Source organism: Ottowia pentelensis (genome assembly GCF_964341695.1).
In genome coordinates this window covers 1,609,434-1,663,181 of record NZ_OZ224513.1, presented here as the reverse complement: position 1 = coordinate 1,663,181, position 53,748 = coordinate 1,609,434, and the positions used below count along the sequence as shown (strand labels likewise).

The window sequence follows — 53,748 nt, the reverse complement described above, 5'->3', positions numbered from 1 at the left end:
ATTGATCGCCATGGGCCTCGGGATGCTGTTGGTGCCGACCATGCTCGGGTCAAGCGTGGTGGCAAGCGCGCTCGGGACGGGGCTCCGAACCCCTGGCTGGATCATGTTGGGACTGGGTGCTTTGGCCATCGCGTTGCACATGCTGTTTCTTAAATTGAACGCGACCAAGCAAGTTGCCAAGGCGCGCCCGGCGTCTAGCAGCCGAGCGAAAGTTGAACCAAGCACGACCTACGGCTCTCCCGCTATGCATCCAATTCGGACAATCGGCGAAGAGCGCGTGGAACCCAGCTTTGCACCTCAACCGCCCGCAACACCCTTTATTTCTGCAACTCTCGCCCATGAACGCCTAACGCACTGGAGCCCCGAGGTGTTCGCCGCCATCGAATGGCGCCGCTTCGAGGCGGTGGTGGAGCAACTGTTCGCCCAGGCCGGCTTCGAGACGCGGGCGCAATCGCATGGCGCCGACGGTGGCGTGGACGTGTGGCTGCATTCGCGCCACGCGGGCGGCGCGCCAGTGGGCGTGGTGCAGTGCAAGCACTGGCAGGGCAAGCCGGTATCGGTGTCAGCCATGCGCGAGTTCTTCGGCGTGATGGCCTCGCACGACCTGAAGCGCGGCACCTACGCCACCACCTCGCGCTTCACCGCCGACGCGCTGGCGTTTACGCGCGCCAACGGCATCAACGGGCAAGATGGCGACGGGCTGCTGGCACTGATCGCTGCGCGCACGCCCGAGCAGCAGGCCGCGCTGTTGGCGACGGCGTTCGACGGCGAATACTGGCGCCCGACCTGCCCGAGTTGCGGCGTCAAGATGTCCGATCGAGCCTCGCGCAAAACCGGCGAGCGCTTCTGGGGCTGCGTGAACTACCCGCGCTGCAAAACCGCCCTGCCCATGACCAAGGCCGCCGCCAGCGGCTTGCCAGTCTAACACCGGCCTCTGGCAAATTCTCTTGTTTTGATAGCTGCTCGCGCTTTCCAGGCGGGCGCCAGAGCCCGATTCGACTCATAGGCCGGGCCAAGCCATCACCCCACCGCCCCGGTCCCGAACAGCTGCCCGATCAGCGCCGAGGCGCCCATGGCGATCGCGCCCCAGAACAGCACGCGCGCGGCGCCCTTGCCCATGGGCGCGCCGCCCAGCTTGGCGGCCACGGCGCCCAGTGCGGCCAGCAGCGCCAGCGTGGCGCCGATCAACAGCGACGTCAGGCCCGCGCCCTGGTACAGCAGCACGATCAGCACCGGCGGCAGCGCGCCGACGACGAAGGAGCCGGCCGAGGCCAGCGCGGCCTGCAGCGGGCGCGCCTCGTTGTGGGCGGTGATGCCCAGTTCGTCGCGCAGGTGGGCGTCCAGCGCGTTGTGCGCGGTCAGCTCGTGCGCCACCTGCGCCGCCAGCTCGGGCGACAGGCCGCGCCGGCGGTAGATGCCGGTCAGCTCGCGCAGCTCCTGCTCGGGCTGGTCGGCCAGCTCGCGCGCCTCGACGGCGCGGTCGGCCTGCTCGACGTCGGCCTGCGAGCTGACGGAGACGTATTCGCCCGCCGCCATCGAGAACGCGCCGGCCGTCAGCCCTGCCGTGGCCGTCAGCAGCAGCACGCGCAGGTCGGTGCCGGCGGCCGCCATGCCGACCACCAGGCCGCTGGTGGACAGCAGCCCGTCGTTGGCGCCCAGCACGGCGGCGCGCAGCCAGCCGGCGTTGTGGGCGTTGTGGGATTCGCGGTGCGGGTCGTGGTGGGGTCGGGTCATGCAAGGGCCTGAAGAGGGACGGCCGCCATTGTGGCCTGTCGCGGCGCGCGCGGGCGATGGCCGCCGTCGATCGATGAATGCTTTGTTTTCGATAGCTTCTCGCGCTTGATTCGCGCCGGCTGCAGGCCGATTTTGCTTAAATCACCGCGCGGCAAGGCGGTGCTCACGCCAGGCGCAGCACCTGCGCCCAGGGCACGTCGGGCACGGCCTCGTAGTGGGCCACCACGATCACGCGCCCGCTGGCCTGGCAGCGCGGCGCCTCGGCCGCCAGCGCCGCGCGCAGCTGGCGGATCGAGGGGCGGTCGAGGGCGGCCTCGGGCTCGTCGATCAGCGTCAGCGGCGCGGCGCTGGCCAGCGCCGCGGCCAGCAGCACCTTGCGCCTGCCGCCGCTGGACAGGCGAAACATCTCCTTGTGTCGATGTTCGTCCAGGCCCAGCGCCGGCACCAGCGCCTGCCAGTCGGCGCCGCGCCAGCCGGGGTGGCGCGCGGCCTGCTGCCGCGCCCATTGCTCGGGCGACACCTCCGGCCACGGCTCGCGCGGGTCGCGCCAGAAGATGCGCGCCGCGCGCTGGGCCGCACTCAGCGCCGCGACGTCGATGCCGCTCCAGCGCACCGCGCCCGCGGCTGGCGCCGCCTCGCCGGCCAGCAGGTGCAGCAGCGCGCTCTTGTGCTCGCCCTCTTCGTCGACAACGAGCGTCAGGCCGGGGGCGAAGGCGGCGTTGAAGCCGGTGATGCGGGCGCCGGCGGCCGATTCGATCGTGAGGGCGTTCACCTGCAAGGGCGCGTGCGGGGCAACAGAGGTCATGAGGCCGATTGTCGCGGCCGGCGCGGGTGCCGGAACCAAGTCCTTGCGCGGCTGTCCAACAGGGCAGAGCCTGTTGACGACATTTCGGGCGGCGCTCGCGCCCATCCACCGGGCCATGCAGCCGGATTCAAGCGGCCGGTCGTGGCCCGCTGGGTTGCAACCCGAAGTGAACACGCTCCGGGCGGCCAAGGCCGCTGGGGCCCGTCCATGCCGCCGGAAATGGTGCCGCAAGCCCTGTTCATACGAAAAGGAGCTTCACTATGACCACCCTGCTTGAAACCTCGCAAACCGATGCACGCAAGCTGGTCAAGTCCACCCTGACCGGCTCGGGCATCGAAGCCGTCGGCGGCGCCGCGGCGGCCGTGCTCGCCATCCTCGGCCTGGCCCATGTCGCGCCCCAGCACATGCTGGCGATTGCCGCCATCGTGATCGGTCTGGCGCTGCTGGCGCAGGCCGGCGTGCTGGCCAACGGCGCGTCCGATGTGGTCGCGCGCGAGGCCATGGGCCGACGCGACAAGATGGAGTTCGAGGGCGGCATCGGCGCCCAGGCGCTGGCCGGCGGCGCTGCGCTGGTGCTGGGCATCCTGAGCCTGATCGGCCTGGATGCCGGCGTGCTGATGTCGGTCACCGCCATCGTGCTGGGCGTGGGCTTGGTGCTGGAAAGCGGCGCCACCGCGCGCCTGAACCGGCTGGATGACGGCGCCCCCGCGTCGGCGCGCGGCACCCGTACGCGCCGTGCCGTGGCCGGCAGCGAAGGCGTGCAGATGCTGATCGGCGTGGCCGCGATCGTGCTGGGCATCCTGGCCTTGATCGGCCTGGACGCGACGACGCTGAACCTGGTGGCCATGCTGGCGGTGAGCGTGTCGATCCTGCTGTCGGGCGCGGCGCTGGGCGGCAAGATGGCCGGCATGCTGGCGATGAGCCACTGAACCACATCAGCGGCCGTGCATGAGGCCAGCCCTCACGGCTTCGCTGCCGTGCGGGCTGGCCGGCCCATGACGAACCCGGGCGGGCCGCGACCCGGCTAACATCGCGGCTTTGTGCCACGGCACACGAGGAGCCGACATGGGTGAACAGCGCCGAGAAAAAATGGTGAAAAAGCCGAAGAAGGACACGTCGCCCTCCAGGACCGACGTCCCCTCCGACCGCCCGCAGCCGCCCACCACGGCGGTGCTGCCGAAGGGAAAGATGAAAAACAAGCAGTAAAGTGGCGCACCCCGCTGCATCCGACATCAACCCCTGCAGCCCTGCCACACCCTCTGCCTGAGCATGCTTGCCAACCTCACCCCTTTTCTGCTGCACTGGGCCATCACGGCGTTCGGCCTGTGGGTGGCCAGCCACGTCTTCAAGGGCCTGCGCTTCGACGGTGCCAGCGCGCTGATCGTGGCCGCCCTGCTGCTGGGGCTGGCCAACGCCGTGGTGCGGCCGCTGCTGGTGGCGCTGACCTTGCCGCTGACGCTGGTCACCTTCGGCCTCTTCCTGCTGGTCATCAACGCGCTGGTGCTGATGCTGGTGGCCAAGCTGGTGCGCGGGTTTCAGCTAAACGGCTTCTGGACGGCGTTCTGGGCCAGCATCTTCATGTCGCTGCTGAGCCTGGTGCTGGGCACCTTCGTGCTCGGCGGCACGCCCGAATTCACCATCCAGACCAGCCCGGGGCCGGACGGCTGGATCTGAAGCCTCAGCCCAGCAACGCCGCCAACCGCGGCAGCGCCGCGCAGGCGTTGGCCGTGGTCTGCGCGGCCCAGGCCTCGAGCGGCACGGCGCGCAGGCGCGCCAGTTCGGCGGCGATGCGCGGCAGCTCGCCGGGCTCGTTGCGGCCGCTGGCGGCGCCCTCGGCGCGCTGCCCGGCGGGCGCGTACAGCCACTGCGGCGGGATGTCCGGCGCGTCGGTTTCCATCACGATGGCGTGCGCGGGCAAGGCCTCGGCCAGCGCGCGCAGGCGCGTGGCGCGCTCGTAGGTGAGCGCGCCGCCAAAGCCCAGCTTGAAGCCCCTTTGCAGCAGCAGCTCGGCCTGCTGGCGGCTGCCGTTGAAGGCGTGGGCGATGCCACCGGCCACCTCGATGTCGCGCAGGCCCTGCAGGATGGCGTCGACCGAGCGGCGCACGTGCAGGATCACCGGCAGGCCGTGGCGGCGCGCCAGCTTGAGCTGCTCGCGATAAAAGCGCTCCTGCCGCGCGCGCAGCGGGCCGGGCGCGGCCAGCTCGGGCACGAAGTAGTCCAGCCCGATCTCGCCCACGGCCACCAGGCGCGGGTCGGCGGCGTGGCGGGCCAGCGCGGCGTCCAGCTGCGCCAGCGCGTCGTCGGCCGCGCGCGCCACGTACATCGGATGAATGCCCAGCGCATAGGCGTCGCCCAGCTGGTGCGCCAGCGCGCGCGCGCCCTCGAAGGCCGGCGCCTCGACCGCCGGGATCACGCACAGCGCTACGTTTTCATGAGCGGCCCGCGCACGCACGGCGGGCGCATCGGGCGCAAACTCCGGTGCATCCAGGTGGCAGTGGGTGTCGATCCAGCGGGCCATGGGGCGAGCTTAGCCCAGGCCGCTACGCGCCGCGCTGGCACAGCGTCAGGTGCCAGTCGGCGTTGGGCGCGCCCTGCCCCGCCAGCTGCTGGCTGCGCGAATTGGCGCGCCACACGCGGCCGGCAAAGCCCGGCTGCGGCCGCGTGCGGTACCAATACCAGCGGCCGTCGCCGTCCTGCGCGGCCCAGTTCCAGCCCTGCGGCGCCTGCGTCCAGTCCAGGCGCCAGGGCGCGGCGTCGGCGGCGCTCGTCTCGTCTTGCATGTCATTGACCCATTCACACCCACACGGTGGGCAAACCATGCTACCGTGCAGCCATTGCCCTTTCGATGTCCGGGGTGAGACCATGCGCCGCACCGCGCTCTACAGCCAATCGTCCTCATCGGCCGCGCCGACGACTGCCGCAGCGCCCGAGCCGAACCCGACCGCACCGCCGGTCACGCCGCCGGTGCGCCAGCCATCGGCCTGGCGCCGCCGCTGGGCCGCCGGCTGGCGCCACCCGGGCGCGCTGTGGGCCGCCATCGTCGCGCTGGCGCTGGGCGGCGCGCTGGCGCTGGGGCCGGGGCGCGCGCCGGCGCCGCGCGCGCTGACGCAAAAGGACATCGACGCCGCCGTGCTGCACACGGCCGCCACCAAGGTGCTGCCCTCGCAGGCCGCGCGCGCGGCCGCCACGGTGGCGCCCTCGGTGGTGCGGGTGGAGGGCATCATCGAAGGCAAGAAGAACAAGAAGGGCCAGGTCGAGCTGGGGCGCGGCATCGGCACCGGCGTGGTGATCCGCGACAACGGCACCATCCTGACCAACCTGCACGTGGTGCAGGAGGCCGAGAAAATCACCGTGACCTTTGCCGACGGCACCGAGAGCCCGGCCGGCATCGTCAACGTGCAGCCCGACAACGACATGGCGGTGCTGCGCGCCAGCAAGCTGCCCGACGACCTGCAGGCCGCCACCATGCGCAGCACGGGCGACCTGCAACCGGGCGACGAGGTGGTGGCCATCGGCTTTCCGTTCGGCATCGGGCCCTCGGTGTCGTCCGGCGTGGTGTCGGGCCTGGGGCGCGCGTTTCGCTCGCCCGAGGGCGGGCAGATCATGAGCAACCTGATCCAGTTCGACGCCGCCGCCAACCCCGGCAACTCGGGCGGGCCGCTCATCACCATGGACGGCCAGGTGGTGGGCATCGTCACCGCCATCCTCAACCCCAGCTCGGCGCGCACCTTCATCGGCATCGGCTTTGCCGTGCCGATCGAGAACGCCGCCGCCGGCGCCGGGCAGATTCCGTTCTGACTCTCATTTCAGGAGCACTTCGCGCATGACCCAAGCCGACGACCAGCGCTTTTCGCCCAAAACCGAAACCGCCGAGCGCATGCAGAAGATCCTCTACGAGGTCAAGCGCGTGGTGGTGGGCCAGGACCGCTTCCTGGAGCGCGTGATGGTGGCCCTGCTGGCCGGCGGCCACCTGCTGGTGGAAGGCGTGCCGGGCCTGGCCAAGACGCTCACCATCAAGACCCTGGCCGGCGTGCTGCACGGCCAGTTCAAGCGCATCCAGTTCACGCCCGACCTGGTGCCGGCCGACCTGATCGGCACGCGCATCTACAACCAGAAGAGCGGCGAGTTCAGCACCGCGCTGGGGCCGGTGTTCACCCACCTGCTGCTGGCCGACGAGATCAACCGCGCGCCGGCCAAGGTGCAGAGCGCGCTGCTGGAGGTGATGCAGGAGCGCCAGGTCACCATTGCCGGGCAGACGCACTTCGTGCCCGAGCCCTTCCTGGTGATGGCCACGCAAAACCCGATCGAGACCGAGGGCACCTACCCGCTGCCCGAGGCGCAGGTCGACCGCTTCCTGATGAAGGTGCTGGTGGACTACCCCAGCGACGAGGAGGAGTTCGTCATCGCCCAGCGCGTGACTGGCCCGCGCATCGACGTGCAGCCGGTGGCCAGCATGGAGCAGCTGGTGCAGCTGCAGCGCGAATGCCGCGAGGTCTACGTCGACCCCTCGCTGGTGCAGTACGCGGTGCGCCTGGTGTCGGCCACGCGCGCGCCGGCCGCCGCCGGGCTGGCCGAGCTGGCGCCGCTGATCACCTACGGCGCCAGCCCGCGCGCCACCATCGGCCTGATCGAGGGCGCGCGCGCGCTGGCGCTGATGCGCGGGCGCGGCTACGCCCTGCCCGAGGACATGAGCGACCTGGCGCCCGACGTGCTGCGCCACCGCGTGGTGCTGTCGTACCAGGCGCTGTCCGACAACCTGTCGGCCGACGAACTGGTGCGCCGCGTGATGGACCACGTGCCGCCGCCGGCCAAGCCGCTGGCGCATGAACGTCGCGCGGCCTGAGCCTGTCCATGAAAAACTGGCTGCGCCCCCGTCCGCCCCGGCCGCATGCCGTGCCCAACGCGCGCCCGCCGCTGGCCGGCGCGCCCACCGCGCCGGACGCCGATCATCTGCTGCGCCGGCTGGAATGGACGGTGCTCAAACGCCTGGACGGCCTGCTGCAAGGCCACTACCGCACCCTGATGCGCGGCACCGGGCTGGACCTGGCCGACCTGCGCGAATACCAGCTGCACGACGACGTGCGCCACATCGACTGGAACGTCACCGCCCGGCTGGACACGCCCCACGTGCGCGTGTTCACCGAAGACCGCGAGATGAGCGCCTGGCTGCTGCTGGACTTGAGCGGCTCGGTCGACTTCGGCTCGGGCGCGCAAAGCAAGCGCCAGCTGCTGGCCGAGTTCGTGGCCGTGCTGGCGCGCCTGCTGACGCGCCACGGCAACCGCGTGGGCGCGCTGCTTTATGGCGCCGGCGTCGAGCAGGTGATCCCCGCGCGCAGCAGCCGCGCCCACGTGCTGCAGTTGCTGCACGCCGTCACCCACCGCCCCGCGCGCCCCGGCGACGCGGCGCCCGCCACCACGCGCCTGGCCGAGCTGCTGCAGGCGGCGGGGCATCTCATCCACCGGCGCTCCAGCGTGTTCGTGGTGTCGGACTTCATCAGCGAGCCGGGCTGGGAGCAGCCGCTGGCGCGCCTGGCGATGCGCCACGAGGTGCTGGCCGTGCGCCTGCTCGACCCGCTGGAGCGCGCCCTGCCCGACCTGGGCCTGTTGACCCTGCACGACGCCGAGAGCGGCGAGCAGCTGCTGGTGGACACGCACGACCCCGCCTTTCGCCGCCGCTTCGCGCAGCGCGCGGCGCAGCGCGAAGAGCAGCTGCGCACCCAGCTTGCCAATGCCGGGGTGGACGCGCTGGAGCTGTCCACCGACGGCGTGCTGCTGGACGCGCTGGTGCGCTTCATCGAGCTGCGCCGCCAGCGCGTGCGCGCGGCCAGCGGTGGGGGCTTGCCGGCGCACCTGCGCAAGAGCGCCTGATGGCGTCACAATCAGTTCGCATCCGACGCACCCATGAATCTCGACTGGCTCCGCTCCCTGAAATGGCCTGAGGCGATCCCGCAGCCGGGTTTTCTGTGGCCGAGTTTCTTGTGGCTGCTGCTGGCGCTGCCGCTGCTGGTGCTGCTGTACCTGTGGCTGCTGCGCCGCCGGCGCAAGACCGCCGTGCGCTACGCCAGCCTGGCCATCGTGCGCGAGGCCATGGGGCGCGGCCCCGGCTGGCGCCGCCACCTGCCGCCCGTCCTGATGCTGCTGGCGCTGGCCGCGCTCATCCTGGCCAGCGCGCGGCCGGTGGCGATGGTCACGCTGCCGTCCAACCAGCAGACCATCATCCTGGCGATGGACGTGTCGGCCAGCATGCGCGCCACCGACGTCGAGCCCAACCGCCTGATCGCCGCGCAGGAGGCGGCCAAGACCTTCCTGGCCGAGCTGCCGCGCGACATCAAGGTGGGGGTGGTCGCCTTTGCCGGCTCGGCCCAGGTGGCGCAGGGGCCGACGCTGAACCGGCAGGATTTGATCGCCGCCATCGACCGCTTTCAGCTGCAGCGCGCCACGGCCACCGGCAACGCCATCGTGATCTCGCTGGCCACGCTGTTTCCCAAGGCCGGCATCGAGCTGCAGCAGCTCAGCCTGGACCGCATGCAGGGCGGCCTGGGCCGCTCGCTCGACCAGCCGTCGCCCAAGCAGGACGACTTCGCGCCCGTGCCGCCGGGCTCGTACAAGTCGGCCGCCATCATCATGCTGACCGACGGCCAGCGCACCACCGGGGTCGACCCGATCGATGCGGCGCAAATGGCGGCCGACCGCGGCGTGAAGGTCTACACCGTGGGCATCGGCACGGTGGACGGCGAGATCATCGGCTTCGAGGGCTGGTCGATGCGCGTGCGCCTGGACGAGGCCACGCTGAAAGCCATCGCGCAGAAGACCGCCGCCGACTACTTCTACGCCGGCACGGCGCACGACCTGAAGAAGGTCTATCAGAGCCTGTCCAGCCGCCTGACGCTGGAGAAGAAGGAAACCGAGGTCACCTCGCTGTTCGCCCTGGCCGGCGCGGTGCTGGTGCTGCTGGCGGGCGGGCTGTCGGTGTGGTGGTTCGGACGGCTGCTGTAGCGGTTTCAAGCCAAATCGGCCTGCAGCCCGCGTCCGTCAAGCGCGAGAAGCTATTTTTTTGATAGTGATCGACGGCCCGCGGACGCGGCCGCCGACGTGGCCCCGGCCTCGCCCATGTGGCGGGCGTGGGCGCTGAGCACGGCGCGCTCGGAGTGCGTCAGGTACTCGCGCATCAGTTCGGCGGCGCGCGCCATGTCGCCGGCCTCGAAGCGCTCGAAGATGGCGGCGTTCATCTCCACATAGGGTGCGTGCAGAAACTCGGCATCGTGCAGCATGCCGAAGGCCAGCCGCAGTTCCACCAGCAGGTGGTCGAACAGCGCATTCAGGCGCTCGCTGTCGGCCAGCGCCACCACGCCCTGGTGAAAGCGCATGTTGGCGGTGCCCACCTCCTGCCAGCGGCCGGCCTGGGCCAGGCGGCGCTGGTCGGCCACCGCCTCGCGCATGGCCTGGCGCGCCGGATGCTGCGCGATGGCCTGCGCCAGCGCCTGGCATTCGACCATGCGGCGCACGCGGTAGATGTCGATGATCGAGGCCATGCTGGGAACGGCCACGAACACGCCGCGGTTGGGCAGGTGGCGCAGCAGGCCTTCCTTGGTCAGCAGCCGAAACACCTCGCGCAGGCTGTTGCGCGAAATGCCCAGGCCGGCGCTCAGCGCCACCTCCGACAGGCGCTGGCCCGGCAGCAGCTCGCCGCTGACGAGCTGGCTGCGCAGGCGCTCGGCCGCGCGGTCGATCACCATGGGCGGCAGGTCGGGCGAGGCGTTCAAGGGCGGGCTCCGGTGGCAGGCTGGCGCGCGGCGCCGTGGCAGGAAATGGCCCGAGTGTAGCCAGCCGGTGGCGGGCCGACGGCCATGAAATCAGGGTAATCCCTATTTTTCACTGCGCTGTTTTGTTCAACAATTTATCTGTTTGGTTGAGCAATACACAAGCTAGCCAATCTCCGGCTGATCCGTGACTTCCGGCACGGGCCGCGCACACACCGGCACGGCACCGCCCCTTCTCGACACACGAAAGGCACACACCATGTGGCTCAAGGAAACCAACCCCGAGGAGCGCAAGACGCTGCTGGCCGCCTTCCTCGGTTACGGGGTCGATGCGTTCGACTACATGATCTACACCTTCATGATCCCGACGCTGATCGCGCTGTGGGGCATGACCAAGGCGCAGGCCGGCTACATCGCCACCGGCGCGCTGATCACCTCGGCCATCGGCGGCTGGCTGGCCGGCATCCTGGCCGACCGCTACGGGCGGGTGCGCATGCTGCAGATCACGGTGCTGTGGTTCAGCGCCTTCACCTTCCTGAGCGGCTTTACCCATTCGCCCGAGCAGCTGTTCGTCACGCGGGCGCTGCAGGGCCTGGGCTTCGGCGGTGAATGGTCGGTGGGCTCGGTGCTGATCGCCGAGATGATCAGCGCGCGCCACCGCGGCAAGGCGGTCGGCCTGGTGCAAAGCGCCTGGGCCATCGGCTGGGGCATCTCGGCGCTGGCGTTCTGGGTGGTGTACGCGCTGTTCGAGCCGGCCATGGCCTGGCGCGTGCTGTTCTGGCTGGGCGTGCTGCCGGCCCTGCTGATCCTGTACATCCGCCGCCAGATCAGCGACCCGCAGGTGTTCAAGGACACGCAGGCCAAGCTGGCGGCCAGCGGCCAGCGCAGCAACTTCCTGCTCATCTTCAAGCCCGGCATCCTGCGCATCACCGTGCTGGCGAGCCTGCTGGCCACCGGCATGCAGGGCGCGTACTATGCCGTCACCACCTGGCTGCCGACGTATCTGAAGATGGAGCGCAACCTGTCGGTGCTCAACACCAGCGGCTACCTGATCGTGCTGATCGCCGGCTCGTTCGCGGGCTACCTCACCAGCGCGTGGCTGAGCGACCGGCTGGGCCGGCGCAACTGCTTCATGCTGTTCGCGCTGTGCGCCGGCGTGCTGGTGGTCTTCTACACGCAGCTGCCCATCACCGACGCCGCCATGATGGTGCTGGGCTTTCCGCTGGGCTTCTTCCTGTCGGGCATCTTCTCGGGCATGGGCGCCTTCCTGTCGGAGCTGTATCCCAGCGACATCCGGGGCTCGGGCCAGGGCTTCTGCTACAACTTCGGGCGTGCCGTGGGCTCGATCTTTCCGGCCGTGGTGGGCATCATGAGCAGCTCGATGTCGCTGGGCGTGGCCATCGGCTACATGGCGGCCGGCGCCTACCTGCTGGTGATCATCGCCAGCCTGCTGCTGCCCGAAACGCGCGGCCGCGAGCTGACCGACGTCACCGCGACCGCCTGAACCGGCGAGCGGCAACCCTTTGCGAACAAGGAGGTGACCCCGATGCAGATCGACCTGAACAGCGACCTCGGCGAGAGCCTGGGCGCGTGGACCATGGGCGACGACGCCGCCATGCTGGACATCGTCACCAGCGCCAACGTGGCCTGCGGCTTTCACGCGGGCGACCCGGCCGGCATCCTGGCCACCTTGCGCGCGGCGCAGGCGCGCGGCGTGGTGGTGGGCGCGCACGTGGCCTACCCCGACCTGGTCGGCTTCGGGCGGCGCAACATGGACGTGGCCAGCAGCGACCTGGTGGCCAGCGTGATCTACCAGATCGGCGCGCTGCAAGGCCTGGCCGCCGCCGCCGGCACGCGGGTGCGCTACGTCAAGCCGCACGGCGCGCTGTACAACACCATCGCGCACGACGAGCGCCAGGCGCGCGACGTGATCGCCGCCATCCGCGCCGTCGACGCCGGGCTGGCGCTGGTGGCGCTGGCCGGCTCGCCCCTGGTGCGCTGGGCCGAGGACGCCGGCCTGCGCGTGGTCGCCGAGGCCTTTGCCGACCGCGCCTACACGCCCCAGGGCACGCTGGTGTCGCGGCGCGAGGCCGGCGCCGTGCTGCACGACCCGGCCGTGGTGGCCGCGCGCATGCTGCGGCTGGTGCGCGACGGCGTGGTCGAGGCCGTCGACGGCAGCCTGGCCCCCGTGCGCGCCGACTCGATCTGCGTGCACGGCGACAGCCCCGGCGCCGTGACGATGGCTGCCCAGCTGCGCCGCACCCTGCAGCAGGCCGGCGTGGCGCTCGCGCCCTTCGCCGCGCGGGAGGGGGCATGAGCACGCCGGGCCGCTCCCAAGTGCGAATCCCGCAGCGCATGGCGCGGAGGGCAGTCCAGTGACCGCCGCCGTCCTCACCCCCGCCCAGCGCGCCGCCGTCGACGCCGCGCGCCAGGCCCGCGCCGCCTACCGCGGCGGCAAGGTCGCGCCCACGGCCGGCGTGGCGCCGGGCATGACGCAGGCCAACCTGATCGCCCTGCCGCGCGACTGGGCCTGGGACTTCCTGCTGTACGCCCAGCGCAACCCCAAGCCCTGCCCGGTGCTCGACGTGATCGAGGCCGGCTCGCACCAGACCGTGCTGGCCGAGGGCGCCGACGTGCGCACCGACATCCCGCTGTACCGCGTGTGGCGCGACGGCCGGCTGGCCGGCGAGGTGAGCGACGCCACGCCGCTGTGGCAGGAACACCCCGACCTGGTCAGCTTCCTGATCGGCTGCAGCTTCACCTTCGAGACGCCGCTGCAGGACGCCGGCATCGAGGTGCGCCACATCAGCCAGGGCCGCAACGTGCCCATGTACCGCACCAACCGCCCCTGCCGCTCGGCCGGGCGCCTGCACGGCGAGCTGGTGGTGTCGATGCGCCCGATCGCCGCGCAGCGCGTGGCCGACGCGGTGTCGATCTCGGGGCGCTTTCCGGCCGTGCACGGCACGCCGGTGCACATCGGCGACCCGGCCGCGCTGGGCATTGCCGACCTGGGCCGGCCCGACTTCGGCGAGCCGGTGCGCATCGACCCCGGCGAGGTGCCGGTGTTCTGGGCCTGCGGCGTCACGCCCCAGGCCGCCGTGATGGCCTCGGGCGTGCCCTTTGCCGTCACCCACGCCCCGGGCCACATGTTCATCACCGACGTGCCCGACAGCCACTACCACGTCTAGGAAGGTGTGAAAACCGGCATGCGATTTCTGCCCGTCAACCCCCGCGCGCTGCTGGTCGAGCTGGACGACCTGGAGCAGACGCTGGCGCTGTTCGCCGCGCTGCAGCGCAGGCCCATCGACGGTGTCGATGAAATCGTGCCCGCCGCGCGCACGCTGCTGGTTCACCTGCAGCCCGGCGCGCCGGATGTCGCCGCCATCGCCCACGAATTGGTGCAGCGCGACCTGTCCGGCGCCATCGAGCGCGGCGGCGCGCGCATCGAAATCCCCGTGCGCTACGACGGCGCCGACCTGGCCGAGTTGGCCGCGCTGCTGGGCATCGGCACGGCCGAGCTGATCGCCCGCCACACCGGGCAGGACTACACCGTGGCGTTTTGCGGCTTTGCGCCCGGCTTTGCGTACCTGAGCGGCGGCCACCCCAGCCTCGACGTGCCGCGCCGCGCCACGCCGCGCACCCGGGTGCCCGCCGGCTCGGTCGCCCTGGCCGGAACCTTTGCCGCCGTCTACCCCAGTGAGACGCCCGGCGGCTGGCAGCTGCTGGGCACCACCGAGCTGAAGATGTGGGACCTGGCGCGCGATCCGCCCGCGCTGCTGCAGCCGGGCATGCGCGTGCGCTTCGTCGACATTACTACAAATTCGATAGCTGTCCACGCTCGATCCGCGGGCGCTACAGGCCAAAAAGACTCACAAACACCGGCTACGACCCCCCACGCCGGCCCGGCGCTGCAGGTGCGCGCCACCGGCCTGCAAACCCTGGTGCAGGACGCCGGCCGCGCGGGCCAGGCGGCGCAGGGCGTGTCGGCCGCCGGCGCGCTCGACCAGGGCGCGCTGCGGCGCGCCAACCGCCTGGTTGGCAATGCCGGCACCCTGCCGGTGCTGGAGGCCTTGGCCGGCGGGCTGCAACTGGTCAGCCTGGGCAATACGGTGGTGGCCGTCACCGGCGCCACCGGCCCGCTCACGCTCACCCGCGTCGACGGGCGCGCGTGGTCGGTCGAACGCAACCAGGCCGTGGCACTGACCGACGGCGACAGTTTGACGCTGGGCCAGCCCGTCACCGGCCTGCGCAGCTATGTGGCGGTGCGCGGCGGCTTCGACGTCGCCCCGGTACTGGGCAGCGCCAGCCGCGACACCCTGGCCAAGATCGGCCCGCCCGCGCTGGCCGTGGGCCAGCAGCTGCCGGTGGGCGACGCGCGCGCCTGCGGCGCCGTCGCCGCGCCCGAGCTCGCCCCGCCGCCGCTGCCCCGCGCGGGCGACACCATCACGCTGGACATCACCCTGGGCCCGCGCACCGACTGGTTCACGCCCGAGGCGGTGGCCCTGCTGGCCGCGCAGCGCTGGCAGGTCACCCAGCAGGCCGACCGCGTGGGCTTGCGCCTTCACGGCGAAGTCGCACTGGCGCGCGCGCAGACGCAGGAGCTGCCCAGCGAAGGCACGGCGACCGGCGCCATCCAGGTGCCCGCCAGCGGCCAGCCCGTGCTGTTTCTGGCCGACCATCCGCTGACGGGCGGCTACCCCGTCATCGGCTGCGTCGCGCCCTGGCATCTCGACCTGGCGGCGCAAATCCCGCCCGGGGCGTGGATTCGCTTTGCGCCGCTGGCACCGTTTGCAGAAATCGAAGGGACATCGCCATGAAAAAAGTGCTCATCGCCAACCGCGGAGAAATTGCGGTGCGCGTCATCCGCGCCTGCGCCGACCACGGCCTGAAAAGCGTGGCGGTCTACGCCGACGACGACCTGCAGGCCCTGCACGTGCGCCTGGCCGACGAGGCCCACGCGCTAAACGGCCAGCGCCCGGCCGACACCTACCTCGACATCGGCAAGCTGATCGCCGTGGCGCAGAAAAGCGGCGCCAACGCGGTGCACCCCGGCTACGGTTTCTTGTCCGAAAACGCCGCCTTCGCGCAGGCCGTGATCGACGCCGGCCTCACCTGGATCGGCCCGCCGCCCAGCGCCATGGCCCTGCTGGGCGACAAGCTGAGCGCGCGCGAGCTGGCCACCCGCGTGGGCGCGCCGCTGGTGGCGGGCACCACCGAGCCGGTCCAGGACGTGGCCGAGATCCACGCCTTCGCGCGCCAGCATGGCCTGCCGATCGCCATCAAGGCGGCCTATGGCGGCGGCGGGCGCGGGCTGAAGGTGGTGTGGCGGGCCGACGAGATCGACGAGTTGTTCGCCTCGGCCGTGCGCGAGGCCCAGGCCGCCTTTGGCCGCGGCGAATGCTTTGTCGAACAGTTTCTGGACCAGCCCCGTCACATCGAGGCCCAGGTGCTGGCCGATGCGCATGGCACGGTGCGCGTGCTGGGCACACGCGACTGCTCGCTGCAACGGCGCAACCAGAAGCTGGTGGAAGAAGCGCCCGCGCCCTTTTTGACCGACGCGCAGCGCACGCGCATCCACCAGGCCGCGCAAAAGATCTGCCAGGCCGCGGGCTACGTCAGCGCCGGCACGGTGGAATTTTTGCTGGCCCAAAGCGGCGCGATCTCGTTTCTGGAGGTCAACACCCGCCTGCAGGTCGAGCACCCGGTGACCGAGGAGACCACCGGCTTCGACCTGGTGCGCGAGCAGTTTCGCGTTGCCGAGGGCGCGCGCCTCGATGCGGCCGACGTGCCCGCGCCGCACGGCCACGCCTTCGAGTTCCGCATCAACGCCGAGGACGTGGGCCGCGGCTTTCTGCCTGCGCCCGGCCGCATCACGCGCTTCGATGCGCCCGGCGGCCCGGGCGTGCGCGTGGACAGCGGCGTGGCCGCGGGCTCGCTGGTGGCGGGTCAGTTCGACTCGCTGCTGGCCAAGCTGATCGTGTGGGGCCCCACGCGCCAGGCCGCCATCGAGCGCGCGCGCCGCGCGCTGGCCGAGTTCGAGATCGAGGGCGTGCCCAGCGTGCTGCCCTTTCACCGCGCGGTGATGCGCCACGCCGACTTCAGCGGCGGCGAGCGGCTGGCCGTGCACACGCGCTGGATCGAGACCGAGCTGATGCCCCAGTGGCAGCCCGAGCCCGCCAGCCGCCCCGAACCGCAGGCCGGCGGCCTGACGCGCACGGCGATCGAGATCGACGGCCGCCGAGTGCTGCTGGGCCTGCCCGCCAGCCTGCTGGCCGGTCTGGCCGCCGCCCAACCCGGCGCGGCGGCCGGCGTGCCCGAGGCCGCACCCGTCGCCGACGACAGCGCCGTCACCGCACCGGCCGCCGGCACCCTGCTGGCCTGGAAGGTCGAGGACGGCGCCGCCGTGCAGGCCGGCGAACTGCTGGCCGTGATGGAAGCCATGAAGATGGAAATGCAGGTGCTGGCGCCGCGCGCGGGCACCATCCGCCGGCGCGCCGAAGCGGGCGCCGTCCAGGCTGCCGGCGCCGTGCTGGCGCACATCGACGCCGCCTGACGCCGCGCGCCGGGTTACGCACCGATACGGAACTCACGCGCGCGCGGTGCACGGCCAAGGCCGGCGCCGCGTTCAAGGGGCACCAGGCTGCGCAAACAGCCGCCATCGATGGAGTCCCTGATGAAAACCCTGCAACGCATCGCCCTCGCGGGCCTTCTGGCCGCCGGCACGCTGGGGCTGGCCGGCACCGCCCAGGCACGCGACGATGTCTATTGGTCGCTGGGCATGGGCGCGCCGGGCGTGGCGGTGGGCGTGGGCAACGTGCCGCCGGTGGTGTATGGGCCGCCGCCCGTCTACGTCGCGCCGCCGCCGGTCTATGTGCGGCCGCGCCCGGTCTACGTGGCGCCCCCGCCCTATTACGCGGCCCCGCCCGTCATGTACGGGCCACCGCCCGGCTACTGGGGTTGGCGCGAGCGCCGCTGGCACCATGGCGACCGCCGGTGGCGGCACTGGCGCGATCGCGACGACGACTGAGGTCGTGACCCGGCCCCTCAGCGGCTGAAGCCCGCGCCCGCCGACGAGGCGCGGCTCTGGCTCGACAGCTCGAACAGGCATTGCAGATAGGGCTGGACCTCGTCCCAGGGCGCCAGGTCCTCGTGCAGTTGCGCCAGGTTGCGGCTGGCCGCCACGGCGTCGGGCCAGCCTTCGACCGTGTGCTCGCTGGTCATGGCCGCGCGCGTGTCGGCCGCGTCGTGCAGGGCGGGGTCCTGGTGCCCGTAGGCATGGAACTCGATCACGCGTGGCGGCTGCGGATAGGACGCGCCGGGGCACACCTCCTCGGTGGCGCCACCCGCTTCGCGCTCGACGTGGCCGGCGGCAAACGAGTCCTGCACCGTGTGCAGCACCGAGCCGAAGGCGATGTGGTGCAGCTTGGGCGCCAGACCGCTGGCGGCGTCCTGCCGGCCGCGGATGTACAGGTCGGCCACGGTCCAGCCGGTGCAGCCGAAGCGCTGCTGGATGGTGGCGATCGGCACGTCGCGCAGCAGGCGCGCGCCGTTGATCTGCCGCGCGGACACCTTCCACGCGAACTCCAGCCAGTCCAGCACCTCGGCCTGCGTGACGCTGGCAGGTATGCCCTCGTCGCTGGCCATGGCGTGCAGAAACTGCAGGTCGCCGAAGTGCGAGCGCGTCATCACGTTGCCGACCACCTCGCCCGGGCCGGCGCGGCAGCCCACGATGCGCTGCGTCTGCGCGATCTTCTGCGCGTCGGCGAACAGGCAGTACCAGCACGCCGGCTGGGTCGAAAAGCGCACCGTCTGGTCGACGCGGCACGACTTGCCGAAGGCGCCGCACTGGCCCTGCCCGGGGCTCAGGCTGAAGGGCGGCAGGTCGTTCCAGCGCACGCCGTAAATGATGAAGGGCGTGGCCCAGTCCTGGTCGGCCTGCGCGCAGACCGCGTCCTGCGCCAAGTCGCGCGGCGCCACCGGGCAGTCGTAGGCCAGTTGGGTGATTTCCTCGTGCACGCGGCCCTTCAGCAGGATGCCCAATCGACCGGCGATCAGGGCCAGCGTCGAATCGGGTTCGTTGGTCAGCCGCGACTCCATGGCCGGCCCCAGCGGACCCAGCTGAAAGGCCATCCCCCCCGTTGCCACGGCCGACAGCCACCAGGCCAGCACGCCGCGCGCCCAGCCACGGGTGACGGATCGCCGAAACGCCAGTCGAAGTTGAATCACGATGCGACCCCTTCGGTGTGTCGGGCCGATTGTCCAGCCGCCGAGCGCCGTTGTCGCCTGTGGCGCGCTGTACTCGAAAGTACCCACATTTTGTCAGCAAATGCAGTGCGTGCCCTCTCCTCCACCCGATAAAACACACCCAACCCCAGTCAGGCCAGGCGCCTTAGAACCCGATGCAGAGCTTCATCTTGGTTGCAATTGCTGCACTCTGGTGACAGTTATGCTTGCCGCTGCCGCGACCATGCAGACATCCGAGTTTTTTGAGGAGTTTTATCTTGCGCAAGAACCAACACCGTCCCCTGCAACGCATCGCCCTCGTCGCCGCCTTGCTCGCCGGCCTGGCCAGCGCCGGCTGCGCCAGCCGTCCGACCAATGCCCAGATCGGCACCGGCGTCGGTGCCGTGGCCGGCGGCGTGGCCGGCAATGTGCTGTTCGGCAACACGCTGGGCACCGTGGGCGGCGCCGCGGCCGGCGCGCTGATCGGCAACGAGGTGGGCAAGAACCAGCGCCGGCGCTGAGAGGCCCTACTTGCCGACCAGCTGATTGAGCTTGTCGGCCGCGAAGTGCTCGGCCTTGGCGGCGTCCTCCGGCACGCAGTCGGGGTCGATGCGGCAGGCCAGCTTTTCAACCGCCTGCCACAGCTGCGCGATCTGGTGCTCGTGTCCGGCCGTGCCGTCGATCAGGCCGCGCAGCGCCTGGCTCACCGGGTCGTCGTTTTCGGTCACGCCGTAGGCTGAAAAACCCATCTTGGCCGCCGCCGCCTCGCGCTTGGCGGCGTCGTCGGCCAAGATGATGCGTGCCGGGTTGCCCACCGCTGTGGCCCCGGGCGGCACCGGCTTGGTGACCACGGCCGACGAGCCGATCTTGGCGCCGTCGCCCACCGTGAAGCCGCCCAGGACCTGGCTGGATGCGCCCACCACCACGCCCTTGCCCAAGGTGGGGTGGCGCTTGCTGCCCTTGACCAGCGAGGTGCCGCCCAAGGTCACGCCTTGGTAGATGGTGCAGTCGTCGCCGATCTCGGCCGTCTCGCCGATCACCACGCCCATGCCGTGGTCGATGAACACGCGCTCGCCGATGGTGGCGCCGGGGTGGATCTCGATGCCGGTGAAAAACCGCCCCCAGTGCGAGATCCAGCGCGCCAGCCAGTGCCAGCCGCGCAGCCACAGCGCGTGCGCCAGGCGGTGCAGCACCAGCGCGTGAAAACCGGGGTAGGAAAACACGACGTCCCACACGCTGCGCGCGGCGGGGTCGCGCTCGAGGATGGCCTGGGCGTAGGAGCGAAAGCGGTCGAACATGGTGGGCGCAAAGTCTAGTGTTTTTTGGCGCTGGCCGCGTCCTGCATGGCGCGCGCGATGCCGCGCAGGATGTGGACCTCTTCGGCGCTGGGCCGGGCGCGGTTGAAGAGCTGCTGCAGGCGCGGCATCAGCTTCTTGGGCGCCGCGGGGTTCAAGAAGCCGACCGCCGTCAGCGCCTGCTGCCAGTGCGCCACCATGGCGCCCAGCTGCGCCGCATCGGCCGGCAGGTGCGCCGGCACGCCGCCCGGCGGCCGCGCGCCCCAGCCGCCCGCGCGCGCGTCCAGCGCCTGGCGCCAGTCGTAGGCGATCAGCTGCACGGCGGCGGCGATGTTGAGCGAGCCGTAGGCCGGGTTGGTCGGGATGCTGAGCGCGGCGTGGCAGCGGTACACGTCCTCATTGGCCATGCCGTAGCGCTCGCTGCCGAACAGCAGGGCCACGCCCAGCGGCGGTTTTTGAGCCAAATCGGCCTCCAGACCGCTGGCATCAAGCGCTGGTAGCTCCTCATTCAATAGCAATTCGAAATGAGCGCGCGGACTGCGCGTGGGCGGGCCGAAGTCGCGCGGCGTCATCACCGTCGCGCACAGCTGGGTCATGCCGGCCAGCGCCTCGTCCAGCGTGGCCACGGTGCGCGCGCGCTGCAGCACGTCGGTGGCGCCGCTGGCGCGCTCGATCGCCTCCGCGCGCGTCAGCACATCGGGCCAGCGCGGACGCACCAGCACCAGGTCATCGAAGCCCATCACCTTCATGGCGCGCGCCACCGCGCCCACGTTGCCGGCGTGGCTGGTCTCGATCAACACGAAGCGGGTGCGCACGGGGTCCATGGCGCTCGATTGTCGCCGCGCGGCTAACATCGGCCGTTTCATCGTTTGATCGCCCTGCCACCATGAGCCCCATCGCCAACGTCACCCTCAACCCCCAGGCCAACGTCTACTTCGGCGGCAAGTGCGTCTCGCACAGCTTCACGCTGGCCGACGGCACGCAAAAGAGCGCTGGCGTGGTGCTGCCGGCCGAGCTGACCTTCAACACCGGCGCGGCCGAGATCATGGAATGCGTGGCCGGCGGCTGCGAATACCGGCTGGCCGGCAGCGACGGCTGGCAAAAGTCCGGCCCCGGCGAGCGTTTTGAAATCCCGGCAAACTCGGCTTTCGACATTCGCGTGGCCGAGGCCTATCACTACATCTGCCACTACGCCTGACCGCCTTTTCATGAGCACTGACGCCGCCAACCCCAGCCTGATCGACTCGCCCACCGCCGCCTGGCGCCTGCTGACCACGCTGGGCCTGGTCACCCTGGGCAACAGCGGCATGTACGTGGTGTCGGTGGTGCTGCCTGCCGTGCAGACCGAGTTCGGCGTCAGCCGCGGCGCGGCCTCGCTGCCCTACACGCTGATGATGGTCGGGCTGGGCCTGGGCGGCATCTTCACCGGCCGCCTGGCCGACCGGCACGGCATCGCGCGCGTGCTGGTGGTGGGCGCCGTGGCCGTGCTGGCCGGTTATCTGTGGGCCGCCACGGCGGGCAGCGTCTGGTCGTTCGGGCTGGCGCATGCGCTGCTGGGCTTTCTGGGCGGCTCGGCCACCTTCGCACCGCTGATGGCCGACACCACGCTGTGGTGGCACAGGCGGCGCGGCATCGCCGTGGCCATTTGCGCCAGCGGCAACTACGTGGCCGGCGCGCTGTGGCCGCCGCTGGCGCAATGGGGCATCGAGCACTACGGCTGGCGCCCCACCTACCTGGCACTGGGCCTGATCTGCGGCGTGGGCATGGTGCTGCTGTCGCTGCGCATGCGCCAGCGCCCGCCGGCGGTGCAGCCCGCCGCGCCCGGCGCCGCCGGGCAGGCGGTGGCGGGCGAGCGCCCGTTCGGCCTGTCGCCCGCGCATGCCCAGTGGCTGCTGTGCGTGGCCGGCGTGGCCTGCTGCGTGGCCATGGCCATGCCCCAGGTGCACATCGTGGCCTATTGCACCGACCTGGGCTACGGCCCCGCGCGCGGCGCCGAAATGCTGTCGCTGATGCTGGCCAGCGGCATCGCCAGCCGCCTGGTGTCGGGCTGGATCTGCGACCACATCGGCGGCGTGCGCACGCTGCTGCTGGGCTCGGTGCTGCAGGGCCTGGCGCTGCTGCTGTTTCTGCCCTTCGACGGCCTGGCCTCGCTGTACGTGGTGTCGGCGTTGTTCGGCCTGTTCCAGGGCGGCATCGTGCCGGCCTACGCCATCATCGTGCGCGAGCACTTCGCCCCGCGTGAAGTCGGCGCGCGCGTGGGCGCCGTCATCATGGCCACCATGCTGGGCATGGCCCTGGGCGGCTGGATGAGCGGCTGGATCTTTGACATCACGGGCAGCTACCACGCGGCCTTTTTGAACGGCATCGGCTGGAACCTGCTGAACCTGAGCATTGCCGGGTTTCTGTTCTGGCGCACATACGCCGCGCCCACGCGTCGGCTGCGCGTCGGCTGAAGACCGCACGGGGCGGCGACTCGGCGCGCGTCAAGCCCACGGCGGCGCGAGAGCGCCACCTTTGCGCCCGACCTGCGACCGCCCGCTTCGGCTCGCGCGCGCGTGCCGTATTTTCTTCGGACGTCAACCGCCCATCGACGAACACATTCCTGAAATTTCCATATTGGAGAATATTTGTTTTCCATTTCAGAATTTCATACGATGCATTCATCCTGACCTCAAGCTCCGTCATGTCCGCTGCCGAAAATCCTCCCCAACCCTTGTCCGGCGTGCGCGTCGTCGAGTTCTGCTCCACCGCGTCGGGGCCCTTTTCCACCATGCTGCTCTCCGACATGGGTGCCGAGGTGGTCAAGATCGAACCGCCGGCGGGCGACGGCCTGCGCCAGTGGCCGCCGCTGAACGAGGGCTACAGCGAAAACTTCGCCTCGCTCAACCGCAACAAGCGCTCGGTGGTGCTCAACCTGAAAGACCCTGCCGACGCCGCGCTGGCGCGCCGGCTCATCCTCGAGGCCGACGTGGTGGTCGAGAACAACCGGCCCGGCGTGATGGACCGGCTGGGCCTGGGCTGGGCCGCCATGTCGGCCGAAAAGCCCCAGCTGCTGTACTGCTCGATCTCGGCCTACGGACAAACCGGCCCGCGCTCGGGCGAAGGCGGGTTCGACCTGACCATCCAGGCCGCGTCCGGCGTGATGAGCGTGACCGGCGAGCCCGCTGGCGCGCCCGTCAAGTGCGGCGTGCCGCTGGTGGACTTCGCGTCGGGCCTGTACGCGGCCTTCTCGATCGCGGCCATGCTGGTGCAGGTACGCGCCGGCGGGCGCGGCGCGCACATCGACATTCCCATGTTCGGCTGCACGCTGGGCATCGCCGCGCTGCAGACCAGCGAATACTTCGGCAAGGGCGAAAGCCCCGTCAAGCTGGGCTCGGCGCACCCGCGCAATGCGCCGTATCAGGCCTATCACGCGCAGGACGGCTACTTCGCCATTGCCGCCGGCAACCACAAGCTGTGGTTGAGCGTTCTGGATGTCGTGGCGATGCCCGATCTGGCCCAGGACCCGCGCTTTTTGACCCCCACCGACCGCGCGCAAAACCAGGGCGCGCTGAAGATCTTGCTGGAGGCCCAGTTCACCCAACGACCCGTGGCCCACTGGATCGACGCCTTCAACGCGGCCGGCGTGCCGCATGCGCGCATCAACGACTACGCCGCCGCGCTGGCCGACCCGCAGACCGCCCACATGGGCTGGGTGCAGCCGCTCACCCTGCCCAACGGCCGGCAAACCCGCACCTTCGCCTCGCCGGTTCGCCTGAACGGCCAGGGTTCGCCCATTCGCCGTCCCCCGCCCGATCTCGGCCAGCACACGGCCGAGATCCGCGCCGAACAAGCCACCCGCGAGGTGCAGGCATGACATCCGAAAGCCGCCTGCTCAGTTTCGTCGCCGCCATGACGCGCCTGGCCCAGGCCCACCCGGGTGACGAAGACCGCCTGATCGACGGCGCCACGCCCTTGATGGCCGACCTGGTCACGCACGACGACTGGCTGCCCACCGCCATGGCCGCCTCGCACCCGCAGCACTACCAGCAGCTCCTGCTGTACGGCGACCCGCTGGACCGCTTCTCGCTGGTCAGCTTTGTCTGGGGGCCGGGCCAGAAGACGCCGGTGCACGACCACACCGTGTGGGGCATCATCGGCATGCTGCGCGGCAGCGAGTGCGGCCAGCGCTACGCGCGCGGCGCCGACGGGCAACTGGCGCCGCACGGCACCGAGGCCACGCTGCTGCCGGGCCAGCTGGACATCGTCTCGCCCACGCGCGGCGACATCCATGTGGTGCGCAACGCGCTGGCCGATCAGGTCTCCATCAGCATCCACCTCTACGGCGGCAACATCGGCCGCATCGCACGCCATGTGTTCGTGCCCGAGACGGGCGCGGTGAAGGATTTCGTCTCGGGCTATTCCAACGCGCTGGCGCCCAACCTGTGGGCCAGGGCCGCGGCATGAGCGCAAGCGAACTGCTCAGCCGGCGCGACGGCCCGGTGTTGCATCTGCAGCTGAACCGGCCCGACAAGGGCAACGCACTGTCGGCGGCCTTGGTGGCCGCCTTGGCCGAGGCGGTTGAAGCGGCCGCACAGGACGAATCCCTGTGTTTGCTGGTGCTGTCGGGCGCCGGTCGCCATTTCTGCACCGGCTTCGATCTGTCCAGGCTCGATCAGGAGACCGACGACAGCCTGTTGGCGCGCTTCACGCGGGTCGAATTGCTGCTGCAAGCCGTGCATGCTGCCCCATTCACCACCTTGGCGCTGGCCCACGGCCGCACCATGGGCGCGGGCGCCAACCTGTTCGCCGCTTGCGACGAGCGCTGGATCGTGGACGACGCCAGCTTCGCCTTTCCGGGCGCCGGCTTCGGGCTGGTGCTGGGCACCGCGCGCCTGGCCGGCCTGGTGGGCGCCACGCGCGCCGCCAACTGGATCGAGTCGGGCCGCCCCATCGACGCCGACGAGGCCCTTGCCGGCCGCCTGGCCACGCGGCGCATCGATGCGCAAGCCGTTGACGGCGAATGCGAGCGCCTGCGTGCGCGCGTCAGCCGGCTCAATCCGCTCACGCAACGAGCCATCCACACCGCCATCGCCGCCGGCCGCCATCCGCGTGGCGCCGCCGGCGATGCCGACGATCTGGCGCGCCTGGTGCGCTCGGCCGCCCGCCCCGGCCTGCGCGAACGCATCGCGGCCTACCGTGCCGCGCAGAGCAAAAATTGAAGACCCTCTTGCTCAACACGCCGATGGCGAGCACACGCAAGCCGATGGTGGTTACGCCGACGGAGCCAAATGCCCCGTGCGCAGCGCCGAAGCCTGGTCGGCGGCCTGCATGACCCGTTGACCCAGTGCCTTGACACCCCGCGCGCGGATGCGTGCGGCCGGGCCGGAGATGCCAATGGCGGCCACCACGTGCCGACCGCCATCGAACACCGGCGCGGCAATACCCCAGACGCTCGCGCGCCATTCGCCGCGATTGACCGCATAGCCCCGTCGGCGCACCCGTTCCAGTTCAAGCGCCAAGGCCGAGGTGTCGGCCAGCGTCGATGGCGTGAACGCTTGCAGCCGGCGCACCGTCATCAGGCCGGTCGGGGGCTGTTCGCGCCAGGCCAGCAGGGCCTTGCCGGTGGCCACGCAGTAGGCCGGCGCGCGCCCTCCGATGACGCTGTAGGCGCGCACGGGCTCCGGGCTGTCGAGCTTGTCGACATAAATCACCTCCTCGCCGCTGAGCACCGACAGGTGCACCGTTTCGTTGGTCTCGGCCAGCAGCATGCGCATGGCCGGCGCCGCCGTCGCCCGAAAGTCGAGCTGGTGCAAGGCCTGGGCGCCCAGCTCCCACACCTTCAAGGTGGCGCGATAGCCCCCACGCCCGCCTTCGTTCACGACATAGCCCGTCTCCACCAGCGCCTGCAGCAGGCGGTGCACGTTGCTGGCGCCCATTTGCAGCTCGTGCGCCAGCTCGCTCACGCCCAAGGCCTGGGTGCGCGACGCCAGCACCTCCAGCAGACGCAAGCCCTTGATCAGCGTATTGTTCATTCAATATCTTGGTGATTTTCCATTTTGGAATCATATTCTCAAATGACAGAAGCAAGAGGGAGAACTCTCATTCAGTCAGAACGCTCAGGGCCGCGCTGGCCACCTTGCCAAGCCGTTGAAGCGCGGCGCCACGCCGCCGCGCAGGCCGATCCGGCAAGAAGGGTTGACAATCGCGCCATCAACACGCTGTTCGCACCCTCGTGGGCTTGCGCGATGGCGCTCCAGCCCCAAGTCCTTGGCCACCCCGCACCCTCCCCGACGCGCCGCCGCACTCGCCATGATCGTGGTGATCGGCGTGTGGGCCTACGGCTGGGTGGTGATGAAGCAGGTCACGTCTTACGTCGGCCCGTTCGACTTCGTTGCGCTGCGCTTTGCCTTGGCCACCGCCTTGCTGTTTGGCGTCATGGCGCTGCGCCGCCAGTCGTTCAAGCCCCCGCCGCTGGGTTTGACCCTGGCCGTGGGGGTGAGCCAGACCACGGCCTTTCAAAGCCTGGCGCAATGGGCGCTTGCCAGCGGCGGTGCCGGACGGGTGTCGGTGCTGGCCTACACCATGCCGTTCTGGTCGGTGCTGCTGGCCTGGTGGTTGCTGCACGAGCGCCCCGGCGCGCGCCAGTGGCTGGGCATCGCGCTGGCGGTGGCTGGCCTGATTTTCATCATCGAACCCTGGCAGGGGCTGGGCAGCTGGCAAAGCGCGGCGCTGGCCATCACCAGCGGCGCCTGCTGGGGCCTGGGTACGGTGCTGTCCAAGCGCATGTTCGAGTTGCACCGGCCTTCGCCGCTGGCCTTCACCGCCTGGCAAATGCTGCTGGGCACGTTGCTGCTGATCGTGGCGGCGTGGCTGATCCCCTCGCGCCCGATCGTTTGGTCGGGTGCCATGATCTACGGACTGCTGTACTCGGCCGTGCTGGCCACCAGCCTGGCGTGGACGCTGTGGTCCTTCGTCGTCGAGCGCCTGCCCACCACCGTGGCCAGTCTGTCCGCGCTGGGCGTGCCCATCGGCGCCGTGCTGCTGTCCTGGGCGTTGCTGCACGAGCGCCCCAGCGCGATGGAGCGCATCGGCATCGTGCTGATCGTGCTGGGCCTGTTGGTGACCAGCACGGCCGGCGCGCGCCGCGCGCCCATGCCCGATCCGCCGGCGTAGCGCCCGTGCGGCTTCGGCTGCGTTTCAGCGCACGACGCTGCAGCCCTTGGCCGTGGATGGATCGGTCACCGCGCCAGATGATGGCCGGCTTGGCCACCGGGTTGAGGTGCACCCGTGTCAAGCCGCAGCGTGAGGGCGCGCGGGCACAGCCAGCCGAGCACGGCCGCAATCACGAACAGGGCGGGCACATCGCCCAGCAGGTGCCCCGCATGCTGCGCATCGGCCAGCGACTGGACGGCCATGAGGCCTCCATGCGCGATGCTCGACCAGAGGGTGAAGGCGATGAGGCTCAGGTGCTGCTCGGGATCGCGCGCGACCAGCAGCAAAAAAACACCCAAGGTCGCGTAGATGGCGATGATCATCGGCAGGTACTCGGACTGGCCGTGATGCCAGGACCAGCCCGAGGGCCAGAGCACCGTGAGGGGATACACCCCGAAGATGAACACCAGGCCGAACAAGCGAAGCGCCAGTCGAAGGCGTCTGGTGCGATCGGCATCCGTCATGGCGATTCCTGCTGCAGGCGGCGAATGCTGGCGCTGCTGAAGGGCCCGCCCAGCACCAGGCTGATCCAGCAGACGTTGAACATGCCGGCGGTGAGCGGGAAAAAGCTCCAGACCAGCGCCGCCACACCCAAGGGATGTTGGCGCAAGCCGATGCCGACCGCCAGAAAGGCCATGCCGGCGCACAGGCGGAACACGCGCCCGCGGGTGCCATTGATCCAGCAGCCGAAGCCGGACCGGTTGAAGCGTTCGGACAGCGTCATGGTTTTCTCCCCGGCTCACGCCGAGCTGACCGGCTTGCCGGCGGCCTGCCAGCCCTTGAAGCCGCCGTCCAGGTGCGCGACGTTGGCGTAGCCCAAGCCGCGCAGCGCCTCGACCGCCAGCGCGGATCGCCCGCCGGATGCGCAATACAGGATCACCCGGTCGCCCGGCCTCAGCTCGCTCTTGTGATAGGGGCTGGCGGGGTCGGCGTAGAACTCCAGCATCCCGCGCGAGGCGTGCACCGCGCCCGCGATGGCGCCGCCGGCCAGTTCCGGGGCATCGCGGACGTCGACCAGGGTCGCGCGGCCGGTGTTCAGCTCCTGCTCGACCTGGTCGGCGCTGAGGTTGTCGATGCGGCCCCTGGCTTCCTGGACCTGTTGGGTGATGGGTTTTGCTGTCATGATGCGTCTCCTGAGTGGTCTGGACGTGCGCGCTCAGTGTCCATCCGGGGCGGCACTGCAAGCAATGCCCGATCGTCCAGAAGATGTGCTCAAAACGCCTCGGCACGACCAAGGGCGAGCCATGAGCCGCGACCTGCTATCCGACGTGCTGACGCTGGTGCGCCTGACCGGCGCACTGATCTTTCAGTTCGACGTCAAGGGCCCCTGGGGGGTGGCGGGCGAGCCCTTGCTGGAGAAGTTCGCCCCCCTGCTGCCGCCCGGCACCAGCAACGTCATCGCCTTCCACGTGGTGCTCGAAGGCGAGTGCTGGATTCGGCATGCCGCGCGCGACTGGTTCGCCGTCCACGCCGGGCAGGTGGCGGTGATCTCGCACGGCGGCCGGCACGAACTGGGCGACCAGCCCGGGCGCCCCAGCCTGCCGTTCGAGGCCATGCTGGGCGGCCGCCCGCTGCTGGCGGCGCGCCACCTGCAGTTCGACACCGGACCCGGCGGCACCAGCAAGGTGCTGTGCGGTTTTCTGGGCTGCGACCGGCGTGCCTTCGAGCCCCTGTGCGGTTCGCTGCCGCCGGTGTTCCAGGTCGACCTGGGCGAGCGCATGCAGACGCTGGTGCCCTATGCGGTGGCCAACGCGCTCGACGACAGCCCCGGCGCCGAAGGCCTGCGCGGGCGCCTGGCCGAGCTGCTGTTTCTCGGCGCCCTGCGCATCTACCTGCGGGAGCTGCCCGCCAACGCCTCGGGTTGGCTGGCCGGCGTGCGCGACCCGGTGATCGGCCGCGCCATGCAGGCCATGCACGCCGCGCCGCAACGGCACTGGACGCTGGACGAACTCGCCGCCGCGGCTGCCAGCTCGCGCTCGGCCGTGGCGGCCCGCTTCAGCGAGGTGCTGGACGAGTCCCCGATGCGCTACCTGACGCGCCTGCGCATGGCTGTGGCCGCGCGCCTGCTCACCGACAGCCACAAAAGCCTGGCGGCGATTGCCGAGGAAGTCGGCTACGAGTCGCCCGCCGCGTTTCAGCGCGCCTTCAAGCGCGAGTTCGCCATGCCGCCGGCGGCGTGGCGCAGGAACGCCACCGAAACCACCCCGCGAGCCGAGCCGCAGGCGGGGCTTGTTGGATAGAGACCCCGGCGCCGCTACACCACCACCGGCTCCGGCTCCAGCCGGATGCCGAAGCGCTCGTACACGCTGGTCTGGATCGCCTTGGCCAGCGTCATCACCTCGCCGCCGGTGGCCGGGTGCTGGCGCCCGCCGCGGTTGACCAGCACCAGCGCCTGCTTGTCGTACACCGCCGCGTTGCCCACGCTCTTGCCCTTCCAGCCGCAGGCGTCGATCAGCCAGCCCGCGGCCAGCTTGACGCTGCCGTCGGGCATGGGGTAGTGCACCACGTGCGGGTCGCGGCCGATGATGTCCTGGCACTGCTCGGGCGTCACGGTGGGGTTCTTGAAGAAGCTGCCGGCGTTGCCGATGACGGCCGGGTCGGGCAGCTTGGCGCGGCGAATCGCCACGATCCAGTCGAAGATCTGGCGCGCGCTGGGCTGGTGCACGCCCTCTTCCTGCATCTTGCGCTCCAGGTCCAGATAGCCCAGCACCGGCTGCCACGCGCGCGGCAGCGCAAAGCGCACGCGCAGGATCAGCGCACGGCCGGCCAGGCCGAAGTCGCCATCGTGCGCGGCGTGGTGCTTGAAGACCGAGTCGCGATAGCCGAAGCCGCACTGCGCGGCATCCAGCGTGAACCGCTCGCCGGTATGCAGGTCGATCGCGTCCAGTTCATGAAAGCGGTCTTGCAGCTCCAGCCCATAGGCACCGATGTTCTGCACCGGGCTGGCGCCCACGGTGCCGGGGATCAGCGCCAGGTTTTCGAGGCCGGGCAAGCCTTGATCCAGCGTCCAGGCCACGAAGTCGTGCCAGTTCTCGCCCGCGCCGGCTTCGACGAGGGTGTGGCGCTCGGTCTGGCCCACGATGCGCCGGCCCGGCACCTCCACCTTCAGCACGGTAGCCTTGACGTCGCCCGTCAGCACGATGTTGCTGCCGCCGCCCAGCACGAACTTGCCTGGCGCGGCCAGCTCGGCGTCGGCCAGCGCGTCGCGCACGTCCGCCTCATGGCGCACACGCACCAGTTGCGCGGCGCGCGCGGCGATGCCGAAGCTGTTCAGGGCCTGCAGGGAGACGTTGCGCTCGACGAACATGGGACAATTGTCGCACTCACTTTTTGCTTGCAAAGGATTGGCCCATGCCCTCTTTCGACACAGTTTGCGACCCCGACATGGTGGAGGTGCGCAACGCGGTGGACAACGCCGCCAAGGAAATCGGCACGCGCTTCGACTTCAAGGGCACCAGCGCCGCCATCGAACTGAAGGACAAGGAAATCACCCTGTTGGGCGATGCCGAGTTTCAGCTGCAGCAGGTGGAAGACATCCTGCGCGGCAAGCTGACCAAGCGCGGCGTGGACGTGCGCTTTCTGGACAAGGGCAGCGTGCAGAAGATCGGCGGCGACAAGGTCAAGCAGGTGGTCAAGGTCAAGAGCGGCATCGCCACCGAGGACAGCAAGAAGATCCAGAAGCTGGTGAAGGAAAGCAAGCTCAAGGTGCAGGCCGCCATTCAGGGCGAGGCGGTGCGCGTGACCGGCGCCAAGCGCGACGACTTGCAGGCGGTGATGGCGTTGCTGAAGAAGGAAATGACGGAGCTGCCGCTGTCGTTCGACAACTTCAGGGATTGAGCGGGCGCCTGCAGGGCTTGAGGCCCAAAGGATCGAGCGGCCGCGGAGCAGGCCATGCCAGCAATCGCCGTGAACGGGGTTTCCCCGGTCACTGGCGATGCCCCCTCGAGGGGGGATGCCGCAACATCGCGCAGCGAGTGGAGCAACGGGGGAGGTACTTTTTTTTCAGCGTTGCGCGGCGGTGACGACCATCTCGATCCTCCACGCCGGGTCGGCCAACGCGGCCTGCACGGTGGCGCGCGGCGGCGCGTGGCCGGGGGCCACCCAGGCGTCCCACACCGCGTTCATGCCGCCGATGTCGGCGATGTTGGCCAGGTAGATCTGCACGCGCAGGATGCGGCTCTTGTCGCTGCCGCAGGCGGCCAGGTGCGCGTCCACCTGGGCCAGCACGTCGGCGGTCTGGCTGCGGATGTCGGCGGCGCCGCTTTCGGGCACCATGCCGCCCAAGTGCACGATGCCATTGAAGACCGAGGCCTCGCTCAGGCGCTGACCCACGCACAGTCGAGTGATGGTGCTCATGATTTTTTGCTCCCCAGTCTGGATTCGGTGCCGGCCAGCAGGCGGCGGATGTTCTCGCGGTGGCGATAGATCAGCAGCAGCGCCATCGCCGTCATGGCCAGCGCCTTGGCGCCGCTGGCGGCCCACGCCACGCCGTCACCCAGCAGGTAGTACGCGGGCGCAAACACCGCCGCCACGATGGAAGCCAGCGACACGTAGCGGAAGAAAAGCACGATGATGACGAAGGTCGCCAGCGTGGCCCCGGCCAGCAGCGGCTCGAACGCCAGCAGCACGCCGAGCGCCGTCGCCACGCCCTTGCCGCCCTTGAAGGCGAAAAACACCGGATAAAGATGGCCCAGAAACGCCGCCAGCCCGGCCAGCGCCTGCGCGCCCTCGCCCAGGCCGTACGCGGGGCCGAACCACTTGACCAGCATCACCGGCAGCCAGCCCTTGGCGGCGTCCAGCAGCAGGGTGACGATGGCCGCCGCCTTGGAGCCCGAGCGCAGCACATTGGTGGCGCCCGGGTTGCCGCTGCCATAGCTGCGCGGATCGGCCAGGCCCATGGCGCGGCTGACGATGACGGCAAAACTGAGCGAGCCGATCAGGTAGGCCGCGAGCGTGGCCGCGGCGGTGCCCAAAGCATTCAAGCGTGTTACTCCTCTTTTTGTAGCTGACGGCGCTTCATCGACAAGCGCAGGATGCGCATTTTGCCACCATGCGCAAGCGCGCCGTTGTTACAAATCGATGGCGCATTCGACCGGCTTGGCGTGCAGCAGGGTGACGCAGACCTGCGGGTCGATGCCGATCAGGTAGCCGCGTCGCCCGCCGTTCAGGGCGATGCGCGGCAGCCGGAGGATGCTCTTTTCGATGAACACCGGCATGGCGCGGCGCGTGCCGAAGGGCGAGGTGCCGCCCACCTGGTAGCCGCTGTGGCGGCTGGCCACCTCGGGCTTGCAGGGCTCGACCGACTTGGCGCCGATCTGCCGTGCCAGGTTCTTGGTGCTGACCTTTCGGTTGCCGTGCATCAGCACGATCAGCGGCTTGGCGTCCTGGTCTTGCATGACCAAGGTCTTGACCACGCTGAAGGGGTCGAAGCCCAGCACCTCGGCGCTGTGCGTGGCGCCGCCGTGCTCGACGTACTCGTACGGGTGCTCGGTGAAGGCCACGCCGTGCTGGCGCAACACGGCGGTGGCGGGCGTTTCGCTGACGTGGGCGGTCTTGGCCTTGGGCATCGGCTTCAGGGCCTCATTGCGCGGGGTCGCGGGCTTCGAGGCGGATCGCATCGACAGCGGCCAGCAGTTCGGGCGACAACTGCACGTTCCAGGCATCCAGGTTTTCGTCCAGGTGCGCCAGGCTGGTCACGCCGATCAAGGTGCTGGCCACGCGCCAGGAGCGATAGCAGAACGCCAGCGCCAGCTGCGTGGGCGTCAGGCCGTGATCGCGCGCCAGCTGGTTGTAGCGCCGCGCCGTGGCCAGCGCGGCGGGGCGGCCCCAGCGCATCTTGCGCTGGCGCTCGTACAGGCTCATGCGGCCCACGGGCGCGCCGGGCCCGGTGAAGCCGCTGGCGTCGTACTTGCCCGTCAGCAGGCCGGCACCCAGCGGCGAAAAGGCCAGCAGACCCACGTTCAGGCGGTGACAGCTTTCGTCCAGCGCGTTGTCGACCGAGCGGTTGATCAGGCAGTAGCAGTTTTGCACGCTGGCCACGCGCGGCAGGCCCAGCTGCTCGGCCAGGCGCACGAACTCGTGCACGCCGTAGGGCGTTTCGTTGGACAGGCCGATCTGGCGCACCTTGCCGGCCTGCACCAGCCGCGCCAGCGCCTGCAGCTGCTCCACGATCGGCGTTTGCGAGTGCTCCTGCGCCGGGTCGTAGTACAGGCGGCCGAAGGCGGGCACCTGGCGCTCGGGCCAGTGGATCTGGTAGAGGTCGATGACCTCGGTTTGCAGGCGCTTGAGGCTGGCGTGGCACGAGGCCTCGATGTCGGCCGCCGTCATGCCGGCGCCGGCGCGAATCCAGGGCGCATCGCGCGAGGGGCCGGCCACCTTGCTGGCCAGCACGATGCGCTGGCGCATGCCGGGCCGGGCCTTCAGCCAGTGGCCGATGATGGCCTCGGTGCGGCCGTAGGTCTCGGCACGCGGCGGCACCGAATACATCTCGGCCGTGTCGACAAAGTTGACACCGCGCTCGATGGCGCGGTCCAGGATGGCATGGGCGTCGGGCTCGCTGACCTGCTCGCCGAAGGTCATGGTGCCCAGGCCGATGGGGGTGACGCGCAGCTCGCTGGCGCCCAGGGAAATGGTGTTCATCATGGGGCGAGTTTAGGCCCCTGCCCTACAACACCCCCGCCGCGCGGGCGCGCTCCTCCTCCTGCAGGCGCAGCACGCGCCGCTGCACCTTGCCCGAGGTCGTCATCGGCAACTGCTCGATGAACTCGATCTCCTTCGGGTATTCGTAGGGCGCCAGCTTGCCCTTCACGTGCTCTTGCAGCGTCACGATCAATGTGGATTCAAAATGGCCTTCAGCGCCCGCCTGCATTGCGCGAGCAGCTACAAAATCAGGACTGAGCACGACATAGGCCTTGACCAGCGCGCCGCGCGCGGCGTCGGGCTTGGGCACCACCGCGCAGTTGAGCACCGCCGGGTGCTTGACCAGGCAGTTCTCGATTTCGCCCGGGCCGATGCGGTAGCCCGCGGCCTTGAACACGTCGTCGGCCCGCCCCTGATACCACAGGTAACCCTCGGCATCGCGCACCGCCAAGTCGCCCGTGCGCCACCAGTCGCCCGTGAACTTGGCGCGCGTGGCGGCCTCGTTGTTCCAGTAGCCCAGAAAGAAGATTGGGTCGTGGTGGCCGTGGATGTCGGTGCGGCGGATCGCCACCTCGCCCGGCTCGCCCACCGGCACTTCCTCGCCCCGGTCGTCGATCAGCGCGATGAGGTGGCCGGGGTAGCCGCGGCCCATGCTGCCGGCCCGGGCGGGCCAGCCGACGCCCGGCAAACGGTGGTCGTTCATGGCGCAGTTGCCGACGATGTAGTTCACCTCGGTCTGGCCGAACATTTCGTTGACCACCACGCCCAGCTCCTTGCGGCAGTAGGCAAACACCGCGTCGCCCGCCGCCTCGCCGGCGCTCATCAGGCCCTGCAGGTGCAGCGCGTGGCGCGGGCGCGGGTGCGGCACGGCCTTCATCATGGCCTTGAGCGCGGTCGGGAACAAAAAGGCGTGCGTGACGCGGTGGCGCGACAGGATCTCGAACGCCTCTAGCGGGTCGAAGCGGCGGTTGTGCGCCACGATGGGACGGCCGAAATACAGGGTGGGCAGCAGCGCGTCCATCAGCCCGCCCGTCCAGGCCCAGTCGGCCGGGCTCCAGAAGACGGCACGACTGGCGCGCTCGGGCGCGGTCGGATCGAAACCGAACCAGTTCTGGCTGCACACGAAGCCGGGCAGGTTGCCGATCAGCACGCGCTGCGGAATCAGCGCGCCCTTGGGCGGGCCGGTGGTGCCGCTGGTGTAGATCAGCACGGCCGCATCGTCGGCCAGGGTGTCGGCAGCGGCGAAGCGGTCGCGCGACTTGGCCAGCAGCGCGTGCCATTCGTGGTCGGCGCGCTCGGCACCGGCGCCCAGGCCGATGACGGTCTGCAGTGCCAGGCAGGTGTCGCGCGCGGCCAGCAGGTTGTCCAGCGCCCCTTCGTCGCAGATGGCGACCGTGGCCGCCGCGTTCTGCAGGCGATATTCGAGCGCCTCGGGGCCGAACAGCTGCGACAGCGGCATGGCGATGGCCCCCATCTGCAGCACCGCCATGTAGGCCACGGCGGTCTCGAAGCGCTGCGGCATGACGATGGCCACGCGGTCGCCGGTGCGCACGCCCAGGCGCGTCAGCGCGTTGGACAGGCGGTTGGCCTGCGCCTGCAGCTGCGCATACGAGTACGTCGCCGGCTTGCCGCCCACGCGGTGCTCGATCACCGCCACCCGCTCGGCCGCGCCCGGCAGCGCCGCCCAGCGCGCCGAGCAGGCCAGCGCGATGTTGAAGTGACGCGGCACCAGCCAGTGAAAGCCGGCCTGCATGGCCGCGTAGTGGTCACCCGATTGACTCTGGCTCATGGGATGTCTCCTCTATCATGCGCGCCGATGTCCACCTACACCGTCCTCAGGCGCGCGCGCAGCGATTTTGTCCCGCTGCGACTGTACCGCTATCACGTGCTTTTGTGGGGCCGAATCGGCCCGCGCCCGCCGCTGGTGCTGGTGCACGGCTGGATGGACGTGGCCGCCAGCTATCAGTTCATGGTCGACGCGCTGTCTGATGATTTTTTCAAGGACCGCCTGATCATCGCGCCCGACTGGCGCGGCTTTGGCCAGAGCAGCGGCCCGGCCTGCGACCACTACGCCTTTGCCGACTACCTGGGCGACCTGGACGCCCTGCTCGACCACTACGCCGGCGCCACCGCGGTCGACCTGGTCGGCCACAGCATGGGTGGCAACGTGGCCATGATGTACGCCGGCGCGCGGGCCCAGCGCGTGCGCCGGCTGGTCAACCTGGAGGGCTTCGGCATGCCCGCCACCCGGCCCCAGCAGGCGCCCGGCCGCTTCGCCCGGTGGATGGACGAGATCAAGGCCCTGCAGCGGGGCGAGCATGACTTGAAGACCTACGACGACGCGGCCGGCGTGGCCGCGCGCCTGATGAAGACCAACCGCCGCCTGCCGCAAGGCAAGGCCGACTGGCTGGCGCGCCAGTGGGCCGAGCCGCGCACCGGGGCCGATGGCGCCACGCGCTGGCACATCCGCGGCGACGCCGCCCACCGCATCACCAGCGCGCAGCTGTTCCGCGTCGACGAGATGCTGGCGCTGTACGCCGCCATCACCGCGCCCACCCTGATGGTGGAGGCCAGCGACGACAGCCTGCGCACCTGGTGGCAGCGCCGCTTCACGCTGGACGAATTTCATCAGCGCCTGCAGTCCGTCCCCGATTGCCGCTGCCACACCCTGCCCGACTGCGGCCACATGCTGCACCACGACCAGCCCGAATTGCTGGCGCGCCAGATCGAAGCCTTTCTGGCGCCCGCCTGAGCGCCGCCGCGCCGCGCGGCAATGCCTGCGCGCGCATGGGAAAATACTGGGTTTGGCGCGCCACGAACGCGTGCGCGCCCCACATTGGAATATTGAACACCATGGACGCAGAACACCTGAACCAGATCGGCACCCAGATCGAAGACCTCCGCGCGCGCACCGCCGAACTCCGGGGGTATCTTTGACTACGACAACAAAGCCGAACGCCTGAGAACCGTCAACGCCGCGCTGGAAGACCCCGCGGTCTGGAACGACCCCAAGAAGGCCCAGGAGCTGGGCAAGGAAAAAAAGCAGCTCGACGGCGTGGTCCTGGTGCTGGACGACTTGGCGCGCGAGCTGACCGACGGCGCCGAGCTGTATGAACTGAGCCGCGACGAAGGCGACGACGGCGCCCTGCTGGCCATCGAGCAGGACACCGATCGGCTGCAAAAGACGGTGGAGGAGTTGGAGTTTCGCCGCATGTTCAACCAGCCGGCCGACCCGCTCAACTGCTTTCTGGACATCCAGGCCGGCGCCGGCGGCACCGAGGCCTGCGACTGGGCCAGCATGCTGCTGCGCCAGTACCTGAAGTACGCCGAGCGCAAGGACTTCGCCACCACCATCGAGGACGAGACGCCGGGCGACAGTGCCGGCATCAAGGGCGCCACCATCAAGATCGAGGGCGAATACGCCTACGGCCTGCTGCGCACCGAAACCGGCGTGCACCGCCTGGTGCGCAAGAGCCCGTTCGACAGCTCAGGCGGGCGCCACACCAGCTTCGCCAGCGTGTTCGTCTACCCCGAGATCGACGACTCGATCGAGATCGACATCAACCCGGCCGACGTGCGCGTGGACACCTACCGCGCCAGCGGCGCCGGCGGCCAGCACATCAACAAGACCGACTCGGCCGTGCGCCTGACGCACATGCCCACCGGCATCGTGGTGCAGTGCCAGGACAGCCGCAGCCAGCACAGCAACCGCGACGTCGCCTGGCGGCGCCTGCGCTCGCGCCTGTACGACCACGAGATGCGCAAGCGCATGGAAGAGCAGCAAAAGCTGGAGGACAGCAAGACCGACGTCGGCTGGGGCCACCAGATCCGCAGCTACGTGCTGGACAACAGCCGCATCAAGGATTTGCGCACCGGCGTCGAGGTCAGCAACACGCAGAAGGTGCTGGACGGCGACCTGGACGCCTTCATCGAGGCCTCGCTCAAGCAGGGCGTCTGAGTTTTTTCGAGACAAATCGGGCTGCAGCGCCCACGGATAAAGCGTGAGCAGCTTCATAAATCATAGTAAAGGATTGAACATGCGTGAAGGACAAACCGCCGTCACCCGGCGCCTGGACTACGCTCCGCCGGCGTTCTGGATCGACACCGTCGACCTCAGCATCGACCTGGACCCGGCCAAGACCCGCGTGCTCAGCAAGCTCACGGTGCGGCGCAACCCCGACGTGCCGGCGCAGCCGCTCAAATTGGACGGCGACGAGCTCAACCTGGCGCGCGTGCTGCTCGACGGCGCCGGCTGCAGCTTTCGCATGGAAGGCGAGCAGCTGGTGCTGGAGAACCTGCCTGAGGGCGACGCGCCCTTCGCGCTCGAGATCTTCACCACCTGCAGCCCCGAGAAGAACAGCAAGCTGATGGGCCTGTTCATGAGCGGCGGCGACTTCTTCACCCAGTGCGAGTCCGAGGGCTTTCGGCGCATCACCTACTTCCTCGACCGCCCGGACGTGATGGCCACCTACACCGTCACGCTGCGCGCCGACAAGCAGCGCTGGCCGGTGCTGCTGTCCAACGGCAACCTGGTCGATGCGGGCGAGCTGGAGGGCGGGCGCCACTACGCCACCTGGCACGACCCGCACAAGAAGCCCTGCTACCTGTTCGCCGTGGTGGCCGGCAAGCTGGTGGCGCGCGAGCAGCGCATCACTACGCGCAGCGGCAACAACCACCTGCTGCAGGTCTGGGTGCGCCCGGGCGACCTGGACCAGACCGAGCACGCCATGAACTCGCTGGTGCACGCCATCCTGTGGGACGAATGGCGCTTCGGCCTCAAGCTCGACCTGGAGCGCTTCATGGTGGTGGCCACCAGCGACTTCAACTTCGGCGCGATGGAAAACAAGGGCCTGAACATCTTCAACAGCAAGTACGTGCTGGCCAAGCCCGCCACCGCCACCGACGCCGATTTCGAGGCCATCGAGGGCGTGATCGGCCACGAGTACTTCCACAACTGGACGGGCGACCGCGTCACCTGCCGCGACTGGTTCCAGCTCTCGCTGAAGGAAGGCCTGACGGTCTTTCGCGACCAGAGCTTCAGCATGGACATGGCCGGCACCGCCAGCGCGCGCGCGGTCAAGCGCATCGGCGACGTCATCACCCTGCGCACGGTGCAGTTCGCCGAGGACGCCGGCCCCATGGCGCACCCGGTGCGTCCCGACGAATACCTGGAGATCACCAACTTCTACACCACCACCATCTATGAAAAGGGCGCCGAGGTGGTGCGCATGGTCGAGACCCTGCTGGGGCGCGAGGGCTTTCGCCGTGGGCTGGACCTCTACTTCCAGCGCCACGACGGCCATGCCGTCACCTGCGACGATTTCATACAGACCATGGCCGACGCCACCCCCGGCAGCGCGCTGGCCGAGCGCCTGCCGCAGTTCAAGTTGTGGTACAGCCAGGCCGGCACGCCCGTGGTGCGCGCCCAGGGCCACTACGACGCCGCCGCGCAAACCTACACCCTGCAACTTTCGCAAAGCTGCCCGCCCACGGCCGGCCAGCCCGCCAAGCAGCCCATGCTGATCCCGCTGCGCCTGGGCCTGGTGGGCCTGGATGGGCGCGACCTGCCGCTGACCTTGCAAGGCGGCGCGCTGCTGCACGGCGACGTCGTCGTGCTGCACGAGCCTGCGGCCACGCTGGTGTTCAGCGGCGTCACGCAAGAACCGGTGCCCTCGCTGCTGCGCGGCTTCTCGGCGCCGGTCAAGCTGCAGATGGAGGCCACGCCCGAGCAGCTGATGCACCGCCTGGCGCACGACAGCGACCCCTTCAACCGCTGGGAGGCCGGCCAGCAGCTGGCGCTGCGCGTGGCGCTGGCGCAGCTGGCCGCCGGCGGCGAGGTGGCGCCCGCGCCGCTCAGCGACGCCCACCTGGCCGCCCTGCGCGCCGTGCTGCGCGATGCGGCGCTGGACGCCGCCTTCAAGGCGCTGGCCCTGGGCCTGCCGGGCGAAAGCTACATCGCCGACCAGCTGCCCGGCAACGTCGATCCGCAGCGCATCCACGCCGTGCGCGAGGCCATGCGCCGCCAGCTCGCCCACGCCCTGCGCGCCGACTGGCAATGGGCCTGGGAGCACAACCACGACACCGGCGCCTACACGCCCGACCCCGTCTCCAGCGGCCGCCGCGCGCTGGCCGGCCTGGCCCTGGCCATGCTGTGCCTGGCGGCCGACGGCGACGCCGTGTGGCCCGGCAAGGCCTACCAGCGCGTAAAGGACGCCGGCAACATGACCGACCGCGAGAACGCCCTGCAGGCCCTGCTGGGCTGCGGCCATCCGCTGGCGGCGCGCGCGCTGGAGGGGTTCTACGCGCGCTTCAGCCACGAGGCGCTGGTGGTCGACAAGTGGTTCGCCCTGCAGGCGCGCGCGCCCGACGTCGCCGGCAGTGCCCTGCCCGCCGTGCTGGCGCTGATGCAGCACCCCGACTTCACGCTGAAGAACCCCAACCGCGCGCGCAGCCTGCTGTTCGGCTTTTGCAGCGGCAATCCGGCGGGCTTTCACCGCCTGGATGGCGCCGGCTACACCTTCTGGGCCGGCCAGGTGCTGGCGCTCGACGCCATCAACCCGCAGGTCGCCGCGCGCCTGGCGCGCACCATGGACGCCTGGGCGCGCCTGGCCGAGCCCTGGCGCGGCGCCGCGCGCGAGGCCATCGCCCGCGTGGCGGCCCAGCCCAAGCTGTCCAACGATGTGCGCGAGGTGGTCACCCGCGCCTTGGCCGAATGAGCGCCCCCCGTTGCTCCACTCGCTGCGCGATGTTGCGGCATCCCCCCCAAGGGGGCGCACGCAGGGGCCGGGGAAACCCCGGCCACGCGTGCACGGGCGCGGCCTGCTCCGCGGCCATTGGGCTCTTTCGGCTTCATGCGCTGCCGCTGAAGCCCTGTTCCGCGAACACTTGACACCCGGATCAATGCCATGAACCCCAAGGTTTCCCTCACCCGCCACCTGGTCGAAAAACAGCGCGTGGACGGCCACATCCCGGGCCAGCTGCGCCTGCTGCTGGAGGTGGTGGCGCGCGCCTGCAAGGGCATCAGCCACGCCGTCAACAAGGGCGCCCTGGGCGGCGTGCTGGGCTCGGCCGGCAGCGAGAACGTGCAGGGCGAGGTGCAGAAGAAGCTCGACATCATCGCCAACGAGGTGCTGATCGAGGCCAACGAATGGGGCGGCCACCTGGCGGCCATGGCCAGCGAGGAGATGGAAGCCATCCACGTGGTGCCCAACCGCTACCCCAAGGGCGAATACCTGCTGCTGTTCGACCCGCTGGACGGCTCCAGCAACATCGACGTCAACGTCAGCATCGGCACCATCTTCAGCGTGCTGAAGATGCCCGAGGACGACCGCGGCGTGGAAGAAGCCGACTTTTTGCAGCCCGGCAGCCACCAGGTGGCGGCCGGCTATTGCGTGTACGGCCCGCAGACCACGCTGGTGCTGACGGTGGGCGACGGCGTGGACATGTTCACGCTCGACCGCGAGCAGGGCAGCTTCATCCTCACGCAGGAGGGCCTGCGCATCCCCGAGGACACGCAGGAGTTCGCCATCAACATGAGCAACATGCGCCACTGGGCGCCGCCGGTGCGCCGCTACATCGACGAATGCCTGGCCGGCCAGGAGGGCCCGCGCGGCAAGAACTTCAACATGCGCTGGGTGGCGTCCATGGTGGCCGACGTGCACCGCATCCTGATGCGCGGCGGCATCTTCATGTACCCCTGGGACGCGCGCGAGCCCGGCAAGCCCGGCAAGCTGCGCCTGATGTACGAGGCCAACCCCATGAGCTGGCTGATCGAGCAGGCCGGCGGCGCCGCCACCAACGGCCGCCAGCGCATCCTGGACGTGCAGCCCCGGCAGCTGCACGAGCGCGTGAGCGTGATCCTGGGCGCCAGGAACGAGGTCGAGCGCGTGACGCGCTACCACGCCGAGGCCGCCTCGAAGTAAGCCGCCAGCCACCGGGCGACCCGTCGATGCCCAAGCCGCCCGACCGCGCCGTCCGCACGCCCGTGCTGTGGCTGTACGCGGTGCTCACCGGCCTGCTGGCCGTGGCCGTCACCAGCGGCTTTCGCGCCCTGATCGGCGTGGTCGAGTGGATCAGCACCGGCCACACCGGCAGCCTGGTCGAGGCCGCGCGCTTGCTGCCGCCTTGGCAGCGCGCGCTGATCGGCACCGTGGGCGGCGCGCTGGCCGGCCTGGTGCTGTCCTATGGCAACCGCTGGGCTGCGCGCGATCCGCAGGGCGGGCGCTACAGCGACTACCTGGCCGCGGCGCGCGCCGGCGCGGTCGACCTGAACGACCGCAGCACCTGGGTGCGCAGCGTGTCGGCGCTGCTGTCGGTGGGCAGCGGCGCTTCCATCGGGCGCGAGGGGCCGATGATCCAGCTGTCGGCCTGGCTGGCCTCGCGCCTGGCGCGCGCCGTCGCGCTGTCGCCCGAGCAGCGCCGAGTGCTGCTGATCTGCGGCATCGCCTGCGGCATCGGCTCGGTCTATCACGCGCCGATCGCCGGCGTGGTGTTCGTGCTGGAGCTGGCGCTGGGCTTTCTGTCGGCGCCCATGGTGGCGCCGGTGCTGATGGCCGCCGCCACCGCCGGCATCGTCAACCACACGCTGATCGACCCGGCGCCGCTGTACGCCATGCCCGCCGTGCCGCTGGAGTCCAGCAACCTGGGCATGGCGCTGGCCGTCGGCCTGGTGTGCGGCGGCATGGGCTGGCTGATGCTGGACTGGGTCGACCGCCTGCGCGGCGCGTTCAAGCGCATCGACTCGCTGACCTTGCGCCTGGGCCTGGGCGGCCTGCTGGCGGGCAGCCTGTCGGCCTTCGTGCCCGAGGTCTGGGGCAACGGCTTCAGCACCATTTCGCACCTGCTCAACGGCCAGATCCTGTGGCCCTGGGTGCTGGTCATCCTGGCCGCCAAGTTCGCCGCCACGCTGTTCAACACCGGCTCGGGCGCCGTCGGCGGCATGTTCACGCCCACCTTGTTCGTGGGTGCCACCACCGGCTTTTCGCTGGCGCACATCGCCGGCTACTGGCTGCCGCCCGACGCCGTGGGCGACCCGCTGACGCTGGCGGTGATCGGCATGTCGGCCATGCTCAGCGCCGTCACCCACGCGCCGCTGATGGCCATCGTGATGGTGCTGGAGATGACCAACCAGTTTCAGCTGTCGGTGCCGGTGATGCTGGCCTGCGGCGTGGCGCACGCCATCAGCACGCAGTTCGGCACGCAGCCGATGTATGGCAACCCGATCGAGGCGCGGCACTGAGACCGTGTGGCATTCGAAAAGACAAAACAGCCGGCTGCGGGGCGGGATCAGGCCGTCGGGGCGCCCGGCTCCGTTCATGTCCCCCACCGGCCTGCGGCCGGCTCCGCCTTCACTTCACTGCGCCGGGCACCCCGACGACCTGATCCGAGGCGTCGCGCGCCGAGCGAGCCGCCTGATGTGTGACCGCCGCGTCCCGCCAAGGGGCTTGGGTGGGCAGCGCAGCGAGGTCAAGGAGGAGATGGCCGTCGTAGACGGACAGCGGGGGACAGGAGCGGAGCTGCCCGCCCATGCCCCTTGGCGCGCCCCCGCCCGCCCGACGTCTTCAACGCGTTGTTTCCAACTTGGTATGAGACTCAGGACATCCGCATCTCGGGCAAAATATGCTGCATTGCAGCAATTCGCGGCGCCCGCGCGCCCACCGCCGTCTACATGGCCGCCTTCAACGAAGAACAAGTCCTCTCGGTGCACCACTGGACCGACCGCCTGTTTTCCTTCACCACCACGCGCAGCCCCAGTCTGCGCTTTTCCAACGGCCACTTCACCATGATCGGCCTGAAGGTGAACGGCAAGCCGCTGTTGCGCGCGTATTCCATCGTCAGCCCCAACCACGAGGAGCACCTGGAGTTCCTCAGCATCAAGGTGCCCGACGGCCCGCTGACCAGCCGGCTGCAGCACATCCAGCCGGGCGACAAGGTGCTGGTCGGCCACAAGCCCACCGGCACCCTGCTGATCGACTACCTGCTGCCCGGCAAGCGCCTGTACCTGCTGGGCACCGGCACCGGCCTGGCGCCGTTCATGAGCATCGTGCGCGACCCCGAGACCTACGAGCGCTTCGAGCAGGTGGTGCTGGTGCACGGCTGCCGGCTGGTCGACGAGCTGGCCTATCGCCAGTACCTCACGCAGGAGCTGCACCAGCACGAGTTTCTGGGCGAGCTGGTGCGCCGCCAGCTCAGGTACTACCCCACCGTCACGCGCGAGCCCTTCCCCACCCAGGGCCGCATTCCCGAGCTGATCGACAGCGGCCGCATGGCGCGCGACCTGGGCCTGCCCGATCTCGATCCGCGGCTGGACCGCGTGATGCTGTGCGGCAGCCCCGAAATGCTCAAGTCCGTCAAGGCCGTGCTGGAGGCGCGCGGCTTCGAGGAAGGCAACACCACCACGCCGGGCGACTTCGTGGTCGAGCGGGCGTTTGTCGAGCAGTGACGGGGATATAAATGAAATCGGACTGCAGCGCCCGTCCACCAAGCGCGAGCAGCTATTTCATCGATAGCAACCCGATGTTTTGAAAGGCCCCGCGATGCGCAGCTTCGACGACTCCCATGGCCGCCACTGGCAGGCCGCCCTGCTCGAAGCCTCCTACGGCAACGTGATGCTGGTGCTGAGCCCCATGGACGGCACCGAGGTGGTGCAACACCTGCTGGGCTCGGACAACCTGGCCGACGCCGAAGGCGAACTGGCGGCGCTGGACGACGCCGCCCTCGCCGCCCTGCTGGCCGAGGCCCAGCCCTGGGACCACGAGGCCGGCGTGGAGCGCGCCAAGGCGCTGTACGGCGCCGGCGCCAAGCTGGCCGCGCCGACGCACAGCTTCAATCAGCGCAAAAAACCCTGAACGGATTTGCCGGCGCTTCAATCACATCGGCTCGGAAGGCCGCGGAGCAGGCCGTGCCAGCGATCGCCGTGGCCGGGGTCTCCCCGGCTACTGGCGGTGCCCCCTCGAGGGGGGAAGCGCAACAACGCGAAGCGTGTGGAGCTTGGGGGTGTGCTGTTTCAGCAGCGCAACGCCGCGGCGGCCGACTCGCGGATGCCGGAGAGCGCCTCGTCCAGGCCCACGTTGTTGTGCTCCAGCACGCGCTCGGCGCGGTAGCTGGAGCGCACCAGCGGGCCCGACACCACCTCCAGAAAGCCCTTGCCCAGGGCCAGCTCGCGGTAGCGCTGAAACTCGTCGGGCGTGACGAAGCGCTGCACCGGCAGGTGGTTCTTGGTCGGGCGCATGTACTGGCCCATGGTCACCACGTCCACGTCGGCGGCGCGCATGTCGTCCAGCGCCTGCTCAATCTCGCCCTCGGTCTCGCCCAGGCCCAGCATCAGGCTGGTCTTGGACACCGTCTGCGGCGCATGGCCCTTGGCGAACTTCAGCACGTCGAGCGTGGTCTCGTAGCCGGCACGCGCATCGCGCACCGGGTGCGTCAGGCGCTTGACGGTCTCCAGGTTCTGCGCGTAGGTCGCCAGGCCGGCGTCCAGCACCTGGGCCACCAGCTCGTGCCTGCCCTGAAAGTCGGGCGTCAGCGCCTCGACCGCCGTGTCGGGCATGCGGGCGTGGATGGCGCGAATGCAGGCGGCGTAGTGGCCCGCGCCCAGGTCGGGCAGGTCGTCGCGGTCGACCGAGGTCAGCACCACGTAGCGCAGGCCCATCAGCGCCACCGCGTCGGCCACGTTGGCCGGTTCATCCGCGTCCAGCCAGCCGTGCGGATTGCCCGTGTTGACCGAGCAGAACTTGCAGGCGCGCGTGCACACCGAGCCCATCAGCATCAAGGTGGCGGTGCCGCGGCCCCAGCATTCGGCGATGTTGGGGCACTTGGATTCGGAGCACACCGTGGCCAGCTTGTGCGAGCGCACGATGTCCATGATTTCCTGGAACTTCGCGCCCGTGGGCAGGCGCACGCGCAGCCAGTCGGGCTTGCGGCCGACATCGGGGATGGCCGTCAGCGCACTGGGCTTGATGCCGTCCATCACCGCCCGCGTGCCTTCGGGCGAGACGAACTTGGTGCCCGACTCGGGGCGGCGGCGGGTAATCGATATCTCGCTCATGCGGCAGAACCTTTTCGAGGCGGCCCGCGCAAGGCGCCGACCGAACGGCCCATTTTATCGGCTGCCCCCGGGCGCCGGCCGCGGGCGCGGCCGATGGGCGCGGCGTGCGTCAGGGCTTTTTGCCCGCTTCCTTGCGCTCCATCAGGCGCTGCCACACGTGCGGCGAGGTGAACTGCGCCACGTCGCCGCCCAGCAGGGCGATTTCGCGCACCAGGGTGCTGCTGACGAACTGGTAGCGCCCGCTGGGGGTCAGAAACACGCTTTCCACCTCGGGGGCGAGCTTGCTGTTCATGCCGGCCAGCTGAAACTCGTAGTCGAAGTCCGACACCGCCCGCAGGCCGCGCACCATGGCCTTGCCGCCCTTGGTGCGCACGTAGTGGCTGAGCAGGCCGTCGAAGGCTTCGGCGCGCACGTCGGGCCACTTGGCCACCGACTCCTGCACCATCGCCAGCCGCTCATCCAGCGTGAACAGCGTCTTCTTGTGGTGGGCCACCGCCACCGCGACGATGACCTCGTCGAACAGCTCGCGCGCGCGGCGGACGATGTCCTCGTGCCCCAGCGTGATGGGGTCGAACGTGCCGGGATAGACGGCGATGACGTGGCGGCTCATGGGTGGATCTCCGTCGGGTGGCGCGCGGCCGTGGGCTGAAGTCGCCGTCGATTATGCGCAAGCGGCGCGCAGCGGCACAAGCAAATGGGCATGCACGGCGCCCGCCTTCAGGTGGCGGTGCGGGGCCAGGCCGACCTCGGCCAGCGCCGCGGCATCCCAGGCGACCGGCGCCTCCAGGTAGACGAAGCCGTCCGCGCGCAGCGCCCGCGCGGCGGCGGCCAGCGCCGGCGCAAACAGGGCCTGGGCATCGAAGGGCGGATCGAGCAGCACCAGGTCGACGCTGCCGGCCGCGCAGGCCGCCAGCGCGGACACGCCATCGCCACGGCGCACGGTCACGGTTTGCGCCTGCAGTCGATCTTTCAGCGCCTGCAATTGCCGCGCCAGGGCCGCGTCCTGCTCGACCAGCAGCACCTCGGCCGCGCCGCGCGAGGCCGCCTCCAGCCCCAGCGCGCCGCTGCCGGCAAAGGCGTCGACGCAGCGCCAGCCGTGCAAATCCTGCCCCAGCCAGTTGAACAGGGTCTCGCGCACGCGGTCGGGCGTGGGGCGCAGGCCGGGCCGGTCGGCCACGGGCAGCAGCGTGCGGCGCCACTGGCCGCCGATGATGCGGACCTGGTGCGGCAGGCCGCCGTGCCGGGCTGGATGAGGCTTGGACATGGCCCGATTGTCCTCAAGCCCGCGGCCGGTTCAAAAAACGATGCTGGTGCGCAGGCCGAACATCAGGGCGTTGGGGACACGCCGGGTGGCACCCAGCCCACCGGGGCGGATCACATATTGCAGGTCGGCCTGCACCTGCCACCACGGTTTGATTGGGTAGCGGTAGCTGGCTTCGACAAAGGTCTCGCTGCCCCGGCCCGGCTCGCACGCGCACCGGCTCAGATGCGCCCAGCCCACACCCAGCGCCAGCACGTCCGCGGCACGTTATTCGAACGGGCCGTTGAAGGCCACACCCGCATTGGCGCTGAAGTCCACCCGGTTGCGGTCGCGCGGCGCCGCCATGGCGCGGGCAAACACGCCCAGGCTGCGCGCGCCCTGACGCCAGAGCATCTGGTCGGCCATGGCATACAGGCTGTGATTGCCCCGATGCTGCAGCGCCGCGCCGTTGCCGGTGAGGTCGGCCAGCGAGCCGCCCGCGCCGTCGAGGCGCTGGTCGTCAAAGCGCCCGGTGTGGGCCCAGGCACCGATCTTGTAGGTGCCGGGCAGGCCGTCGGCGTCGGTCGGGCGCTGGTACTGCAGTTCGGCGATCAGCAGCGCCTGGCCCACAGGCACAAAGCGCATGCCGTGGCGGTCGATCCAGGCCGGTTGCTCTTCATCGCGGCCCACGGGCGAGCCGTCGAACACCCCCGCCAGCAGCGTAACCCGATCACCGGTCTGCACACGCAGGCGCGCGCCCAGCGAGGCCAGCGGATACGCCGGCCCGCCCGCGGGCAGGTCCGTCGAGGGCAGCGCGGCCCAGCCGAACATGGCATTGAGCAGGCTCGACGCGTATTCGCTGGTCATGAACTCTTGGTCGGCCGCCAGCTTGCCCACGCGCAGGTCGGCCTTGCCGTCGGCCCAGGACTGCTGGCCCCACAGCTCCCACAGCCGGGTCGCCGGCCTGGCCTCGATGTTGCTGACTGTCTGCAGCCCACCCACGTTGTCCTGGGTGAAGCTGGCGCGCCGGCCGTGGATGTTGACGGCACTGAGATAAAACGAGCCGCCGCTCCAGCCCCAGGCTTTGTCGCCATCGCCGGCCAGCGCCAGCTGCGTCAGGCCGGTGTAGGCGCTGCCGCCTTGCAGGCCGCCGGACACCAGGCGCGTGAGCTGGCTGGTCTCCTGCAGGCCCAGGGTCAGGCCCGCGCGCTCCAGGCGGGGGCGCAACCCGCCCATGTCGCCCAACAGGGTTTCGTCGGGCGGCGGCGTGTCGGCCCACGCGGCTCCCAGCCCCAGCACGACGCTCACGCACAGCGCTGCAGCCCTGGCCCTTCTCCTCATCTCCTGCCTCCTGCCTGGGCCTTACCAGCGCATGAAAAACAACCACCAAGCCCAGCAAAACGGCACCAGGCCCAGCGCGATCAGCCCCACGGCCGCGAGGCGGCGCAGCGGCGCGGCGCTGCGCAGGCCGGTCAGGCGCCACTCGAAGCGCAGGCTCCAGGCCAGTGCCAGGCCCAACAGTGCCCAGCGCACGACGTTGGCCCAGCCGGTCGGCACGCCCTCGTGCTGCAGCAGGGTGAGCGTGGTGGCGGTCAGGCCCAGAAACACGCCGATGCCCGCCGTCGGGATCAGCCCCTGCGCCAGCTTGTGCACGCCCGTCCAGCGCCCGCCCAGGGGCTGGCGCGTGTGGCCGTCGCGCAGGCCGCGCGGGCGCGGCAGCACGCGGTCGGCGCCCCACAGGCCGGCAAAGACGGCGCCGCCCACCGCCACCGTCGCGCCGGCGATGAACAGCAGGATCACCGCGCCGTCCAGCCAGCTGAAGCTGTCGTTGACCGCGGGGTAATGTGTCAGCACGAACCAGGGCGCGTTGTCGGCCAGCGGCCAGTAGATGTCGTGGTCCACCAGCAGGGTGGCAAGGGCCTGCTTGAGGGTGACGAACCAGGGGCTGGCGCTCCACAGGAAGGCGCCCACCGCCAGGCCCATCAGGCCGAACACGATCAGCGCCGTCTCCCAGCCGTTGCCGGGCGCCACGCCGACGATCTCGGCCTCGGGGGAGCGCGGCTGCAGCGCGATGGCGCCGCGGTAGTCGCTGCAGCGCCCGCACATGTGGCATTCGGCCGCACCTTCCATGGTGCGCAGCGGCAGCAGGGGCGCACAGTTGATGGCCTCGGTGCGGCGCTCGGCCGTGCGCCAGGCCTCGGCGTCGACGGCGAAATGCCAGGGCGCCAGCCGTGCCAGCAGGTTGAACACGCCGTTGACCGGGCACAGGTACTTGCACCACACGCGCTTGTTGCGCCCGTACAGAAAGCCGACGGCCATCGCCGCCAGGGTGGAGCCGCCCAGCACGGCCGCCGCCGCCCAGGGGTATTGATAGACGCTGACCAGCTGGCCGTAGACCGTGGTCAGCGCAAAGGCCACCACCGGCCAGCCGCCCCAGCGCATCCAGCGCGGAATGGCACCGCCGCGCCCATGGCGGCTGGCCCATTCGGTGAGCGCGCCCTCGGGGCAGAACAGGCCGCACCAGGCGCGGCCCAGCAGCGGGATCGACACCAGCACGAAGGGCCACCACAGCCCCCAGAAGGCGAACTGCGCGACGATGGTGAGGTTGTTGAACACGCTGGCCGTGCGGTCCGGCAGCGGCAGCGCCGCCGGAATGAGCAGCAGCGCCAGGTAGATGCCGACGATGATCCACTGCAGGCGCCGCACGGCGCGCTGATGGTCGCGCAGGAAGTCGCCCACGCGCGCCACGCGCCCGCGAAAGCTGGCCGGGCGCACAAGGGGAGGAACAGGATGAACGATGACCGCCACGGTGGACGCTTTCTGAACGAAGTGGTGCCTCAACCCGCCACGTGGCCGCCACCCGCCAGCGGGCGCGGCGCCGGCGCCTGCGACGCGCGGCGCAGCAGCCAGGCCACCACCGCCCAGTAGGCCAGCCAGATCAGCAGCTGCGACAGCGCCGGCGTGGCGCGGTAGCCGGCAAAATCGGCCAGCAGCTTGCCCAGGCCGGCGCCGGTGTCCAGCCAGGCGCTGGTGTCCCACACCGGGTCGATCAACGTGGGCAGCACGCCCAGCGCGATCAGCCGGTCGCTGGCGCCCACCAGCAGGCCGCCGGCCAGCAGCAGCAGCAGGATTTCGGTCAACTGAAAGAAGCGCCGCCAGGTGATCACCTTGCCGCCCAGCTGCAGCAGCCAGAAGGTGGCCAGCGCCGCCACGAAGCCGCCCAGCCCGGCCAGCACCGCCGCGCCCGTGCCGCCGTGCTGCTGCGAGGACAGCACGCTGCCGTACAGGAACACCACGGTCTCGCTGCCCTCGCGCGCCACCGCCACCATCACCAGCACCAGCAGGCCCCACCAGTGACCGCTGTCCACCTGCTGCGCCGCGCCGGTCTGCAGCTCGCGCTTGAGGCCACGCCCGTGGCGGCGCATCCACACCACCATCTGCACCACCAGCGCGCAGGCGGCCAGCGCCATCACGACCTGGAACCACTCCGGCCCGTCGCCCGGCAGCCACGCCGCCAGGCCCAGCAGCGCCAGCGCCAGCGCGCCGGCCAGCAACAACCCGCAGCCCACCCCCGCCCACAGCCAGGGCAACCCGCGCCGGCCCGCCGGCTCGGTGCGCAGCCAGGCGTACAGAATGCCGACCACCAGCAGGGCTTCCACGCTCTCGCGCCAGACGATGAAGGCGATTTCACCCATGACAAACCACCTGCTTACTTGGGACGGACGACCAGCACACCCTTGGCCTGGGGGTGGAAGTCGTCGAAGAACGGGTACTCGCCCGGCCGCGACAGCGACAGCACGACGAACGAGGTGACGCCCGGCGCCAGCACCTTCTCGGCGCGCAGCGGCAGGCTCTCGAACTCCACCGCCTGCGTGCTCTGGTTGACCAGCACGATCTTGAAGCGCCCCGGCGCCACCTCCAGCCGCGGCGGATCGAAGCGTCCGTCGGCGGTGAAGGTCAAGGTGTGCGTGGGCAGCTCGGCGTGCGCCGCCGCCAGGGGCAGCAGACCGCTCACAAAAATACTCAACAAAATAAGCCAGACGCGCATTCGTCCTACTCCATGGTGATGAGCAAGACCCGCAGCGCATCCATGGCAACGGGCCCGGAGGCCGCGGAGCAGGCCATGCCAGCGATCGCCGTGGCCGGGGTCTCCCCGGCCACTGGCGATGCCCCCGCGAGGGGGGAGGCGAAACATCGCGAAGCGAGTGGAGACTGGGGGCGGGCCATGTCAATACCCGCCTTTCTTGCCCGTGCCGGCAAAGACGAAGTCGTACTGCACCTCGAAGGGCTTGAACCACGGCGCCACGCCGGTTTCCTTGTCGACGTGGCGGCCGAAATGGGCGCCGGGCGCGGCCACGCTCAGGGTCAGCTTGTACTTGCCCGGCCCCTGCAGCTTGACGTTGTCACCGTAGTGCGGCCCGTCGTTGGCCACCATCGGCATCAGTTCGCCCTGCAGGGGCTTGTCGCTGCCCTGCTTTTGCAGCGTGTACTTCACCGCCAGATACGGCGCCCAGGCGCCTTCGGGCAGACCGTTCTTGTTGTCGGCGGTGGCGTGGATGTCGGCCTCCAGGTGGATGTCCGAATCCTTGGCCGCGCGCATCATGCCCGGCGGGTCCATCTCGATGGGCTGCAGGTAGATGGCGGCCACCTCCAGCCCGTTGATGTCCTTGGGCTTGCCGATGGGGTATTCGGCCGCCAGCGCCGAGGCGGCCAGGGCCGATCCGGCCAGTGCGGTGATGAGGGCGCGCGTCAGGGTCATGGTCAAGACGAATGAGAATGATTATCAAAATCATACTCCTGTCTGCCGGCCGCCCGCCCCTGCCGGCGTCAGGGCCTCGTGCGGCGGCTGGCGCGGGCCGCCGCAACGGCCGCCGATTCAGGGCTTGGCGCCGACGATCACCGTGACCATGCGATCGGGCTGCAGCACGCGCCGGAACGCCGCCCGGATGTCGTCCAGCGTGACGGCGTCCACGTGCTCGCCCCAGTGCTGCAGGTAGTCCAGCGGCAGGCCGTTCCAGGCGATGTTGGCCAGGTTGCCCAGCAGCTTGCGGTTGCTGTCCAGGCGCAGCGCAAAGCCGCCCACCAGGTTGTCCTGCGCCGCCTTCAGTTCGGTGGCGGTGGGGCCTTCGGCCACGAAATCGGTCACCACCTTGCGCGCCACGGCCACGGCCTCGCCGGCCTGGTCGGGGCGCGTCTGCAGGCCGATGACGAAGGCGCCGGCGTTCAGGCCGGGCGAAAAGCTGCTGTACGCGCCGTAGCTCAGGCCGCGCTTTTCGCGCACCTCGTTCATCAGCCGCGAGCTGAAGCCGCCGCCGCCCAGGATGTGGTTGCCCACCAGCAGCGCGAAGAAGGCCGGGTCGTCGCGCTTGTAGCCGGGCTGGCCGATCAGCACGTGCGCCTGGGCCGACTGGAAGGGGATGCGGATGTCCTGCGCGGCCTTGAGCGGCTGCACCTCGGGCACCGGCGGCAGCGCGGCGCAGGTGCCGCCGGCGGGCAAGCGGCCCAGCAGCTCGGTCACCAGCGCGTCGGCCTGGGCGCGGCTGACGGCGCCGACCACGCTGACCTTGGCGCGGCAGGGCTGGATGTGGCGCGCGTAGAAGGCCTGCATGTCGGCCACGTCGATGCGCTTGAGTGTGTCGGCGGTGGTCTCGTAGCCGTAGGGGTGATCGCCATACACCGCCTTGGCAAAGGCCAGCGCGGCCTGCGTGCCCGGGCGCGTGAGCGACTCGGCGATGGCCGCCGAGATGCGCTCGCGCTCGCGCTGCCACACCGGCGCCGGCCAGGACGGCTGGCCCAGCTGGCGCGCCGCCAGCGCCAGCGCCTGCGGCAGCAGCTGCGGGTCGGTCAGGCTGCGCAGCGAAAAGCTCATGCGGTCGCTGCCGGTGCTGGCGCCGAAGTCGGCGCCCAGGTCGGCCCAGGCCTCGCCCAGCTGGTTTTCGTCCAGCGCCGGCTGGCCGCTGGCGGCCGTGACGCCCTTGCCCGCCATCAGCGCCGTGGCGTCGGCCAGGCCGGCCTGCGCCCGCGGGTCGCGCCGGCTGCCGGCGTCGAAGTCGATCTGCACGTCCAGCATCGGAATGCTGGGGCTTTCGATGAACCACACCTGCGCGCCGCTGGGCTGCGTCCAGTGCTCGATGGGAATCGCCGCCTGCGCGTCGCGCACGCCAAAATTCAAAAGAAAAAGGCCTGCAGCGCCCATCAAGCAAGCGCGAACAGCTATTGTTTTTATAGTTTTCATGATCGCCCTTTCAGCGCATCGACTCGGACGGCGCCTCACCCACCGGCCGCCCCGCCGCGCCGGGCTGCGGCACCAGCGTGGCCACCGTCAGCTGGTCGTCGCCAAAATATTTCTTGGCCACGGCCTGCACCTGCGCCGAGGTGATGGGGCGCAGCCGCGCGATCAGGCGCTCGTCGGCGTCCAGCGGCAGGCCCTGGATCCACAGGCTGCCGAGCTCCTGCGCCTGGCCCATCACCGAGTCGCGCTTGTAGATCTCGCTGGCCATCCACTGGGTCTTGACGCGGTGCAACTCGGCCTCGCTCACGCCGTCCTGCGCCACCTTCGCCACCTGGGCGCGCAGCGCGGCCTCCAGCTGCGCGGCGGTCTTGCCTTGGGCGGGCACGCCGCTCAGGGTAAAGAGCTGCGGGCCGCGCCCGATCAGGCCGTTGCTGGCGCTGGCCGAGTCGGCCACGCGGTCGGGGCCCTGGGTGAGGTTGCGGTCCAGCCGCGCGCCGCTGTAGCCGTCCAGCACGGCGGCCAGCACCGTCAGCGCCAGCGCGTCGTCGTTGTCGGGCGAAGAATCCAGGCCGTGCAGGCG

General features: G+C 70.2%; 58 protein-coding genes and 1 pseudogene (1 of these 59 cut by a window edge). 30 read left to right on the top strand and 29 right to left on the bottom strand.

The window, feature by feature from the left end; translation table 11 throughout:
• The first annotated feature begins 367 nt into the window (after positions 1–367).
• Entirely contained in the window at positions 368–925 is a 558-nt protein-coding gene (locus tag ACWHMB_RS08055) for a restriction endonuclease (RefSeq protein ID WP_377542597.1), read from the top strand.
• A 95-nt stretch (positions 926–1,020) separates the two neighbouring features.
• Here ACWHMB_RS08055 and ACWHMB_RS08050 read toward each other — a convergent pair whose 3' ends face one another.
• From ACWHMB_RS08050 to ACWHMB_RS08040, 3 genes are read right to left on the bottom strand one after another with little or no spacing between them, the layout of a single operon-like run.
• A complete protein-coding gene (locus ACWHMB_RS08050) occupies positions 1,021–1,734 on the bottom strand; it encodes a VIT1/CCC1 transporter family protein (protein WP_377480093.1) in 714 nt (237 codons plus the stop codon).
• Positions 1,731–1,901, bottom strand: coding sequence for a hypothetical protein (locus ACWHMB_RS08045; protein ID WP_377480095.1), 171 nt, complete (start codon positions 1,899–1,901; stop codon positions 1,731–1,733). Before ACWHMB_RS08045 ends, ACWHMB_RS08050 begins: the two co-directional genes overlap by 4 nt.
• Positions 1,898–2,539, bottom strand: a complete 642-nt coding sequence (locus ACWHMB_RS08040; protein ID WP_377480098.1) for an ATP-binding cassette domain-containing protein — start codon at positions 2,537–2,539, stop codon at positions 1,898–1,900. The genes ACWHMB_RS08045 and ACWHMB_RS08040 overlap by 4 nt, the downstream gene beginning before the upstream one ends.
• A gap of 260 nt (positions 2,540–2,799) precedes the next feature.
• Here ACWHMB_RS08040 and ACWHMB_RS08035 point away from each other — a divergent pair, with 260 nt between their 5' ends.
• The 3 genes from ACWHMB_RS08035 to ACWHMB_RS08025 all read left to right on the top strand — a co-directional run bounded on the left by ACWHMB_RS08035 (position 2,800) and on the right by ACWHMB_RS08025 (position 4,213).
• On the top strand, positions 2,800–3,468 hold the full coding sequence (locus tag ACWHMB_RS08035) for a hypothetical protein (RefSeq protein WP_377480101.1): 669 nt from the start codon (positions 2,800–2,802) through the stop codon (positions 3,466–3,468).
• 136 nt (positions 3,469–3,604) lie between these two features.
• Positions 3,605–3,745 carry a hypothetical protein gene (locus ACWHMB_RS08030; protein WP_293221128.1) on the top strand — a complete coding sequence of 47 codons (141 nt, stop codon included), beginning with the start codon at positions 3,605–3,607 and terminating at the stop codon, positions 3,743–3,745.
• Between the two features lie 63 nt (positions 3,746–3,808).
• Entirely contained in the window at positions 3,809–4,213 is a 405-nt protein-coding gene (locus tag ACWHMB_RS08025; protein WP_293221130.1) for a phage holin family protein, read from the top strand.
• A 4-nt stretch (positions 4,214–4,217) separates the two neighbouring features.
• Here ACWHMB_RS08025 and ACWHMB_RS08020 read toward each other — a convergent pair whose 3' ends face one another.
• Positions 4,218–5,057 (bottom strand): TatD family hydrolase, encoded by an 840-nt coding sequence (locus ACWHMB_RS08020; RefSeq protein WP_377480105.1) that lies wholly within the window; start codon positions 5,055–5,057, stop codon positions 4,218–4,220.
• Between the two features lie 22 nt (positions 5,058–5,079).
• Positions 5,080–5,319 carry a hypothetical protein gene (locus ACWHMB_RS08015; protein WP_377480108.1) on the bottom strand — a complete coding sequence of 80 codons (240 nt, stop codon included), beginning with the start codon at positions 5,317–5,319 and terminating at the stop codon, positions 5,080–5,082.
• A gap of 82 nt (positions 5,320–5,401) precedes the next feature.
• On the opposite strand from ACWHMB_RS08015, the gene ACWHMB_RS08010 reads away from it, so the two are divergent.
• Genes ACWHMB_RS08010 through ACWHMB_RS07995 form a run of 4 tightly spaced genes read left to right on the top strand, consistent with a single transcriptional unit; the run spans position 5,402 to position 9,535 of the window.
• Positions 5,402–6,337, top strand: a complete 936-nt coding sequence (locus ACWHMB_RS08010) for a S1C family serine protease (protein ID WP_377480110.1) — start codon at positions 5,402–5,404, stop codon at positions 6,335–6,337.
• Positions 6,338–6,362: 25 nt separating this feature from the next.
• Complete coding sequence (locus ACWHMB_RS08005; RefSeq protein WP_377480114.1) at positions 6,363–7,382, top strand: AAA family ATPase; 1,020 nt, start codon at positions 6,363–6,365, stop codon at positions 7,380–7,382.
• An 8-nt stretch (positions 7,383–7,390) separates the two neighbouring features.
• Positions 7,391–8,407, top strand: coding sequence for a DUF58 domain-containing protein (locus tag ACWHMB_RS08000; RefSeq protein WP_377480117.1), 1,017 nt, complete (start codon positions 7,391–7,393; stop codon positions 8,405–8,407).
• 33 nt (positions 8,408–8,440) lie between these two features.
• On the top strand, positions 8,441–9,535 hold the full coding sequence (locus ACWHMB_RS07995; protein WP_377480121.1) for a VWA domain-containing protein: 1,095 nt from the start codon (positions 8,441–8,443) through the stop codon (positions 9,533–9,535).
• Positions 9,536–9,585: 50 nt separating this feature from the next.
• On the opposite strand, the gene ACWHMB_RS07990 is transcribed toward ACWHMB_RS07995, so the two are convergent.
• Complete coding sequence (locus tag ACWHMB_RS07990) at positions 9,586–10,275, bottom strand: GntR family transcriptional regulator (protein WP_377480785.1); 690 nt, start codon at positions 10,273–10,275, stop codon at positions 9,586–9,588.
• Positions 10,276–10,558: 283 nt separating this feature from the next.
• Here ACWHMB_RS07990 and ACWHMB_RS07985 point away from each other — a divergent pair, with 283 nt between their 5' ends.
• The 6 genes from ACWHMB_RS07985 to ACWHMB_RS07960 all read left to right on the top strand — a co-directional run bounded on the left by ACWHMB_RS07985 (position 10,559) and on the right by ACWHMB_RS07960 (position 17,326).
• Positions 10,559–11,803 carry an MFS transporter gene (locus ACWHMB_RS07985; RefSeq protein WP_293223177.1) on the top strand — a complete coding sequence of 415 codons (1,245 nt, stop codon included), beginning with the start codon at positions 10,559–10,561 and terminating at the stop codon, positions 11,801–11,803.
• Positions 11,804–11,845: 42 nt separating this feature from the next.
• Positions 11,846–12,616: a LamB/YcsF family protein gene (locus ACWHMB_RS07980; protein ID WP_377480124.1), complete on the top strand. Its 771-nt coding sequence runs from the start codon at positions 11,846–11,848 to the stop codon at positions 12,614–12,616.
• Positions 12,617–12,674: 58 nt separating this feature from the next.
• Positions 12,675–13,487, top strand: a complete 813-nt coding sequence (locus ACWHMB_RS07975; protein WP_377480127.1) for a putative hydro-lyase — start codon at positions 12,675–12,677, stop codon at positions 13,485–13,487.
• 18 nt (positions 13,488–13,505) lie between these two features.
• Positions 13,506–15,116, top strand: coding sequence for a 5-oxoprolinase subunit B/C family protein (locus ACWHMB_RS07970; protein WP_377480131.1), 1,611 nt, complete (start codon positions 13,506–13,508; stop codon positions 15,114–15,116).
• Positions 15,113–16,852, top strand: a complete 1,740-nt coding sequence (locus ACWHMB_RS07965; RefSeq protein WP_447648497.1) for an acetyl/propionyl/methylcrotonyl-CoA carboxylase subunit alpha — start codon at positions 15,113–15,115, stop codon at positions 16,850–16,852. The genes ACWHMB_RS07970 and ACWHMB_RS07965 overlap by 4 nt, the downstream gene beginning before the upstream one ends.
• A 120-nt stretch (positions 16,853–16,972) precedes the next feature.
• The gene (locus tag ACWHMB_RS07960) at positions 16,973–17,326 is read left to right on the top strand and encodes a hypothetical protein (RefSeq protein WP_377480138.1); all 354 of its coding nucleotides are present in this window, start codon (positions 16,973–16,975) and stop codon (positions 17,324–17,326) included.
• Between the two features lie 17 nt (positions 17,327–17,343).
• Here the strand turns inward: ACWHMB_RS07960 and ACWHMB_RS07955 are convergent, their stop codons facing one another.
• Positions 17,344–18,525, bottom strand: coding sequence for a hypothetical protein (locus ACWHMB_RS07955; RefSeq protein WP_377480141.1), 1,182 nt, complete (start codon positions 18,523–18,525; stop codon positions 17,344–17,346).
• A 299-nt stretch (positions 18,526–18,824) separates the two neighbouring features.
• Between ACWHMB_RS07955 and ACWHMB_RS07950 the strand changes: the two genes are divergently transcribed.
• Entirely contained in the window at positions 18,825–19,043 is a 219-nt protein-coding gene (locus ACWHMB_RS07950; protein WP_293223185.1) for a glycine zipper 2TM domain-containing protein, read from the top strand.
• Positions 19,044–19,049: 6 nt separating this feature from the next.
• On the opposite strand, the gene cysE is transcribed toward ACWHMB_RS07950, so the two are convergent.
• Entirely contained in the window at positions 19,050–19,820 is a 771-nt protein-coding gene (gene cysE, locus ACWHMB_RS07945; RefSeq protein ID WP_377480144.1) for a serine O-acetyltransferase, read from the bottom strand.
• Positions 19,821–19,834: 14 nt separating this feature from the next.
• Positions 19,835–20,632: an RNA methyltransferase gene (locus tag ACWHMB_RS07940; RefSeq protein WP_377480788.1), complete on the bottom strand. Its 798-nt coding sequence runs from the start codon at positions 20,630–20,632 to the stop codon at positions 19,835–19,837.
• A 71-nt stretch (positions 20,633–20,703) separates the two neighbouring features.
• On the opposite strand from ACWHMB_RS07940, the gene ppnP reads away from it, so the two are divergent.
• The 5 genes from ppnP (at position 20,704) to ACWHMB_RS07915 (ending at position 25,018) form a co-directional block, all read left to right on the top strand.
• Entirely contained in the window at positions 20,704–21,015 is a 312-nt protein-coding gene (gene ppnP, locus ACWHMB_RS07935) for a pyrimidine/purine nucleoside phosphorylase (protein WP_377480147.1), read from the top strand.
• Positions 21,016–21,025: 10 nt separating this feature from the next.
• Complete coding sequence (locus tag ACWHMB_RS07930; RefSeq protein ID WP_447648496.1) at positions 21,026–22,270, top strand: MFS transporter; 1,245 nt, start codon at positions 21,026–21,028, stop codon at positions 22,268–22,270.
• Positions 22,271–22,500: 230 nt separating this feature from the next.
• On the top strand, positions 22,501–23,673 hold the full coding sequence (locus tag ACWHMB_RS07925; RefSeq protein WP_377480153.1) for a CaiB/BaiF CoA transferase family protein: 1,173 nt from the start codon (positions 22,501–22,503) through the stop codon (positions 23,671–23,673).
• Entirely contained in the window at positions 23,670–24,263 is a 594-nt protein-coding gene (locus tag ACWHMB_RS07920; protein ID WP_377480157.1) for a cysteine dioxygenase family protein, read from the top strand. Before ACWHMB_RS07925 ends, ACWHMB_RS07920 begins: the two co-directional genes overlap by 4 nt.
• Positions 24,260–25,018: an enoyl-CoA hydratase/isomerase family protein gene (locus ACWHMB_RS07915; RefSeq protein ID WP_447648495.1), complete on the top strand. Its 759-nt coding sequence runs from the start codon at positions 24,260–24,262 to the stop codon at positions 25,016–25,018. Before ACWHMB_RS07920 ends, ACWHMB_RS07915 begins: the two co-directional genes overlap by 4 nt.
• A gap of 51 nt (positions 25,019–25,069) precedes the next feature.
• Here the strand turns inward: ACWHMB_RS07915 and ACWHMB_RS07910 are convergent, their stop codons facing one another.
• Positions 25,070–25,831, bottom strand: coding sequence for an IclR family transcriptional regulator (locus ACWHMB_RS07910; RefSeq protein WP_377480163.1), 762 nt, complete (start codon positions 25,829–25,831; stop codon positions 25,070–25,072).
• 235 nt (positions 25,832–26,066) lie between these two features.
• Between ACWHMB_RS07910 and ACWHMB_RS07905 the strand changes: the two genes are divergently transcribed.
• Positions 26,067–26,972 (top strand): DMT family transporter, encoded by a 906-nt coding sequence (locus ACWHMB_RS07905; RefSeq protein WP_377480166.1) that lies wholly within the window; start codon positions 26,067–26,069, stop codon positions 26,970–26,972.
• Positions 26,973–27,037: 65 nt separating this feature from the next.
• Here ACWHMB_RS07905 and ACWHMB_RS07900 read toward each other — a convergent pair whose 3' ends face one another.
• Genes ACWHMB_RS07900 through ACWHMB_RS07890 form a run of 3 tightly spaced genes read right to left on the bottom strand, consistent with a single transcriptional unit; the run spans position 27,038 to position 28,134 of the window.
• The gene (locus ACWHMB_RS07900) at positions 27,038–27,475 is read right to left on the bottom strand and encodes a DUF6632 domain-containing protein (RefSeq protein WP_377480169.1); all 438 of its coding nucleotides are present in this window, start codon (positions 27,473–27,475) and stop codon (positions 27,038–27,040) included.
• Positions 27,472–27,735 carry a hypothetical protein gene (locus tag ACWHMB_RS07895; RefSeq protein WP_377480173.1) on the bottom strand — a complete coding sequence of 88 codons (264 nt, stop codon included), beginning with the start codon at positions 27,733–27,735 and terminating at the stop codon, positions 27,472–27,474. Before ACWHMB_RS07895 ends, ACWHMB_RS07900 begins: the two co-directional genes overlap by 4 nt.
• 15 nt (positions 27,736–27,750) lie before the next feature.
• The gene (locus ACWHMB_RS07890) at positions 27,751–28,134 is read right to left on the bottom strand and encodes a rhodanese-like domain-containing protein (protein ID WP_377480176.1); all 384 of its coding nucleotides are present in this window, start codon (positions 28,132–28,134) and stop codon (positions 27,751–27,753) included.
• A 121-nt stretch (positions 28,135–28,255) separates the two neighbouring features.
• On the opposite strand from ACWHMB_RS07890, the gene ACWHMB_RS07885 reads away from it, so the two are divergent.
• The gene (locus ACWHMB_RS07885; protein WP_377480179.1) at positions 28,256–29,251 is read left to right on the top strand and encodes an AraC family transcriptional regulator; all 996 of its coding nucleotides are present in this window, start codon (positions 28,256–28,258) and stop codon (positions 29,249–29,251) included.
• 14 nt (positions 29,252–29,265) lie between these two features.
• Here the strand turns inward: ACWHMB_RS07885 and murB are convergent, their stop codons facing one another.
• Positions 29,266–30,318 carry a UDP-N-acetylmuramate dehydrogenase gene (murB, locus tag ACWHMB_RS07880; protein WP_377480182.1) on the bottom strand — a complete coding sequence of 351 codons (1,053 nt, stop codon included), beginning with the start codon at positions 30,316–30,318 and terminating at the stop codon, positions 29,266–29,268.
• Between the two features lie 44 nt (positions 30,319–30,362).
• On the opposite strand from murB, the gene ACWHMB_RS07875 reads away from it, so the two are divergent.
• Positions 30,363–30,848: a YajQ family cyclic di-GMP-binding protein gene (locus tag ACWHMB_RS07875; protein WP_293223139.1), complete on the top strand. Its 486-nt coding sequence runs from the start codon at positions 30,363–30,365 to the stop codon at positions 30,846–30,848.
• Between the two features lie 165 nt (positions 30,849–31,013).
• Here ACWHMB_RS07875 and ACWHMB_RS07870 read toward each other — a convergent pair whose 3' ends face one another.
• From ACWHMB_RS07870 to ACWHMB_RS07850, 5 genes are all read right to left on the bottom strand, one after another.
• Positions 31,014–31,367: a RidA family protein gene (locus ACWHMB_RS07870; protein ID WP_293223137.1), complete on the bottom strand. Its 354-nt coding sequence runs from the start codon at positions 31,365–31,367 to the stop codon at positions 31,014–31,016.
• Positions 31,364–31,993, bottom strand: a complete 630-nt coding sequence (gene plsY / locus ACWHMB_RS07865; protein WP_377480185.1) for a glycerol-3-phosphate 1-O-acyltransferase PlsY — start codon at positions 31,991–31,993, stop codon at positions 31,364–31,366. The genes ACWHMB_RS07870 and plsY overlap by 4 nt, the downstream gene beginning before the upstream one ends.
• Positions 31,994–32,080: 87 nt before the next feature.
• Positions 32,081–32,578, bottom strand: coding sequence for an aminoacyl-tRNA deacylase (locus ACWHMB_RS07860; protein WP_377480188.1), 498 nt, complete (start codon positions 32,576–32,578; stop codon positions 32,081–32,083).
• 13 nt (positions 32,579–32,591) lie between these two features.
• Entirely contained in the window at positions 32,592–33,650 is a 1,059-nt protein-coding gene (locus ACWHMB_RS07855; protein WP_377480790.1) for an aldo/keto reductase, read from the bottom strand.
• 25 nt (positions 33,651–33,675) lie between these two features.
• Entirely contained in the window at positions 33,676–35,439 is a 1,764-nt protein-coding gene (locus ACWHMB_RS07850; RefSeq protein WP_377480191.1) for an acyl-CoA synthetase, read from the bottom strand.
• Between the two features lie 27 nt (positions 35,440–35,466).
• On the opposite strand from ACWHMB_RS07850, the gene ACWHMB_RS07845 reads away from it, so the two are divergent.
• From ACWHMB_RS07845 to ACWHMB_RS07815, 7 genes are all read left to right on the top strand, one after another.
• The gene (locus ACWHMB_RS07845; protein ID WP_377480194.1) at positions 35,467–36,402 is read left to right on the top strand and encodes an alpha/beta fold hydrolase; all 936 of its coding nucleotides are present in this window, start codon (positions 35,467–35,469) and stop codon (positions 36,400–36,402) included.
• A 101-nt stretch (positions 36,403–36,503) separates the two neighbouring features.
• Positions 36,504–37,608, top strand: a protein-coding gene (gene prfB / locus ACWHMB_RS07840; RefSeq protein ID WP_293223125.1) for a peptide chain release factor 2 whose coding sequence is annotated in 2 segments (ribosomal slippage) — positions 36,504–36,584 and positions 36,586–37,608 — 1,104 coding nt in all. Because the reading frame shifts where the segments join, the coding sequence is not laid out codon by codon here.
• A 79-nt stretch (positions 37,609–37,687) separates the two neighbouring features.
• The gene (pepN, locus tag ACWHMB_RS07835) at positions 37,688–40,366 is read left to right on the top strand and encodes an aminopeptidase N (RefSeq protein ID WP_377480197.1); all 2,679 of its coding nucleotides are present in this window, start codon (positions 37,688–37,690) and stop codon (positions 40,364–40,366) included.
• 189 nt (positions 40,367–40,555) lie between these two features.
• The gene (locus tag ACWHMB_RS07830; RefSeq protein WP_377480200.1) at positions 40,556–41,572 is read left to right on the top strand and encodes a class 1 fructose-bisphosphatase; all 1,017 of its coding nucleotides are present in this window, start codon (positions 40,556–40,558) and stop codon (positions 41,570–41,572) included.
• A 26-nt stretch (positions 41,573–41,598) separates the two neighbouring features.
• The gene (locus tag ACWHMB_RS07825; protein WP_377480203.1) at positions 41,599–42,888 is read left to right on the top strand and encodes a chloride channel protein; all 1,290 of its coding nucleotides are present in this window, start codon (positions 41,599–41,601) and stop codon (positions 42,886–42,888) included.
• A gap of 429 nt (positions 42,889–43,317) precedes the next feature.
• Positions 43,318–44,091, top strand: a complete 774-nt coding sequence (locus tag ACWHMB_RS07820; protein ID WP_377480793.1) for a ferredoxin--NADP reductase — start codon at positions 43,318–43,320, stop codon at positions 44,089–44,091.
• 94 nt (positions 44,092–44,185) lie between these two features.
• A complete protein-coding gene (locus ACWHMB_RS07815) occupies positions 44,186–44,497 on the top strand; it encodes a hypothetical protein (protein ID WP_293222811.1) in 312 nt (103 codons plus the stop codon).
• A gap of 158 nt (positions 44,498–44,655) precedes the next feature.
• On the opposite strand, the gene lipA is transcribed toward ACWHMB_RS07815, so the two are convergent.
• From lipA to ACWHMB_RS07765, 10 genes and pseudogenes are all read right to left on the bottom strand, one after another.
• Positions 44,656–45,696: a lipoyl synthase gene (lipA, locus tag ACWHMB_RS07810; protein ID WP_293222813.1), complete on the bottom strand. Its 1,041-nt coding sequence runs from the start codon at positions 45,694–45,696 to the stop codon at positions 44,656–44,658.
• Positions 45,697–45,805: 109 nt separating this feature from the next.
• A complete protein-coding gene (coaD, locus tag ACWHMB_RS07805) occupies positions 45,806–46,306 on the bottom strand; it encodes a pantetheine-phosphate adenylyltransferase (RefSeq protein ID WP_293222815.1) in 501 nt (166 codons plus the stop codon).
• Positions 46,307–46,357: 51 nt separating this feature from the next.
• Complete coding sequence (rsmD, locus tag ACWHMB_RS07800) at positions 46,358–46,960, bottom strand: 16S rRNA (guanine(966)-N(2))-methyltransferase RsmD (RefSeq protein WP_377480207.1); 603 nt, start codon at positions 46,958–46,960, stop codon at positions 46,358–46,360.
• 30 nt (positions 46,961–46,990) lie between these two features.
• Positions 46,991–48,172: pseudogene (locus ACWHMB_RS07795) on the bottom strand (carbohydrate porin).
• 126 nt (positions 48,173–48,298) lie between these two features.
• Positions 48,299–49,735: a 4Fe-4S binding protein gene (locus tag ACWHMB_RS07790; protein WP_377480796.1), complete on the bottom strand. Its 1,437-nt coding sequence runs from the start codon at positions 49,733–49,735 to the stop codon at positions 48,299–48,301.
• 38 nt (positions 49,736–49,773) lie between these two features.
• Positions 49,774–50,631, bottom strand: a complete 858-nt coding sequence (locus ACWHMB_RS07785; RefSeq protein WP_377480210.1) for an FTR1 family iron permease — start codon at positions 50,629–50,631, stop codon at positions 49,774–49,776.
• A gap of 14 nt (positions 50,632–50,645) precedes the next feature.
• Positions 50,646–50,984: a cupredoxin domain-containing protein gene (locus ACWHMB_RS07780; RefSeq protein WP_293222823.1), complete on the bottom strand. Its 339-nt coding sequence runs from the start codon at positions 50,982–50,984 to the stop codon at positions 50,646–50,648.
• 180 nt (positions 50,985–51,164) lie between these two features.
• Entirely contained in the window at positions 51,165–51,695 is a 531-nt protein-coding gene (locus tag ACWHMB_RS07775; protein ID WP_293222825.1) for an iron transporter, read from the bottom strand.
• 117 nt (positions 51,696–51,812) lie between these two features.
• Positions 51,813–53,171, bottom strand: coding sequence for a M16 family metallopeptidase (locus ACWHMB_RS07770; RefSeq protein ID WP_377480214.1), 1,359 nt, complete (start codon positions 53,169–53,171; stop codon positions 51,813–51,815).
• Between the two features lie 10 nt (positions 53,172–53,181).
• A protein-coding gene (locus tag ACWHMB_RS07765) for a M16 family metallopeptidase (protein WP_377480217.1) crosses the window boundary here: on the bottom strand, positions 53,182–53,748 show its 3' end. It continues 843 nt past the right edge of the window; only the last 567 of its 1,410 coding nucleotides appear in the window; its start codon lies beyond the right edge, outside the window — the gene reads right to left on this strand; its stop codon occupies positions 53,182–53,184.

Excerpts from the sequence above, each read along its gene's own strand:
- ACWHMB_RS07980 (WP_377480124.1), top strand. The coding sequence starts at position 11,846 with ATGCAGATCGACCTGAACAGCGACCTCGGCGAGAGCCTGGGCGCGTGG.
- ACWHMB_RS07915 (WP_447648495.1), top strand. The coding sequence starts at position 24,260 with ATGAGCGCAAGCGAACTGCTCAGCCGGCGCGACGGCCCGGTGTTGCAT.
- ACWHMB_RS07995 (WP_377480121.1), top strand. The coding sequence starts at position 8,441 with ATGAATCTCGACTGGCTCCGCTCCCTGAAATGGCCTGAGGCGATCCCG.
- ACWHMB_RS07990 (WP_377480785.1), bottom strand. The coding sequence starts at position 10,275 with ATGGTGATCGACCGCGCGGCCGAGCGCCTGCGCAGCCAGCTCGTCAGC.
- ACWHMB_RS07775 (WP_293222825.1), bottom strand. The coding sequence starts at position 51,695 with ATGACCCTGACGCGCGCCCTCATCACCGCACTGGCCGGATCGGCCCTG.
- ACWHMB_RS07925 (WP_377480153.1), top strand. The coding sequence starts at position 22,501 with ATGTCCGCTGCCGAAAATCCTCCCCAACCCTTGTCCGGCGTGCGCGTC.
- ACWHMB_RS07825 (WP_377480203.1), top strand. The coding sequence starts at position 41,599 with ATGCCCAAGCCGCCCGACCGCGCCGTCCGCACGCCCGTGCTGTGGCTG.
- ACWHMB_RS08010 (WP_377480110.1), top strand. The coding sequence starts at position 5,402 with ATGCGCCGCACCGCGCTCTACAGCCAATCGTCCTCATCGGCCGCGCCG.
- ACWHMB_RS07910 (WP_377480163.1), bottom strand. The coding sequence starts at position 25,831 with ATGAACAATACGCTGATCAAGGGCTTGCGTCTGCTGGAGGTGCTGGCG.
- ACWHMB_RS07845 (WP_377480194.1), top strand. The coding sequence starts at position 35,467 with ATGTCCACCTACACCGTCCTCAGGCGCGCGCGCAGCGATTTTGTCCCG.
- ACWHMB_RS07890 (WP_377480176.1), bottom strand. The coding sequence starts at position 28,134 with ATGACAGCAAAACCCATCACCCAACAGGTCCAGGAAGCCAGGGGCCGC.
- ACWHMB_RS08005 (WP_377480114.1), top strand. The coding sequence starts at position 6,363 with ATGACCCAAGCCGACGACCAGCGCTTTTCGCCCAAAACCGAAACCGCC.
- ACWHMB_RS08020 (WP_377480105.1), bottom strand. The coding sequence starts at position 5,057 with ATGGCCCGCTGGATCGACACCCACTGCCACCTGGATGCACCGGAGTTT.
- ACWHMB_RS07815 (WP_293222811.1), top strand. The coding sequence starts at position 44,186 with ATGCGCAGCTTCGACGACTCCCATGGCCGCCACTGGCAGGCCGCCCTG.
- ACWHMB_RS08015 (WP_377480108.1), bottom strand. The coding sequence starts at position 5,319 with ATGCAAGACGAGACGAGCGCCGCCGACGCCGCGCCCTGGCGCCTGGAC.
- ACWHMB_RS07860 (WP_377480188.1), bottom strand. The coding sequence starts at position 32,578 with ATGCCCAAGGCCAAGACCGCCCACGTCAGCGAAACGCCCGCCACCGCC.
- lipA (WP_293222813.1), bottom strand. The coding sequence starts at position 45,696 with ATGAGCGAGATATCGATTACCCGCCGCCGCCCCGAGTCGGGCACCAAG.
- ACWHMB_RS08035 (WP_377480101.1), top strand. The coding sequence starts at position 2,800 with ATGACCACCCTGCTTGAAACCTCGCAAACCGATGCACGCAAGCTGGTC.
- ACWHMB_RS07985 (WP_293223177.1), top strand. The coding sequence starts at position 10,559 with ATGTGGCTCAAGGAAACCAACCCCGAGGAGCGCAAGACGCTGCTGGCC.
- ACWHMB_RS07965 (WP_447648497.1), top strand. The coding sequence starts at position 15,113 with ATGAAAAAAGTGCTCATCGCCAACCGCGGAGAAATTGCGGTGCGCGTC.
- ACWHMB_RS07770 (WP_377480214.1), bottom strand. The coding sequence starts at position 53,171 with ATGAAAACTATAAAAACAATAGCTGTTCGCGCTTGCTTGATGGGCGCT.
- ACWHMB_RS07875 (WP_293223139.1), top strand. The coding sequence starts at position 30,363 with ATGCCCTCTTTCGACACAGTTTGCGACCCCGACATGGTGGAGGTGCGC.
- ACWHMB_RS08050 (WP_377480093.1), bottom strand. The coding sequence starts at position 1,734 with ATGACCCGACCCCACCACGACCCGCACCGCGAATCCCACAACGCCCAC.
- ACWHMB_RS07870 (WP_293223137.1), bottom strand. The coding sequence starts at position 31,367 with ATGAGCACCATCACTCGACTGTGCGTGGGTCAGCGCCTGAGCGAGGCC.
- ppnP (WP_377480147.1), top strand. The coding sequence starts at position 20,704 with ATGAGCCCCATCGCCAACGTCACCCTCAACCCCCAGGCCAACGTCTAC.
- ACWHMB_RS07855 (WP_377480790.1), bottom strand. The coding sequence starts at position 33,650 with ATGAACACCATTTCCCTGGGCGCCAGCGAGCTGCGCGTCACCCCCATC.
- ACWHMB_RS07900 (WP_377480169.1), bottom strand. The coding sequence starts at position 27,475 with ATGACGGATGCCGATCGCACCAGACGCCTTCGACTGGCGCTTCGCTTG.
- murB (WP_377480182.1), bottom strand. The coding sequence starts at position 30,318 with ATGTTCGTCGAGCGCAACGTCTCCCTGCAGGCCCTGAACAGCTTCGGC.
- ACWHMB_RS07785 (WP_377480210.1), bottom strand. The coding sequence starts at position 50,631 with ATGGGTGAAATCGCCTTCATCGTCTGGCGCGAGAGCGTGGAAGCCCTG.
- ACWHMB_RS08030 (WP_293221128.1), top strand. The coding sequence starts at position 3,605 with ATGGGTGAACAGCGCCGAGAAAAAATGGTGAAAAAGCCGAAGAAGGAC.
- ACWHMB_RS07885 (WP_377480179.1), top strand. The coding sequence starts at position 28,256 with ATGAGCCGCGACCTGCTATCCGACGTGCTGACGCTGGTGCGCCTGACC.
- ACWHMB_RS08000 (WP_377480117.1), top strand. The coding sequence starts at position 7,391 with ATGAAAAACTGGCTGCGCCCCCGTCCGCCCCGGCCGCATGCCGTGCCC.
- rsmD (WP_377480207.1), bottom strand. The coding sequence starts at position 46,960 with ATGTCCAAGCCTCATCCAGCCCGGCACGGCGGCCTGCCGCACCAGGTC.
- ACWHMB_RS07930 (WP_447648496.1), top strand. The coding sequence starts at position 21,026 with ATGAGCACTGACGCCGCCAACCCCAGCCTGATCGACTCGCCCACCGCC.
- pepN (WP_377480197.1), top strand. The coding sequence starts at position 37,688 with ATGCGTGAAGGACAAACCGCCGTCACCCGGCGCCTGGACTACGCTCCG.
- coaD (WP_293222815.1), bottom strand. The coding sequence starts at position 46,306 with ATGAGCCGCCACGTCATCGCCGTCTATCCCGGCACGTTCGACCCCATC.
- ACWHMB_RS07820 (WP_377480793.1), top strand. The coding sequence starts at position 43,318 with ATGGCCGCCTTCAACGAAGAACAAGTCCTCTCGGTGCACCACTGGACC.
- ACWHMB_RS07895 (WP_377480173.1), bottom strand. The coding sequence starts at position 27,735 with ATGACGCTGTCCGAACGCTTCAACCGGTCCGGCTTCGGCTGCTGGATC.
- ACWHMB_RS08025 (WP_293221130.1), top strand. The coding sequence starts at position 3,809 with ATGCTTGCCAACCTCACCCCTTTTCTGCTGCACTGGGCCATCACGGCG.
- ACWHMB_RS07780 (WP_293222823.1), bottom strand. The coding sequence starts at position 50,984 with ATGCGCGTCTGGCTTATTTTGTTGAGTATTTTTGTGAGCGGTCTGCTG.
- ACWHMB_RS07850 (WP_377480191.1), bottom strand. The coding sequence starts at position 35,439 with ATGAGCCAGAGTCAATCGGGTGACCACTACGCGGCCATGCAGGCCGGC.
- cysE (WP_377480144.1), bottom strand. The coding sequence starts at position 19,820 with ATGTTCGACCGCTTTCGCTCCTACGCCCAGGCCATCCTCGAGCGCGAC.
- ACWHMB_RS07920 (WP_377480157.1), top strand. The coding sequence starts at position 23,670 with ATGACATCCGAAAGCCGCCTGCTCAGTTTCGTCGCCGCCATGACGCGC.
- ACWHMB_RS07960 (WP_377480138.1), top strand. The coding sequence starts at position 16,973 with ATGAAAACCCTGCAACGCATCGCCCTCGCGGGCCTTCTGGCCGCCGGC.
- ACWHMB_RS07830 (WP_377480200.1), top strand. The coding sequence starts at position 40,556 with ATGAACCCCAAGGTTTCCCTCACCCGCCACCTGGTCGAAAAACAGCGC.
- ACWHMB_RS07970 (WP_377480131.1), top strand. The coding sequence starts at position 13,506 with ATGCGATTTCTGCCCGTCAACCCCCGCGCGCTGCTGGTCGAGCTGGAC.
- ACWHMB_RS08040 (WP_377480098.1), bottom strand. The coding sequence starts at position 2,539 with ATGACCTCTGTTGCCCCGCACGCGCCCTTGCAGGTGAACGCCCTCACG.